The following is a 57,671-nucleotide window of genomic DNA, read 5'->3' as shown; positions in this document are numbered from 1 at the left end:
GGTCGTAAAATTGCTGCATTGCATTCGAGCCGGGCGCTTTGGCGCCCGGCCTTTGATTTTATAAAGGCCCACCATGACCATTCAGCAACTGATCAGCGACCGCGTTGCCGCTGCCCTGGCCGCCGCCGGCGCGCCCGGCGCCCCGGCCGTTGTGCAACCTGCCTCCAAGCCGGAATTCGGCGACTACCAGGCCAACGGCGTGATGGGTGCCGCCAAGGCGCTGAAGACCAACCCGCGTGCGCTGGCCGAGCAGGTCATCGCCCTGCTGGATTTGCAAGGCATCGCCAGCAAGGTGGAAATCGCCGGCCCCGGCTTCATCAACATCCACCTCGACCCGGCCTTTATCGCCGGCCGCGTGGAAAAAGCACTGGCCGACGACAGCCTGGGCATTGCCAAGGCCGAAGCGCGCCGCGTGATGGTGGAGTACTCGTCGGTGAACCTGGCCAAGGAAATGCACATCGGCCACCTGCGCGGCGGCATCATCGGTGATGCGCTGGTGCGCGTGAACAGCTTTATCGGCCATGACGTGATCCGCCAGAACCACGTGGGCGACTGGGGTACCCAGTTCGGCATGCTGGTGGCCTATATGGTGGAAACCCAGAAAGCCGGCGACGCTGCCGTCGAGCTGAAAGACCTGGACACCTTCTATAAACAGTCCAAAAAACGCTTTGACGAAGACGAAGCCTTTGCCGACCTGGCGCGCGACTACGTGGTGAAGCTGCAATCCGGCGACGCCGAGGTGCTGGCGCTGTGGCAGCAGTTCGTCAAGCTGTCGCTGACCCACTGCAACGCCATCTACCAGAAGCTGGGCCTGCTGCTGGACGACGGTGACGTACGAGGCGAGAGCTTCTACAACGCCGACCTGCCGGTGCTGGTGAACGAGCTGCGCGAAAAAGGCCTGCTCACCGAAGACCAGGGCGCGCAAGTGGTGTTTCTGGACGAATTCAAGAACAAGGAAGGCGAGCCGGCAGCGTTTATCGTGCAAAAGCAGGGCGGTGGTTACCTGTACGCCACCACCGACCTGGGTGCTATCCGCTTCCGTATCGGCACGCTGAAGCTGGACCGCGCACTGTACGTGGTGGACTCGCGCCAGAGCCTGCACTTCCAGCAGCTGTTTACCACCGCGCGCAAGGCGGGTTGGCTGCCGCAAGGGGCGGATTTCGAGCACATCGGCCACGGCACCATCATGGGCCCGGATGGCAAGCCGCTGAAAACCCGCTCCGGCGAGAACATCAAGCTGGTCGAGCTGCTGGACGAAGCGATCGAGCGCGCCTACCAGCTGGTAAGCAGCAAGAACGCCGAGCTGCCGGAAGCCGAGCGCCGCAATATTGCCCAGGCAGTCGGCATTGGCGCGCTGAAGTACGCCGACCTGAGCAAGAGCCGTAATACCGATTACATCTTCGACTGGGATGCGATGCTGAGCTTCGAGGGCAATACTGCCCCGTACCTGCAATACGCCTACACCCGCGTGCAGAGCGTGCTGCGCAAGGCCGAAGACTTCAACCCTGCGGCCAACATCGTGGTTACCGAAGCGGCCGAGAAGCAGCTGGCCGTGGCGCTGACGCAGTTCGAGGACGTGGTGTTCACCGTGGCCGAGGGCAGCCAGCCGCACCATTTGTGCAGCTACCTGTACAACGTGGCTACGCTGTTCTCGCGCTTCTACGAGGCCTGCCCGATCCTGAAGAGCGAGGGCGAGGTGCGCCAGAGCCGCCTGCAGTTGGCCGCAGCCACCGCCAAAACCCTGAAAGCCGGCCTGGGCTTGCTGGGCATCGCGGTGCTGGAAACCATGTAAGCCAGCCACACCTTGGCTGCATGAAAAAACCCGCCATCTGGCGGGTTTTTTCATGGCAGGGCCGGGGCTGTGCCGCTGGCGTCGCTGGGTGGCTCGCCGGGTAGTGTGGCCGGCGGTGCCAGTGCCGGGTCGTGGCTGTGCAGGGCTACTTGCTCCACGGGGTCTTCCAGTGGCAGCCAGCGCAGGTGGATGGCCAGGTAGCTGCCATCTTGCAGCATGCCTTCCAGTGCGCGCTGCCAGCGCCGCACGGTGTCCGGTGCCGTGCCGCGCGAAAAGCTCAGGTATAGCGGCAGGCTGCTGAGCGTGCTGACCGGGGCGATGGCCTGCGCCTGGGTGCCGGTAAAGCGTAGTAGCGGGGCGACGGCGGTATTGGCCTCTACCCACAGCCGCACGCGATTGGCCAGCAGCAGGCGCAGGCCCTGCTCGCGGTCACGCGTGCGGTGCGGGCGAAAGCCGGCCTCAAGCGCGGCGGCCTCGGCAATGCTGTCTTGCGCGGTAACGGTGGATTCGCCAGCCAGCCGCGCCGCTGGCAGGCTGGCCAGTGCTGCGGCATGGCGTGACAGGCTATACGCCGTCACGCTGGCGATCATGATGGGCCCCAGCTGGGTAAAGTCACGCCGGTTGTCATCGGTGTCGCCCAGGGTAAACATCATGTGGTCTGGCTGGCTGTGCAGCAGTGCATTGGCCTGATCCCAGGGCTTGAGCTGCATGGGTGCGGTGTCGCCAGTGCGCTGCTGCAGCTGCTGCACGATATCGACAGCCATGCCGGCAGGCTGGTCCAGCGCATTCAGGTAGACAAAGGGCGGCCATTCTTCAGCCAGGATGGTTAGCGGTGCGGCGGTGCCAGGCTGGGCCAGCAATAGGGTAAACGACAGAAGAGTGGCGCGCAGGAGCATGTGTGCTATGGCGTATGGCTGAGTGGGCGACATCATAGCACCGATTGTCCGACAATATCAGCGCTGTATACCCAGGCGCTCAACCTGAAGCGGTACCGGGTCTTGCGGAAACCAGTGCTGGTGGATGGTGGCAAAGCTGCCATCCTGCTTGATTTCGTTCAGCGCTTTTTCCCAGCGCAGTATGGTGTCGCGTGGCACATTGGGCGAAAAAGCCAGGTACAGGCTCAGGCGATCCAGGGTAGCGACACGTTCTACGGTAGCCAGGGGCAGGCCCTGTTCACGCAGTACATTGCCCACTACCACATTGCCTTCCACCCACAGTTTCACGCGGCCGGCGGCCAGCATGCGTGCCGAGTGCGCGGGGTCGTTAGTGGGGAACACATTGAAACCGCGGCTGTGCGCCGTGGTTTCGAAAATGCTGCCACGATAGGCGGCAGTGGGCAGCTTTTGCATGGCGGCAGGGGTGAGCTTGCGTATTTCTGCCGCGTACTGGCGCAGGGCAAATACGTCGGTGCTGGATATCAGGATGGGGCCCAAGAGCGTCATCAGCCGTTCGCGCTCGGCGTTGCGGCCAACGGTAAACAGCATGACGTCTTTCTCGTTGAGCAGGCTGTTATAGGCGCGCGCCCAGGGCTGTATCTGGATGGGGTTGCTGTCTTTCAGCCGCTCTTGCAGCAATTTCACCACCTCTACCGCCATGCCTTCGGGCTGGCCTTTGCCATTGGCAAAGCTGACCGGTGGCCATTCCTCGGTCAGCAGGGAAAGTGCTGTTGCCGGCGGGCTGGTAGCTAGCAGTGTCACTAGCAGTATTGGGCGATATTTCATGGACTGTCCACGTGCCAGAACGTTGAATTTAATATGGCACAATTGCAAGTTGGCCGCACGACGCATTGCATCGGTGCGGCCAACTTGTTTGAGCAGTGGCTGCTGCGGGCTGTGGTGTGGCAGCTTATAGCGGGCGGGTGGCCTGCTGTAGCCAGGCCAGTGCGTCGCCGCTGACCAGCGGGCTGACGCGGGTGAGTACCTCGGTGTGGTAAGCGTTGAGCCAGGCCAGCTCGGCCGGGGTCAGCAGGCTGGGCAGGATGCAGCGGGTGTCGATCGGGCACAGCGTCAGCGTTTCAAAGCGCAGGAAATCACCAAACTCGCTACTGCCGGCGTCCACGTTCAGTAGCAGGTTTTCGATGCGCACGCCCCAGCGGCCCGGGCGGTAGATACCCGGCTCGTTGGAGGTGATCATGCCGGCTTCCATTGCCATGTGCGGTTCAGGGATGGCGCGCGAGATACTTTGCGGGCCTTCGTGCACGTTCAGGAAGTAACCCACGCCGTGGCCCACGCCGTGGCCGAAGTCGATATTGGCCTGCCAGATCGGCGCGCGCGCCAGCGCATCCAGCATCGGCGACAGCGTACCCTGCGGGAAGTGCGCCAGGCTCAGCTGGATCATGCCTTTCAGCACCAGGGTGAAATCGTGCTTCTGCGCGTCGCTGGGGGTGCCTACCGCCAGCACGCGGGTGATGTCGGTGGTGCCGCCGTGGTACTGGCCGCCGCTGTCGATCAGCAACAGGCCGTCGCCGGCGATGTCGCTGTGGCTGTCTTCGGTGGCGCGGTAATGCGGTAGCGCGCCGTTGGCGTTGAAGCCGGCGATGGTGGCAAAGCTGGGGCAGACAAAACCGGGGCGACGGGCGCGGGAGGCGGTAATTTCTTCATCGATGGTCAGCTCGGTGATGCGGCTGCGGCCAACGTTGGCCTCGAACCAGGCAAAGAACTCGGCCAGCGCGGCGCCGTCTTGTGCCATCGCTTCGCGCACGTGCGCCACTTCGTCGGCGGTCTTGCGCGATTTTTGCAGGGTGGACGGGTTGATGGCTTCGACTACCTGTACACCATCGGCCACCGCCTGGCGCAGGCCCAGCGTGATGCGGCGCGGGTCCAGCAGCAGATGGCTGCCGGCGGGCAGGGCGGCCAGTGCCGGCTTGGCAGCGTGGTAGTCGGCCACGGTGATGCCATCGGCGGCCAGTGTGGCGGCCAGTGCGGCGTCGATCTTGCCTGCGCCGACAAACAGCGTGGCGCCGTCGTGTCGCAGCAGCGCGTGCGCGATGAACACCGGGTTGTAATTGACGTCGGCACCGCGCAGGTTGAACAGCCAGGCGATGTCGTCCAGCGTAGAGATAAAGTGTGCGTCGGCGCCGTGCTGCTGCATGGCAGCACGTACGGCGGCCAGCTTGTCGCGGCGCGGGGTGCTGGCAAATGGCGGCAAGTGCTCGTAGACGGCGGCGGCCGGCAGTGCCGGGCGCTCGGCCCAGATGGCGGCCAGCGGGTCTGCATCGGTACGCAAGGTGGCGCCGGCTTTGTCCAGCGCGGTTTGCAGCGCGCGTGCGGCGGCCAGGCCCAGCACATCGCCATCAACAGCCAGTACATCACCGCTGGCCAGGTTGGCCGCAAGCCATTCCAGGTGCAGCGGGCTGGCCACGGTCTGGATCTTCATCAGCTGGATCTCGCTGCCGGCCAGCTCGGCCTCGGCTTGTACCCAGTAGCGGCTATCGGCCCACAGGCCGGCAAAATCGCGGGTAACGATCAGTGTGCCCACCGAGCCGTGAAAGCCCGACAACCAGCGGCGACCTTGCCAGTAGCCGGGCAGGTATTCGGACAGGTGCGGGTCGGAAGACGGAATCAGGCAGGCGGCGATGCCATGCTGCAGCATGTGTTGGCGTAGGGCGGCCAGGCGGGCGGAAACTAGGGTGGCGGTCATGGTGGTTCTCGCTGGAATATTGTATCCATTTTGCGGTGGGCGGCGATGGCTGGCAAGACGGCCAATGGGACAGGACGCAATGTTCTGTAAACAGAATGCCGGAACGGCAGGGGATCATGCCAAAAGAGTGCGGTGGCCATACAGCAAAAAGCCCCGCCGAAGCGGGGCCATGCTAGCCAGGTGGGGCGGGAATTACGGGCGTTCTACCGCCAGCGCCACGCCCATGCCACCACCGATGCACAGGGTAGCCAGGCCTTTTTTGGCATCACGACGCTGCATTTCGTGCAGCAGGGTTACCAGTACGCGGCAACCGGAGGCGCCGATAGGGTGGCCCAGGGCGATGGCACCACCATTCACGTTGACCTTGTCGGCACCCCAGCCCAGCTCGCGGGCCACGCCCAGCGCTTGTGCGGCAAAGGCTTCGTTGGCTTCTACCAGGTCCAGGTCTTCCACTTTCCAGCCAGCTTTATCCAGTGCCTTGCGGGTAGCAGCTACCGGGCCGATGCCCATGATTTCCGGCTCGCAGCCGGTGAGGGCGTAGGACTTGATCACAGCCAGTGGCTTCAGGCCCAGTTTGTCGGCGCGTTCGGCGGTCATCAGCATCACGGCGGCAGCGCCGTCGTTGATGCCGGAGGCGTTACCGGCGGTAACAGAGCCGTCTTTTTTGAAGGCAGGGCGCAGTTTGGCCAGGCTGTCGGCGGTAGCGCCGGCCTTGATGTATTCGTCTTTGGCAAACGCTACCGGGTCGCCTTTGCGCTGCGGTACCAGTACCGGCACGATTTCGGCATCGAATTTGCCGGCAGCCTGGGCGGCTTCGGCGCGGTTTTGCGAGGCCAGTGCCAGTGCGTCCTGCTCGTCACGGCTGATGCCGTATTTGGCAGCCACGTTTTCGGCAGTAATGCCCATGTGGTACTGGTTGTATACGTCGGTCAGGCCGTCGGCCACCATGGTGTCTACCAGCTGGGCGTTGCCCATGCGGAAACCGTCACGCGAGCCTGGCAGGATGTGCGGGGATAGCGACATGCTTTCCTGGCCGCCGGCAATCACGATCTCGGCGTCGCCGCTGGCGATGGCCTGGGCGGCCAGATGCACAGCGCGCAGGCCGGAGCCGCAGACAACGTTCAGGGTAGAGGCCGGGGTGGATACTGGCAGGCCTGCCTTGATCACGGCCTGGCGGGCAGGGTTCTGGCCGGCGCCGGCGGTCAGTACCTGGCCCAGGATCACTTCACTCACGTCTTCCGGCTTCACGCCGGTTTGCGCCAGCAGGCCCTTGATCACGGTAGCGCCCAGCTCGGGGGCGGGGATTTTGGCCAGGGAGCCGCCGAAGCTGCCAACGGCGGTACGCAGTGCTGCAACGATAACGATGTCTTGCATGGTTTTCTCCAGGTTGTTCTGTTCTGTGCCAGATTCGGGTGAAACCGCAATCTAGCACAGAAGTCTTTGCAGATTATTGCAGGGTGGCCAGCTGGGCCGGCATGGCTTTGGCTTGTACGTATTCGCCAGGGGCGTCGCACAGGGCCGGCAGCTCTTTGCTGCCAAAGATTTTCGGGGCGGCGACTTTTTCGCCGGACTGCGGTGCCAGCCAGCCGTCCCAGTCCTTCCACCAGCTGCCCGGGCGGCTCTCGGCGCCGTCCAGCCAGGCGTCGGCGCTGGCGACCAGGTTGTCGTTTACCCAGTAGTTACGCTTGTCTTTGGTGACCGGGTTGATGGAGCCGGCAATGTGGCCGGAAGCACCCAGTACGTAGCGGCGCGAGGCGGCACCGCTGAGGTACTGCACACCGTCGTAGGCCGATTTCCATGGCACGATGTGGTCTTCGCGGGCGGCAAAGATGTACAGCGGGATGTCGATCTGCGATACGTCGATCTTCACGCCGCACAGCTCGATGCTGCCCGGCTTGGTCAGTGCATTGTTGATGTAGAACTCTTTCAGGAAGAAAGTGTGCATCGGCAGCGGCAGGTCGACGGCGTCGTTGTTCCAGTACAGCAGGTCGAACGGTGGCGGGGTCTTGCCCAGCAGGTAGTTGTTGACCACGTAGTTCCACACTAGGTCGTTGGCGCGCAGGCTGGCAAAGGTGCGGCCCAGCTCCTTGCCGCTGACGATACCGCCACCGCCGGTAGCCAGCTTGGCTTCGCGGGTCTGGATCAGCTTGTCGTCGATGAAGACCTTGATTTCACCCGGGTCGGTGTGGTCTACCAGCGAGGTCATGAAGGTGGCGCTGTCGATGTAGTTCAGCTTGCGGTGTTTGAGCACGCACAGCGCGGTATTCAGGATGACGCCGCCAATGCAGAAGCCCAGCGCGTTCATCGATGGCTGCTTGGTGATCTTGCGGATAGCTTCGGCCGCGGCAATCACGCCTTCCTCGATGTAGTTGTCCCATTTGTAGTGCTTCATGTCCGGCGTAGCCGAGCGCCAGCTCACCAGGAATACGCGGTAACCCTGGGCCACGAAGTGGCGCACCATGGAGTTATCCTGCTGCAAGTCCATCAGGTAGTACTTGTTCACGCACGGCGGTACGATCAGCAGCGGCTTCTCGTAGACCTGCTCGGTGGTCGGGGTGTACTGGATCAGTTCGATCAGCTTGTTGCGGAACACCACCTTGCCCGGGGTGCAGGCAATGTTCTTGCCGATCTCGAACTTGCTTTCATCCGACATGGAGATGTGACCTTTCTGCAGGTCTTCCACCATGTTTTTCATGCCTTCTACCAGGCTCTCGCCCTTGGTTTCCAGCGCACGCTTCACCACTTCCGGGTTGGTCAGCATGAAGTTGGTCGGCGCCATGGCGTCGATGTACTGGCGCGTGGCAAAGGCCAGGCGTTCCTTGTCTTCGCCTTCCAGCTGGGATTTATCCACCAGCTCGGTCATCCATTTGCTGGTCAGCAGATAGCTTTGTTTCAGGAAGCTGTAAAAAGGGTGTTCGTTCCATTCCGGTGCGGCAAAGCGGCGGTCACCTGCGGCAGGCTGGGCGGCGGGTGCGCCACCGGCGGGCTGGCCCAGGAAGGAAAGCCAGATGTTCATTTGCTGCTGGTACAGGTTGTTTTGCAGGGCAACAAACTGGTTGGCGTTGTCTACCATCTGCTGCCATGCGCCGGCCATCGGGTTGGCCGCGTCTTGCGGCGACAGGCCGCTGCCCAGCGAATTCACGAACTGCTGCATCCACTTCTGATTGGCTTCGGACAAGTTGGCAAAAAAACTGTCCAGCGATGTGGTGGTTTCCTGACTCATTGATATCTCCTTCAAATGGGGGAAGACAAACAGGCCGTGCTGCCTTGCGTGACAGGATGTTTTTCTTGTTGGGCGCAATCTGTTGAGTAAAGACTTTACCATTGCTTTATGACAAAACACAGCAAGGTCATGCTGCATTGCGATATAAACACAGGTAATGGGTATGCAGGCAACAACAGGTGGCAGCTCGGGATTGGGCTAGTGGCGGGAGTATGGCAGATTTATTGCCATGGCATGTTGTTTTGCATCAATAGTGAGCCGCCCCGGTATCTTTGTTCCGGGGCGGCAAGCTGCTCAGACGGTAAAGTTCTTGACCTTGTTTTCCAGGTGGTCGGCTTTGTCTTCCAGCTGGCCGGCATAACCGTCCAGATTGACGGCGCTGTTGGCATTGTTTTCCGATAGCTGGGCTATTTGCTCGACACGCCGTGCCATATCGTTGCTGGCAGTGCGTTGTTCTGCCAGGGCATCGGCGATTTCGCTGGCGGATTGTGATACTTCGTGGATGGTGTGCTGGATGCGGACGATGGCGTCTTGCATTTCGGTGGTCAGTGCTTCGCCTTTGCTGACACGGCTGACACTCTGCTGCATGGCCAGGTTGGCCGCCTGGGCAGACTGGGTAATTTCGCGCACCATCTGGTCGATCTGTACCGTGGACTGTGCCGAACGCTCGGCCAGCTTGCGCACTTCGTCGGCCACTACGGCAAAGCCGCGGCCCAGGTCGCCGGCGCGGGCAGCCTCGATGGCGGCGTTCAGTGCCAGCAGGTTGGTCTGGTCTGCCACGTCACGAATCACGTCCAGCACGCTGACAATGGTATGGCTTTGCCTGGTCAATGCGGCAACCTGTTGCTCGCTATGGCGAATGGCGGTGCCGATGGCGGTAATTTCCTGCAACGTGGCATCGATCACCCGCGAGCTGTCGCTGGAAGCCTGGCCGGCCTGGCTGGCGCGCTGCTGGGCCACTTCGGCGCTGTCGGCAATATGGGTAATGCTGACGGCAAACTGCTCGACGGTACTGGCAATGGACGAGGTGGCTTCGCTTTGCTGGCGCGAGCTCGTGCTGATGGTGTCGGAGGTCTGGCCGATCTGGCGCGCCATCTGGTTGATGTTGTCACTGCTATGACGTACGTCCTGGATAATGGTGCCCATATTGTCCAGCAGGCTGTTGAGCTGGCCGGCGATCACCGCCAGCTCATCCTTGCCGCGTACCGGTATGCGCAGGCTAAGGTCATGCTTTTGCGTGATGGCCTGGCAGGTGTCGGCCAGCTCGCGTACGCTGCTGTTCAGCCGGCTGGCCAGGCGCCACGCCATGATGCTGCCGATAGCCAGGCTGGCCAGCAGTGCCGCACTGGCAAACAACAGGCTGGTGTGCAGGTTTTGTTCACTGCTAAGGTAGTTTTTTTCTGCTTCGGCCAGCTGCAGGTCTATCAGCTTGCTGATATCCGTGCTGAGTGGGTCAACGGCAGGGTAGAGCTGGCTGGATGCCAGGGTTTGCAAGGCTTCTTTTTGCCCGTTTTGCATCAGCGCCCGCGCTTGGCGGGCCACGCCTAAAGCATTGTTTATTTTACCTTTGGCGCTTTCTACCAGCGCCGCTTCTTCGGCGGTAAGCTGCGTGGCGGTATAGGCGGTCCACTGCTTGTTGAATTCGGCTTCTGCCGTAGTGATGGCGGAGGCGGCCTCGGCTGCAGAGAGTGTGCCGGCATTGGTTTTATGAATGGTATCCACCACATTCACGGCAAACATATCGGCGACAACTTTCAGCTGTTTCAGGGGAATAACCCGATCCTGGTAGGTACTGGCAAAGGCACTATTGCTCTTTTGCAGCATTAATACCATGCTGCCGCATAGCAGTAACATCAACAATAGCAGGCTGCCTGCCAGCCAGAAAACGCGTGCTTTGATGCTCATATTGCCCCCTTGGCGTGCGATTCAACATGTCGTTATTTGGTTTTAGTGTATTTTGCGCTTTGTTGCGGATTTCTGTGGTTAAGGCCACGCTTAATTTGATTGGTATGGATTTATGAATGTTTGCCTGGCAGGAATGGAGCAGCGTGTCGGCACGCTATTTTGCATTGGTCGGAACTACGCAGCCCATGCGGCCGAGCTGGGTAATGCCATGGAAGAAGAGCCGGTTGTCTTTCTGAAACCGGCCGCCGCGCTGCTGCCGAGCGGCCAGCCTTTGCATTTGCCTGCTTTTTCGCAAGATGTGCACTACGAGTGCGAGCTGCTGGTGCTGATCGGGCGCGATGCCGACAACATCCGCGAGGCGGAGGCGCTGCAATACGTGGCGGGTTACGGTGTCGGCCTGGACCTGACCGCGCGTGACGTGCAGAGCGAGGTAAAAGCCAAGGGCCTGCCGTGGACCAAGGCCAAGGGCTTTCGCGGTGCCGCCTGCGTATCCGCTTTTGTGCCGGCCGGTGAGCTGGACCCGTTGGCCGCACGCTTCACGCTGCAGGTCAATGGCCAGCTGCGCCAGCAAGGCGACACCACGCTGATGCGATTTTCTGTGCCCTATATCGTGAGCTACCTGTCGCAGGTATACGGCCTGCGTGCGGGCGACGTCATCTTTACCGGTACGCCGGAAGGGGTAGGGCAGCTGCATGCTGGCGATGCGCTGCAGCTGGACCTGGGCGTGGTGCAAGCACAGTGGCAGGTGGCGGTATGAGCAAGACAAAGTTGGCCGCAGACGACGACAAGGTACGGCTGGATAAATGGCTGTGGGCGGCGCGCTTCTTCAAAACCCGGCAGCTGGCGCACGAGGCGCTGGAGCTGGGCCGCGTGCTGGTGAATGGCGAGCGGGTGAAAGCGTCGCGCGTGGCGCGCGAGGGCGAGCTGCTGCAGATCCGTATCGATAAACTGGTGTACAACGTCACCGTGCTGGGGCTGGCTACCCAGCGCCGCCCGGCGGCAGAGGCACGGCTGCTGTATAGCGAAAGCGAGGAATCCATCGCCGCGCGCGAGCACCAGATCGGCCTGCAAAAAGCCGAACACGCCAGTTTTCCGTACGGTGACGGGCGGCCTACCAAGAAGGCCCGCCGCGATATCGTGCGCTTCAAAGACAGCTGGTAGCTGTATGGCGGGGCGGAATGTCGGCACAAAACAGTCTGTTTTATTGACTGGCGGGGCATGCGTGCTTCATATGCGGGGGCTTTTGCGCTATATTGACGCCCCGGTGCCCTGCACCCGCTTCCCCTTTTAGTTCTGCATCATGTCTGCATCTGCCCCTCTGGCTGCCCTGGCGGCGTTTTATTTTTCCTATTTTGCCTTCCAGGGCCTATTTGGCCCGTTCTGGTCGCTATACCTCGAATCACTATCCTTCAATACCGTCCAGATATCCATCCTGATGGCGCTGTCCACGCTGGCGCGTATCGTGGCACCGATGTTCTGGGGCTGGCTGGCCGACCGTAGCGGGCAGCGCCGCGTCATCATGCTGTGGACCTCGGTGGTGTCTATGGCCAGCTTTGTGATGGTGGCCTGGCAGCACAGCTTCTGGGGCATGTTTATCTGGCTGGCGGTAAACCATTTCTTCTGGGCGGCTGCACTGCCGCTGGGCGAGGCTTCTACCGCGCACCTCACGCGCAGCCAGCCGGGGCGCTACAGCCGTGTGCGGGTATGGGGCTCTATCGGTTTTGTCTGCTTTGCCGCCAGCGGCGGTTACCTGCTGAACCTGGTGACCATGGCCAACTTGCCGTGGCTGATCGTCGGCCTGCTGGGGCTGATCGTGCTGGCGTGCTGGCGCGTGCCCGAGGTGGCCATCGAGCGTGCCAAGGCACGGCCGGAGCCGATCTGGGCCACGGTACGCCAGCCGCACGTGGTGGCGCTGTTTGCCTGCTGCTTTTTGCTGTCGTTTGCCATGGGCCCGTACTACAACTTCTACTCCATTGGCCTGAAAGAGGCGGGTTATAGCGCCAGCACCACCGGCCTGCTGTGGGCTGCCGGGGTGATGGCCGAGATTGTGGTGTTTTGGCAGATGCCACGGCTGATGGCGCGCTTTACGCTGGAGCGCCTGATGCTGGCCTCGCTGCTGGTGTCGGCGCTGCGCTTTGCGCTGATGGCCACCTTGCTGCCGGTGGCGGCGGTGGCCTTTGCGGCGCAGCTGGGCCACGCTTTTACCTTCGGCGTACACCACGCGGCTGCCGTGGGGTTGATTCACCGCAACTTTGCCGAGCAGCACCAGGCGCGTGGCCAGGGGCTGTACACCGTGGCGTCGTTCGGTGTGGGCGGTAGCGTCGGCGGCTTGCTGGGCGGGGTACTGTGGCAATACGGTGGCGTAGGGCTGACCTTCGGTGTGTCCACCTTTGCGCTGCTGCTGGGCGTGGGCGTGTGTGTGAAGTGGTTGCGGCCAACCCCGGCTACCGTGTCTGCAGCATGAGGTCGCGGCTTAATCTGATTCTGTTGGGCGTGGCCGATGTGGCGCGCAGCGCCGATTTTTACTCGGCGCTGGGCTGGCAGCGATCGCCACGTGGCTCGGCCGCGTTTGTTTTGTTTGACCTGGGCGGCGTGGCGGTAGCGCTGCAATCACGCGAGGCGATGGCTTGCGATGCTGCATACCCCGATGCGACAGGTAGCGGCTTCGCCGGTATGGCACTAGCCTATATTGCCCGCAACGCCGACGATGTTTACCGGGTGCTTGATAAAGCGGTTGCCCTGGGCGCTACGCTCGCCGTGCCGGCTCGGGCAACTGCCTGGGGGCATAGCGGCTATTTTCGTGACCTGGATGGCCATCTGGTCGAGGTGTTGTACGAAGATGGCTGGCAGTTTGATGCGCATGACAACCTTGTATTGGACTGAGCAATGCACGCAACACCACAGCAGGCGCTGGCAGCATATGAAAAGGCGCTGGCCAGCTACGACTGGGAACAGATTGCCCCGCTCATTCACCCGGATGCCTGCTTTTTGTTTTCCACCGGTAGCCACCATGGCAAAGAGGCTATCGGTGTGGCGATGCGCAGCGTGTTCTCGTTGATCAGCGATGAGCGATATCGCATTAGCGCGTTGCATTGGGGGCATATCGGTGCGGATATTGCCTGTGCCAGCTACCGTTTCGATTGGCAGGGCGTGATTGATGGTGAGCTGGCCAGCGGTGCCGGGCGCGGTAGCTGTACCCTGTTGCGCGACGAGGTTCACGGCTGGCGTTTACTGAGTGAGCATCTGGGACCGTTGCCCGAGTAGCGCATTTTTACAGCAACATCACCAGTTTCAGCGCCGGCGCGTGCGCCAGCCTTAGCGTGAGCTGCCGGTAGCTTAGCCGCCCCTGGTGCGCGTGGTTGAATACCCGCTCGCCGCCTTCTCTTCCCAATACATCCTGTTGCCGCCATAGCTCGTCAAATGTCGCGCTGGCTTCGCGCAGGCCGGCGATCAGCGTGGTGGCGGCTTCGAGCTGTAGCGCGCTGGTGTCGGCGCGGAATTCGGCCACCATGCGCCGCGCCCGCGTGGGCCAGTCGTCTACCAGCTGTGCGGCCAAGGGGTGGCAGAACATGAACTGCAGCAGGTTCTTGCTGCCCGGCTGGTCCAGCCAGCCGGTAAACAGTGCCCCGGCTTCGGCATTCCAGGCGGGTACCTGCCACAGCGCATCCAGCACATAGGCTGGCCGGCTGATGTGGGCGGTAGCGGCAGCCAGCATCTGTTCGGCTTCGGGGTTGGCCGCAGCGCTGCTGTGCTGCGGGTTTTTCTGCCCGGCCAGGTTGAACAGGTAGTCGGTTTCGGCGCGCGACAGCTGCAGGGTGCTGGCCAGCGCCGCCAGCGTGGCAGCCGATACCGACTGCGTGCGGCCTTGCTCGATCCACGTTAGCCAGGTGGGGCTGATGCCGCATAGCGCGGCCACCTCTTCGCGGCGCAGGCCTTTGGCGCGGCGGCGGCTGCCGTTGGGCAGGCCGGCTTGTTCCGGCTGCAGCCGCTCGCGATGGCTGCGGATAAAGTCGCCAAGCGGGCTGGGTTGGCTGGGCTTGCTCATGCGTGGGCCTGCAGTTTGGCTGTTAGTGTTAGTACTAGTATAAAAGCTTATCTTGTACTAGGAAAACGCCTGCGTCATGATGGTGGCCAACGCAGGATTTGCGCCGGCGCAAAGCCGGGTGGCGCCGCAGGGCGCACGCTGGCCGGCAGGCAAATCCCTTGTTCCATCCTTATCTGAAGGCGCGACCATGACCGCACAAACCCTGTACGACAAGCTGTGGCACAGCCACGTGGTGCACGAAGAAGCCGACGGCACCGTTTTGCTTTATATCGACCGCCACCTGGTGCACGAAGTGACCAGCCCGCAGGCGTTTGAAGGCCTGAAACTGGCCGGTCGCCCGCTGTGGCGCGTGGATTCGGTGGTGTCGACTGCCGACCACAACACGCCTACCAACGATTGGGACAAGGGCATCCAGGACCCGATTTCCCGCCAGCAGGTAGAAACGCTGGATGCCAACATCAAGGCCTTTGGCGCGCTGGCCTACTTCCCGTTCAAGGATAAAGGCCAGGGTATCGTGCACGTGATGGGGCCGGAGCAGGGCGCCACGCTGCCGGGTATGACCGTGGTCTGTGGTGACAGCCATACCTCCACCCACGGCGCTTTCGGCGCGCTGGCGCACGGTATCGGCACCTCGGAAGTGGAACACGTGATGGCGACCCAGACGCTGGTGGCCAAGAAATCCAAGAACATGCTGGTGCGCGTGGACGGCAAGCTGCCGGCCGGCATTACCGGCAAGGACGTGGCGCTGGCGATTATCGGCAAGATCGGCACCGCGGGTGGTACCGGTTACGCCATCGAGTTTGGCGGCGACGCCATTCGCGAGCTGTCGATGGAAGGCCGCATGAGCCTGTGTAATATGGCCATCGAAGGCGGTGCCCGCTCCGGCCTGGTGGCGGTAGACCAGAAGACTATCGACTATGTGAAAGGCCGCCCGTTTGCCCCGAAAGGCGAGCAATGGGACGCCGCCGTAGCCTACTGGAACACGCTGCATTCCGACGAAGGCGCGCACTTCGACCAGGTCGTAGTACTGGACGCGGCCGACATCCAGCCACAAGTCACCTGGGGCACTTCGCCGGAAATGGTCACCGACATTAACGGCCGCGTGCCGGACCCGGCGCAGGAAGCCGACCCGGTAAAAAAAGGCTCCATCGAGCGCGCGCTGGCCTATATGGGCCTGCAAGCCGGCACCCCGATGAGCGAGATTCCGGTAGATATCGTGTTCATCGGCTCCTGTACCAATAGCCGCATCGAGGACCTGCGCGACGCCGCGGCGGTAGCCCGTGGCCGCCAGAAAGCGGCCAACGTGAAGCAGGTGTTGGTGGTGCCGGGTTCCGGCCTGGTAAAAGCGCAGGCGGAACAAGAAGGCCTGGACAAGGTCTTTATCGAAGCAGGCTTTGAATGGCGCGAGCCGGGCTGCTCGATGTGTCTGGCGATGAACGCCGACCGTCTGCAGCCGGGCGAGCGTTGTGCGTCTACCTCCAACCGCAACTTCGAAGGCCGTCAGGGCCAGGGTGGCCGTACCCACCTGGTGAGCCCGGCCATGGCTGCCGCGGCTGCGGTGGCTGGCCACTTTGTTGACATCCGCTCGCTGTAATAGAGGCAAATATCATGACTACCCGACTTTTTGTGCTGATCTGCATGGCCCTGGCCATCTCTGGCTGCAACACGGTTTCCGGCATAGGCAAGGACATCAAGAAGGCGGGTAGCGCCATTGAAAGGGCTGCACAATGAAAGCATTCACCACACTCAACGGCCTGGTCTGCCCGCTGGACCGCGCCAACGTTGACACCGACGCCATCATCCCCAAACAATTCCTGAAGTCGATCAAGCGTTCCGGCTTTGGCCCCAACCTGTTCGACGAGTGGCGCTATCTGGACCACGGCGAGCCCGGCATGGACAACAGCCAGCGCCCGCTGAACCCGGATTTCGTGCTGAACTTCCCGCGCTACGCCGGTGCCCAGGTGCTGCTGGCACGCGAAAACTTTGGCTGTGGTTCCAGCCGCGAACATGCGCCGTGGGCGCTGGAAGACCAGGGCTTCCGCGTGGTGATCGCGCCGAGCTTTGCCGATATTTTCTTCAACAACTGCTACAAGAACGGCCTGCTGCCCATCGTGCAACCGGCCGAGGTGGTAGACCAGCTGTTCCGCGAATGCGAAGCCGCCGAGGGCTACGCGCTGAATGTGGACCTGCCGTCGCAGACCATCACCACGCCGGGGGGGCAGACCTTTGCCTTCGACATCACCGAACACCGCAAGCATTGCCTGCTGGGCGGCCTGGATGAAATCGGCCTGACTTTGCAGCACGCCGACCAGATCAAGGCTTACGAGGCGCAACGCCGCCAATCGCAGCCCTGGCTGTTTGCCTGATACACCCCAAGGTTGGCCGCATGCGGCCAACCTTCTGCCCCATAGCACAGGATAAAGATCATGAAAATTGCAGTTCTGCCGGGTGACGGCATCGGTCCGGAAATCATTGCTCAAGCCAAACGCGTGCTGGATGTGCTGCGTAGCGACGGCCTGCCTATCGAAATGGAAGAGGCGCCGCTGGGTGGCGCTGGCTACGACGCTTTCGGCCAACCCTATCCATCGTTTACGCAAAACCTGTGTCGCCAGGCCGACGCAGTACTGCTGGGTGCCGTTGGCGGCCCGGCGTACGACAATCTGGACCGCCCGCTGCGCCCGGAGCGCGGCCTGCTGGCCATCCGCAAGGACCTGAACCTGTTTGCCAACCTGCGCCCGGCCATTCTGTACCCGGAGCTGGCCAATGCTTCCACGCTGAAGCCGGAGGTGGTGTCGGGCCTGGACATCATGATCGTGCGCGAGCTGACCGGTGACATCTACTTCGGCCAGCCGCGCGGCATCGCCGTGAACGAGCTGGGCGAGCGCGAGGCGTACAACACCATGCGCTACAGCGAGAGCGAGATCCGCCGCATTGCCCACGTGGCCTTCGGTATCGCCATGAAGCGCAACAAGAAGCTGTGCTCGGTAGACAAGGCCAATGTGCTGGAAACCACCGAGTTCTGGAAAGAGATCATGATCGACGTGGCGCGCGAGTACCCGCAGGTAGAGCTGAGCCACATGTACGTGGACAACGCCGCCATGCAGCTGGTGCGCAACCCCAAACAGTTCGATGTGATGGTGACCGGCAATATCTTTGGTGACATCCTGTCCGACGAAGCCTCCATGCTCACCGGCTCCATCGGCATGCTGCCGTCGGCATCGCTGGACCAGAACAACAAGGGTTTGTACGAGCCTAGCCATGGCTCTGCCCCGGATATCGCCGGCAAAAACCTGGCCAACCCGCTGGCCACCATCCTGTCGGCTGCCATGATGCTGCGTTACACCTTCGGTCAGGAAGCCGCTGCGCAGCGCGTGGAAAATGCCGTCAAAGCCGTGCTGGCCAAGGGCTACCGTACTGCCGATATCTTTGAGGCAGGCTGCGAGAAAGTCAGCTGCAGCGGCATGGGTGATGCTGTGGTTGCCGCCATGTAAATGGCCGTTTTAATGCCATTAAAATAAAAAACATCTACCCCATTGTGCGCGCTGCTGTTGCCCTGCACAATGGGGTAGATCACTAGATAAGCCCCGGTTTTAACCGAGGGCAGCGGTTTCAAACACCCGACGACATTCAGGAGAAATTATCGTGCGAGTAGGTTTTGTAGGCTGGCGCGGCATGGTGGGTTCCGTGCTGATGCAGCGCATGCTGGAAGAAAACGATTTTGCCGTCATCAACGAGCCGGTGTTCTTCACTACCTCCAATGTGGGTGGTGCTGCACCAAACGTTGGCCGCGAGGTGCCGCCGCTGAAAGACGCGCGCAATATCGACGAGCTCAAGGCAATGGACGCCATCGTTACTTGCCAGGGTGGCGACTACACCGCCGAGGTGTACGGCAAGCTGCGCGCAGCCGGCTGGACTGGCTACTGGATCGACGCGGCATCCAGCCTGCGTATGGAAGATAACGCCGTGATCGTGCTGGACCCGGTTAACCGCAACGTGATCGACGCGGCGCTGGCCAAGGGCGTAAAAGATTACATCGGCGGCAACTGTACCAACTCCATCATGTTGATGGGCATGGGCGGTCTGTTCCGTGAAGGCCTGGTGGAGTGGGTGTCATCCATGACTTACCAGGCCGCTTCCGGCGGCGGTGCCAACCACATGCGCGAGCTGCTCAAAGGCATGGGCGTGGTGCACGCGGCGGTGGCCGACGAGCTGGCTACGCCATCGTCCGCCATTCTGGATATCGACCGCAAGGTGGCAGCGTCCATCCGCGAAGACGTGCCGACCGAATTCTTCGGTGCGCCGCTGGCCGGTGGCCTGATCCCGTGGATCGACAAGCAGCTGGATAATGGCCAGTCCAAGGAAGAGTGGAAGGGCCAGGCTGAAGTGAACAAGATTCTGGGCACCGATGCCACCATTCCGGTGGACGGCCTGTGCGTGCGCATCGGCGCCATGCGCTGCCACAGCCTGGCGCTGACCGTGAAGCTGAAAAAAGACCTGCCGCTGGAAGAAATCGAAGCCATCATCAAGTCGGGCAACGACTGGGTGAAATGGGTGCCGAACGACCGCGAAATCAGCGTAAAAGAGCTGACCCCGGCAGCTATCACCGGTAGCTTGCAGATTGGTGTTGGCCGCGTGCGCAAGCTGAATATGGGTGGTGAATACCTGTCCGCCTTCGTGATTGGCGACCAGCTGCTGTGGGGTGCGGCCGAGCCGCTGCGCCGCATGCTGCGCATCCTGATCGAACGCTAAGCCAGCAGGCTACGTGCTTGCAGTGCTGTATAAACGGCCTGCCACCTTAGGTGGCAGGCTTTTTACTGGCTAATTCACTTTATTTGTGGGTGGGGTGCGCTAAAATGACGGCAATTCATTTTTTGTGTGGCCCCTCAAGTTTTATGGGCTGCGCATTTTTATAAGGAAATATTGCCGCCGGCGCCGCTGGCTTGCCAGTATTTCCTGGCAGATGTTCTGCCCTTATTCGTATTGAAACTCAAGGTATTTACATGTCTGAAACGATTCGTCTTGCTGTTGTTGGTGCCACCAACCTGATTGGTGAAGCTGTGCTCGATTTGCTGGCCGAGCGCCACTTGCCGATTGGCCGTGTATTTGCGCTGGATGTTGCCGATAAAGAAGGTGAAACCGTTTCGTTTGGTAATCTGGAGCTGGACGTTGGTCTGGTAGACGAGTTCGACTTTGCCAATGCCTCGCTGGCTATTTTTGTGGGCGGTGCCGAAATGACCCGCCAGTACGTGCCGGAAGCACGCCAGGCAGGCTGCGCTATTATCGACTTCAGTAGCGTTTATCGTCAGTCTGACGATGTGCCGCTGTATGTGCCAGGTGTAAACGACGCTGTGCTGGACGATCTGGGTGAAGGCCTGCTGGTGTCGGTGCCCAATTGCACCGTAACACCGTTGGTGCAGGCTTTGGCTGCCTTGCGCGCGTCGGGCCTGCAGCGGGTTACCGTGTCTACCTACCAGTCGGTGTCCGGCTCTGGCCGTGCCGCGCTGGAAGAGCTGGCCAACCAGACTACGGCACTGTTCGGTGCCCGCGATGTGGAGCTGGAGGTTTACCCTAAGCGTATTTCGTTTAACGTGCTGCCGTTGATCGGTAGTGTGGACGAGCAGGGTGTTAGCGAGGAAGAGCGTTCTGTCGAGCAGGAGTTGCGCAAGGTGCTGGTGCTGCCTGCTCTGGAAGTCGAAGCTACCTGCGTGCGTGTGCCGGTCTTTTTTGGCCATGGCTGGGCGGTGACAGTGAAAACCGACGAGACCATCACGGCAGATAAAGCGCGCGAACTATTCAAGGCGGCCGGCCTGCAGGTGATGGACGACCCTGCTGGCGAGATGCCTTACATTACCCCGCTGGAGGCGTCGGGTAATGAGGCGGTCTGGGTAAGCCGTGTGCGCCAGAGCGGCCGCGCCTTGTCGTTCTGGCTGGCGGCAGATAATGCCCGCACTGGTGCAGCTTTGCCATGTGTCGAGGCTACGGCGGCACTTATGAAGCGCGGGTATTTTGCCTGAGCTGGCAACTGCTAGTAGTATTGCACATTAACAGGCTATGTAGTTTGACTGGATTTCCGGCTGTCTGCTGCTGTGCTGCGGCCGTCATGGTACGGATGGCCGCCATGTTGCGGGCCGGAAACAAGAATATTTCACCGAAAGGTAGCGCATTACGATGCTAGCCAATAAAAAGATGAGCTCGTTGCTGGTGGCTTTGCTGTTCTCGACAGCAGCCTGGGGCGGGCTGGGGGGGATCGCCGTGCGCTCCAATCTGGGCGAGGTGCTGCGTGCCGATATCGACCTGACCGGCAGTGTCGAAGACGAGATCGTGCGTGTTGGTCTGGCCTCTCCCGATACCTTTCGTGATCTGCAAGTGGACTATAGCCCGGCACTGACCAGCCTGCGCTTTGCCCTGGCTTACCGTTCCAATGGCAAACCGTATATCCGCGTGTTGTCGGTGCAGCCCATCAGTGACCCGTATCTGCGTTTTGTGGTAGAGGCCAAAACCGCGAGTGGCCGTTCCATCCGCGAATACACCGTGCTGCTGGACCCGCTGGAATACCCAAACAAGGCCGATGCCATTGAGCGCTCGGCCAAGGCCATGGCTGCCGCCGAACCGGCGCGGTTGAAACCGGCCAGCCCGGCGGCAGTGCGCATTCCGCTGCCTGCACCGGCTTCGGCCACGCCTGTTTCTGCAGCGCAGCCCGACTTTATCGTGGTCAAACGCGGCCAGACCCTGGCCCAGGTTGGCCGCATTGCCCGTGCCGAGGGGGCTACGTTACGCCAGACGATGGCGGCCTTGGTGTTGGCGAATCCTTCCGCCTTTGTTAATGGCGACCCGGCCACGCTGAAAACCGGTGCCCGCTTGAAAGTGCCAGCAGTCGCCACGGCACGGGCGCTAAAATCCGCACGCGTATCCGAAGTGCTCGATGGCTTTGCTGCCCCGGCGGCCAAGCCGGAACTAAAAGCGGCCGAGCCCGTGCTGCCACGCACGGCTGCGCCAGCCAGTACTGCACAGCCTGTATTGAAACTGGAGCAGCCGGAGCAGGCTTCTGCACCCGCAGCTGCCCAGGATGCGCAACTCAAAGCGGCACAGCAGAAGATCCAGGAGCTGGAAGAAAAGCTGAAGTCGCTCCAGGTGGCCGCCTCTGCTGCATCGGCCATGGCTGCTATTCCGGCCGAATCCGCCTCGGTACCGGTGCCCGCCGTCGCCTCGGCGCCTGAACACAAACCAGCAGCCGTGCAGCCAGCCAGTGCGCCGGAGGAAGAGGGCCCCGGCCTGATGTCTCAGGTGATGGACTACCTGCCGCTGATTGCCGGTGGAAGTGCTGCAGTGTTGCTGGGTGTGGCTGCGCTGCTGTTCATGCGCCGTCGTAAAAATGGTGCCAAGGCAGCTGCTGAAGCTGGCGGTGCGTCCATTCTGGGTGCGAATACCGTTGGGCGCGTGGCGGGGGTGGATGAGGCCGGCAGCAATACTTTCCTGGCCGATTTTACCCGTACCGGCATGAACGGCATGGATGCCGGCGAGGTAGACCCGATAGCCGAGGCAGAAGTTTACCTGGCCTACGGGCGTGACCAGCAGGCCGAAGATATCCTGAAAGATGCATTGGCAAAGGATCCTACCCGTCACGAAGTGCGCATGAAATTGATGGAGATTTACGCTTCGCGTCAGGATAAGGCCGCTTTCGAGGCGCAGGCACGCGAGTTGCACGCTGCGGTAGATGGCAAAGGTGCACTCTGGTCACGCGCAGCAGCCATGGGTTTGTCTATCGACCCTTCCAACGACCTGTATGCGGGTGATACCAGCCCTGCACCTGCTATGGCGGCTGCACCTGCTGCGGCGGCAGCCATGAATATTGATCTGGATTCGGAACTGATGGGTGAGCCGGAGCCATTGCCGCAAGAGGCCTTCATCGAGCCTGAGGCGATTGCGCTGGAGGACGATGACCCGCTGCGGAATGCATTGTTTGGCGAGCCGGCGACAGCGGGGGCGGCCCCTGAGCCTGATCTGGATCTGGAAAGCCTGCTTTCACAGCCTGCACCGGAGCCTGAGCAACAAGAAGAGGTGCCTGAAGACAAGCATATGCTGGACTTCGATTTCAATCTTGACACGCCCGAACCTGCTGCTGTGCCGGAAGCCGCAGCCCAGCCTGAATCGGTTGACGATGCATTTGATTTCGACATGTCCACACTGGATAGTCTTGGCGCTACGCCGGCGAGTGAGCCGTCCGCGCCGTCGCTGGATGGTATGAGCCTGTCGGATGACCCGCTGTCCACCAAGCTGGATCTGGCCCGTGTTTATCTGGATATGGGCGACAAGGAAGGCGCGCGCGAAGTGCTGGAAGAGTTGGCCGCAGAAGCGCAGGGTGGCTTGAAGTCGGAGGCGGAGGCGCTGTTGGCATCGCTGTAAATATTGATGTAGATCTGTTTTAAAAGTTAATGTGCTTTGTTGCCGCTGCTGCTTGCGGGTACTATGTCTGAACATCCAAAAAAACTGAAAAAAGGATACGGGGTGACATTGCGGCCATTAGTTGCGGGACTGGCGATTGCATTCGCTGCGGCTTCGCCGTGGGCGCTGGCGGGTCTGGGGGGGATTCGCCTGCTTGCCGGCCCGGGGGAACCGTTTTATGCAGAAGTGTCTCTGGACCCTGAGCAGGGGCTGGAGAACCCTTTTGTCGCGCTGGCATCGCGTGAGCGTTATTCTACTTTGGCGCCTTATTCCGACAAGGCAAGCCAACTGCAAATCAGAACCATTGAAGTTGCCCCGCAGCAATATCTGGTGCGCCTTACCGGCCCGGCGCTGGCGGCGGGCGAGGCTTTCAATTTCGCCCTCGAATTGTCCTGGCCCTCCGGCAAAGTAGTGCGCGAGTACCGCGTGAGTGGTGGCGCACCTGTGCCTGGGCAGCCCGGCAAGAAAGAAGACAGTAGCGCAGCGCTGGCCGAGCGTCATCCGCTGATTGATGAGCCTGGTGGCCTGGCATTTGGCGAGGGCAGACTGCTATCCGCCCGCGGCCTGCCCATGCGTGCGGAGATCGAGCTGCTGGGTGACTGGCCGGCTACTATCAGCGCCGCCAGCTTTACACTGTCGTCGGACGAGAATGCCCTGGATAAACCCAAACTGGTATTGCACCAGCGAAAAGGGCGCCAGTGGCTAGCGGTTAGCTCCAGCCTTCCCCTGCAGCAGACACGTGTGGCTTTTAACCTGGAAGCGCGTCATGACGGTGCAGTCATACAGCGTGGTTTTGTGTTTACCGTACCGCAGCGCGGAGTTTATCTGGGCAAGCTGCCGGCAAAGCCCGCTGTACAGGCGATGGCCATGCGGGGTCAGTACCGTGTGCAGCCTGGCGATACCCTGTCCGGGCTGGCGCGCCGTTTTGCCCATGACCAGCCGGTGTCGCAAGCAGAAAACGCACTCTACGCAGCCAACCCCGCAGCATTCGCCCATGGTGACCGTAACCGGCTGTTCGCCGGCGCTGTGTTGAATGTGCCCGAGGTCGCTGCACCTGCGTCTGCAGTGGCTGCAAATGCGGCAGAGGGTTCCGATGCGGTTGCCAAACCGCTGCCTGCAAAGTTGGCCGCGTCTGCGGTAGCCGCAACGCCGCCGGAATCTTCCGCGGTGCTGGCCGAGCAGCCGGCGTCGGCAGCGGTAGCCTCTGCCGAAGAGCAGCAGAAGCTTGCACAGCTCAAAGCCGCACAGCAGCGGCTGGATTGGCTGGAGGCTGAAATCAACCGTTTGTCGGCCAACCCGCCCAAAGCCACGATTGCCCATCGCCCTGATGTGCCAGCTGCCAAAGATGAAGCGTTTCTGGATGAAAACCTCACGCAGTGGGTGTTGTATGGCGTAGGCGGCTTGTCTGTCGCCAGCTTGCTGGCGTGGTTGCTGGTCAAACGTCGACGCGCCGCTGCGAAGCCGCAGCCACAAGTCTCCCGGCAGCGCAGTGCCATGGGCCCGGTAACAATCAGTGCCTCATTGGGCCCGGACGAGCAGCCGCTGGTGCAGCCTATTGCGGATGATATCAATCTGCAGGCTATCGATGTGCTGGCCGAGGCGGATGTCCTGATGGCTTATGGCCGATTTGACGCGGCAGAGCAGCTGCTGCGCGAGAGTCTGGCTAATGAGCCCGACCGTGAAGATTTGCGCATGAAGCTGTTGGACCTGATTGCGCGTAAAGGCAACCGCCGGGAGTTCGAGTCGGTGGCGCTGGATTTGCTGGCGGTTTTTGGCCCCGCCAGCGGTCTGTGGAAGCGTGTGTTGCAGCTGGGCGCAGCGCTGGACCCGGAGAATCCTTTGTATCGGCCTGCGCCGGATGCGCAAGAGCACTTTGTGCTGGATGCGCCGCGCCCGTCGGTGGATCTGGGTACCTTCGCACCCGAATCCGAGGAGGTGGTGCCCTTGTCGCGTCAAGTCGATAACGCGGAAGCGGCGCAAGATCTGGCGCGCCTTTACCGCGAGATGGGTGACACGGAAACCGCTGAAGCCCTGTTGCGCGAGGCCGGTATCAAAGCGTGATGGTCGCCACCTTCCACCCTGCAGCCAGCCTGATAGTCTGGCTGTTTTTCATTGTGGCACTGTCTGGTGCGCAGGGCCCGGCGTTGCTGTTGGCCGCAGCGTGCTGGCTGGCGGTGCCGGGTGCCTGGCGTGCCGTGCTACAGGCGGTAGTACGTATGCGTTTCTTGCTGCCAGCCTTGGTTCTGTTGTCTGGCTGGTTTGTTCCTGGCGAGCCTTGCTGGGCGGGGCAGGCGTGGTCGCCGTCGCAGGCAGGTTTGCAGCTGGGGGGCGAGCAGGCGCTGCGCTTGCTTGTCATGGCGGCGAGTGTGCGCTTGCTGTGGCAAGCCTATGGGCAGGCTGGTTTTCTGGCCGGCTTGCGTGTCTTGCTGGCGCCGCTGGCGATGACCGGCGTGCCAGTAAGCCGCTTCTGCTTGCGCTTGGTGCTGACCTTACAGCAGGCCGAACGGCTTTTGCAGGTACGGCCGCGGCTGTCGCTGTCCTGGCTGGCTGGCGAGCTGCAGGCAGATCAGGGGTCACAAACCCTGCCGGATAAGGTAGAGTTGGGTTTTTACTCTTGGCAGTATCGGGATGCAGTGCTGGTCTGTGTGGCCTGCCTGGTTCTGATCATCATCATGAAAGTAGTGCAATGAGAATCGCGCTGGGTCTGGAGTACGACGGGCGCGCTTTTGCTGGCTGGCAAACCCAGCCTAGCGGTAATACCGTACAAGACAAGCTGAACCAGGCGTTGTCGGCCATCGCCGGTGAAAGCATCAGCACCCTGGCCGCCGGGCGTACTGATGCCGGCGTGCATGCGCTGATGCAGGTGGTGCATTTTGATGCGCCGGTGAGCCGCCCGCTGAATGCATGGGTGCGCGGCGTAAACGCACATTTACCCCCGTCTGTGGCCGTGGTGTGGGCGCGAGAAGTCAGTGACGAGTTTCATGCCAGGTTTTCTGCGTTTTCCCGTTCTTACCGTTACTTTTTGCTGACTCACCCGGTGCGCCCGGCGCTTACGGCGGGGCGGGTGGGCTGGTATCACCAGCCGCTGGATATCGACGCGATGCGTGCCGCTGCCGCTGTGCTGTTGGGCAAGCATGATTTTTCCAGCTTCCGGGCTGCGGAGTGCCAGGCCAAGTCGCCGCTGAAATATCTGCAGCAGCTGGATATCAGCGAGAGCCACGGCCTGATCCGTTTTGATCTGACCGCCGACGCTTTCCTGCACCACATGGTGCGCAATATGGTGGGCGCGCTGGTTTATGCCGGCAAAGGTAGCCTGGACGTAGCGGGTATGCAGGCCTTGTTGGCCGCATGCGACCGTACCAAAGCACCGCCTACCTTCATGCCGGACGGGCTGTATTTGACCGGGGTGGGTTACCCGGCAGTTTTTGATTTGCCCACCCAGGCGCAGCCTGAGCGGTTAACGCTGTGGAGATAGCATGACAGTGCGCACCAAGGTTTGTGGTTTTACCCGCCCGCAGGATGCCGCTGCTGCCGCTGCGCTGGGTGTGGACGCCATAGGGTTGGTGTTTTACGCGCCCAGCCCGCGCAATGTCACTGTTGCCCAGGCGCAGGCCATTATTGCCTCCCTGCCACCGTTCGTGACGGTAGTGGCCTTGTTCGTCAACCCGAGCGAGCACGAGGTGCAACAAGTACTGGCCGATTGCGCCATCGATGTGCTGCAGTTTCACGGCGAAGAGTCGCCCGCGTTCTGCCGCAGCTTTCAGCGTCCTTACCTGAAAGCCGTGCGCGTACGCCCCGGCATGGATTTGGCCGCCTATGCGGCCAACTACAGCGATGCACGTGGTCTGCTTACCGACGCCTTTGTTGAAGGCGCGCATGGCGGTACCGGTGCGGTATTCGACTGGACGCTGATTCCGGATAAATTGCCATTGCCGCTGATCCTGTCCGGTGGGCTGGATGCGGCCAACGTGGCCGACGCTGTGGCACGGGTGCGTCCGGCAGCAGTAGATGTGTCCAGCGGTGTGGAAGCCGGCAAGGGCATCAAAGACCCGGTGCGGGTAGCGGCGTTTGTCGCCGCCGTGCGCCAGGGCGAGATTTCGATAGTGCAGGGCGCGGACCTTGCGCTTTAAAACAAAACCATCAGGAGCATTCCATGAGCAGTTATGACTTCCCCGATGCACGCGGCCGTTTTGGCGCGTATGGCGGTGTCTACGTAGCGGAAACATTGATGGCAGCATTGGACGAGCTGAATGCCGAGTACGCCCGCGCCAAGGCTGACCCGGCATTCTGGCAAGAGTATCACCACGAGCTGAAGCATTTTGTGGGCCGCCCCAGCCCCATTTACCACGCCAAGCGCTGGTCGGAGCAGCTGGGCGGTGCGCAGATTTACTTCAAGCGCGAAGACCTGAACCACACCGGTGCGCACAAGGTAAACAACACCATCGGCCAGGCGCTGCTCGCCCGCCGCATGGGCAAGAAGCGTGTGATCGCCGAAACCGGCGCCGGTCAGCATGGTGTCGCCTCGGCTACCGTGGCCGCGCGTTATGGCATGGAATGCGTGGTGTACATGGGCTCTGAAGACGTGAAGCGCCAGGCGCCCAACGTGTTCCGCATGAAGCTGCTGGGTGCCACCGTGGTGCCGGTAGAGAGCGGCTCCAAAACCCTGAAAGACGCGCTGAACGAGGCGATGCGCGATTGGGTGACCAATATCGATAGCACCTTCTACATCCTGGGTACCGCAGCTGGCCCGCACCCGTACCCGATGCTGGTACGCGACTTCCAGCGCATTATCGGTATCGAAGCGAAAGAGCAGATGCAGGAGATGCTTGGCCGCCAGCCGGACATGGTTGTTGCGTGCGTGGGCGGCGGTTCCAACGCCATCGGTATCTTCCATCCTTATGTGGAGGTGGAGGGTGTGCGCCTGGTCGGTGTAGAGGCCGGCGGTGATGGTGTAGAAACCGGCCGTCACGCAGCGCCGCTGTCGGCGGGGAAGCCGGGTGTGCTGCATGGCTTCCGCAGCTACCTGATGCAGGATGAAGATGGCCAGATCATCGAGACCCATTCGGTGTCGGCCGGCCTGGACTACCCTGGTGTAGGCCCGGAGCACAGCCTGCTGAAAGATATCGGCCGTGCCGAATATGTGGCTATTAACGACGATGAAGCGCTGCGTGCCTTTGAAGACTGCTGCCATCTGGAAGGCATCATTCCGGCACTGGAGTCCAGTCACGCGCTGGCACACGCTGCCAAGGTGGCGCCGACCATGGGTAAAGACCAGATTATCCTGGTGAACCTGTCCGGCCGTGGCGACAAGGATATCAATACCGTTGCCGGCCTGATGGGCATTACCCTGTGATTGTGGCGCCGGTGCTGGAGGCGGCCTATCTGCAGGTGAGAGAGGGGGAGGTAGTCGCGTTCGAGCAGGCTTTCACCGAGGCCTCGTCGCTGATTGCCACCACCGCCGGTTATGCCGGCCATACCCTGCAGCGTTGCCTGGAAGTGCCGGGGCGCTACCTGTTGCTGGTGCAGTGGCAGACGCTGGAGGCCCATACGGTGGGTTTCCGGCAGTCGACGCAGTACCAGCAATGGCGCGCATTGCTGCACCATTTCTATGATCCGTTCCCGGTGGTGGAGCATTTCACCACCGTGTTGAACCATCCATGCAAGGACCACACCGCATGAGCCGCGTAGCAGAAACCTTTGCCCGCCTGCAGGCCGCAGGCGAGAAAGCCCTGATTCCTTTCATTACCGCGGGCGACCCGAGTCCGGCGCTGACGGTAGACCTGATGCACGGCCTGGTTGATGGCGGTGCCGACATTATCGAGCTGGGCATCCCGTTTTCCGACCCGATGGCCGACGGCCCGGTGATCCAGCGCGCCAGCGAGCGTGCCTTGGCGCATAAAGTGGGCCTGCGCCATGTGCTGGCCATGGTAAAAACTTTCCGCGAACAGAACCAGCATACCCCGGTGGTGCTGATGGGCTACCTGAACCCGGTGCACGTACTGGGCTATGAAACATTTGCCCAAGCGGCGGCTGAAGCGGGTGTGGATGGCGTGCTTACCGTGGATTGCCCGCCGGAAGAGGCCGAGGACCTGACCGCCGCGCTGACCGCGGCGGGGCTGGATCCGGTGTTTCTGGTGGCGCCCACCACACCGATGGAGCGGGTGCGCGAAATTGCCCGTCTGGCACGCGGTTACGTCTACTATGTGTCATTAAAAGGCGTGACCGGCGCAGGAAATCTGGACATTGACGACGTAGCGCGTAAAATTGCCGCCCTTAGAGAACACATTACTGTGCCAATCGGCGTCGGCTTCGGTATCCGCGACGCGGAAACCGCCCGCGCCATCTCCGTGGCAGCTGATGCCGTGGTGGTGGGTAGCCGTCTGGTGCAGGAAATCGAGGCGGCTACACCCGAAACTGCCAAAGAGCAGTTGACCCGTCTGGTGGCTACTTTGAAAGCCGCTATCCGTTAGAACAACGCTGGCCTACCCGTGCCAGCCAGCCTGCGGCCAACCTTAGGTGGGCCGCAGCTTTTAGATTCAAGGAGTCAGCATGAGCTGGTTGAACAAACTCCTGCCGCCGAAGATCAAGCGTGATACGCGCGTGAGCAAGTCGTCGGCGGTGCCGGAGGGGCTGTGGAGCAAATGCCCGGCCTGTGAGGCGGTGCTTTACCATACCGACCTCCAAAGCAACCTGCAGGTCTGCCCCAAGTGTGGCCATCATCACCCTATTCACGCCCGCGAGCGTCTGGATATGCTGCTGGATACAGAAGGCCGCCGCGAAATTGGTGCCGAAGTCAAACCGGTAGATATCCTGAAATTCAAGGACAGCAAGCGCTATCCTGACCGTCTGGATGCCGCTCAAGAAGCCACTGGCGAAGATGATGCGCTGGTTGTGATGCAGGGCAGCATACACAATCTGCCCGTGGTGGTGGCTGCGTTCGAGTTCCGCTTTATTGGTGGCTCGATGGGCTCTGTCGTAGGTGAGCGTTTTGTCCGTGGCGTGCAAGCCGCAGTAGAGGCGCGTGCACCGTTTGTATGCGTGGCGGCCTCGGGTGGGGCGCGCATGCAGGAGGGCCTGAATTCGCTGATGCAGATGGCCAAGACCTCGGCGGCATTGCAACTGTTGTCCGACCACCAGTTGCCGTTCATCTCCATCCTGACTGACCCGACCATGGGTGGTGTGTCGGCTTCGTTTGCCTTCCTGGGCGACGTGGTGATTGGCGAGCCGGGTGCCTTGATCGGCTTTGCCGGCCCGCGCGTGATCGAGCAGACCGTGCGCGAGACCTTGCCGGAAGGCTTCCAGCGAGCCGAGTTCCTGGTGGAAAAAGGCGCAATCGACATGATCGTGGATCGTCGCGAGCTTAAATTGAAGGTGGCCACCTTGCTGGCGCTGCTGCAGAAAGAGCCGACAGTCGCCGCTTGATCGTGGATAGGCCGGCCACCGGTTTGTGTCTGCATGGCGGGTTTTGCTACCTGCTCTGTTAGATATGGGCCGCTGCGCAGCTCTGCCGCCTGTTTAAAAACCCCCCTGTTTGCATGGCAAGCAGGGGGTTTTTTGATCTTTGGCGGCGTAGTGGCAAATAACGAGTACATTTTATACATGCAGGGCGAAGCATTGTCGGGTATGCGGGGATGTTGGCACTGCTTTTAAACTAAAATATATCAAAACAAAAAGTAAGATTTGAGTTGTATTAATTTGCTTGCTACTTCAAGTGTGCCAGCCGGCTGCTTTGTTGGATAATGACGGGATACAAGCATGGGGCGGCCAGATGAAATATGACAAGATTGCTGCGTGCACAGGGGTAGTCGTACTAACAAGCTTGCTATCCGTGCCCGCGCGCGCTGCCGACGTTACGGTGACAGTGAGTGACGGCCAGGGTCTGGCGGTGGCGGATGCAGCAGTTTATTTGCTGCCATTGCAGGGCCGGGCACCGAGGGGCGGACAAAAGGGGTCGATCGAACAGATAGACAAGACGTTTGTGCCCTATGTTTCCATTGTGCAAGCCGGCACGGCAGTCTCTTTTCCCAATAAGGACAACGTACGCCATCATGTCTATTCATTTTCGGCACCCAAAGTATTTGACCTGAAACTGTATTCGGGCACACCCAGCCAGCCGGTAGTGTTCGACAAGCCCGGCCTGGTGGCGCTGGGCTGCAATATCCACGACTGGATGCTGGCCTATGTACTTGTGGTGGAAACGCCCTGGTTTGCGGTGAGCAAAGAGCGTGGCAGTGTTGTCGTGGAAAATGTCCCGGCGGGTGATTACAACATGACGATATGGCACCCCCGCATGAAAGAAGAAATGATGCAGCAAGTCAAAGTAGGGGCTTCCGCGCAGACGGTGCGGGCCAGAATTATATTGAGCAAGCCAGACTTGCGTCGGCAAGGGGGTTAATGTGCGCTTGGCAAAAACCTTGCGTTTCAGGGTAACCCTGTTGTTTACCACCTTGCTGGCGGTCGTGCTGGGTGTGTCTTTCTTTATGGTCAGTGCGGCCAACCTCGGTATTTTCGAAGAGCAGGCCGAACAGGAGCTGGAGACCGGGCAGCGCGTGTTCAACCGCTTGCTGGAGCAAAATAGCAAGCTGCTTATCCAGGCAACGCAGGTGCTGGTGGGTGACTTTGCTTTCCGTGAGGCACTGGCCACGGCAGATGGCCCCACGATGCTGTCTGCGCTGCAGAATCATGCCAAACGTCTGGGAGCCGAGCTGGTATTGCTTAGCGACCTGCAAGGCAGCGTGCCGGCAGATAATCTGGGTGTAGCGCGTGACGGGGTGTACCCGTTTCCCGACTTGATGCAAGCAGCCCGCAAAGACGGTGTGGCTAGCGGTATCAAGGTGGTGAAGGGTGAGGCTTACGAGCTGGTGGTGGTGCCGGTAAAGGCGCCGGTAGTCATCGGCTGGATTACGCTGGGGGTGAAGCTTACCGGGAAGGTTGCCAAGGACCTGAAGGAAATGTCCGATCTGGAGGTGACCTTTTTGACCAAAGACGGCAAGGGCAACTGGCACAGTTTTGCTTCTACATTGCCGGCCGAACAGCTGAAAGATCTGCTTTCTCACCCTACGCATGAAAAGCGCCTTGAACTGGCTGGTGCGCCGTACCAGTCCCGCTTGCTGCCCATTGCCGGTGGCGGCGGTGGCCACGTCTACGCCGTACTGCAGCGACCGCTGCTAGAAATCCTGGCGCCGTTTTATGCGCTGCAGAAGGCTTTGCTGGCCTTGGCCATCGCCAGCCTTTTGCTGTGCATTCTCGCCAGCTTCAAGGTGGCCGGCGTGGTGACCACGCCTTTGCACCGCTTGGTAGCGGTAGCCAAAAAGATTCGTGACGGTAGCTATGCCGAAAAAGTGGAGCGGCCGGAAACCAGCGAGCTGGCCGAGCTGGCAGACAGCCTGGATCACATGCAGGTCGCCATTGCCGAGCGCGAGCAGGAAATCCTGGCGCTGGCCTATCGTGACTCCCTGACGGGTCTGGTGAACCGGGCTGGTTTTCTGAGCGAGCTGGGGCGCAGGCTGGAAAACAGCACACAGAGCCAGACTGTGATGTTGCTGGATCTGGACCGTTTCCAGCAGCTGAACGATACCTTGGGCCATGTAGCCGGTGACCGCGTCATCATGCGTATCGGCTTCTGGCTGCATGCCGAGGTGGCCCGCTTTGGCGGGGTGCTGGCGCGCCTTGGCGGGGATGAGTTTGCCTTTGTTGTGTCCGGTACCGATTACCAGGAAGTACTGCAGCTGGTATTGCAAGGTTTCGAGCGGCAGCTGGCGGTAGACGAGCGCAAGCTGGATGTGCGCGCCAGTATCGGCATTGCCAGCTATCCGGAGCACGCCGCCACGGCGCAGGATCTGCTGCGCTGTGCGGATGAGGCAATGTATGTCTCCAAGCGCAAGAAGTGCACCGTATCGGTATACGACGCGGCCAAACGCCAGTTCCGTGAAGAGCATCTTTCCCTGCTGGGCGACCTGAAAGAAGCGCTGAATCAGGAGCAGCTGACCCTGCATTACCAGCCCAAAGTGGCACTGGATGGTAGCCGGCATTGCGAGGCAGAGGCACTGGTGCGCTGGGAGCACCCGGTGCGTGGTTTTGTGCCGCCATTTGAGTTCATTCCGTTTGCCGAGCAAACCGGCTATATCCGCGAGATTACCCATTGGGTGATTGCGCGTGCCTGCATTGACGGCGCCGAGCTGTTGGCCGCAGGCACGCCGGTGCGTATCTCGGTCAACCTGTCTACGCGGGATTTGCTGGACGCGGCACTGCCGGCGTTTGTGGATAGCTGCCTGACGATGGCGGGCCTGCCCAAGCAGTACCTGTGCCTGGAGATCACGGAAAGCGGGGTGATGGAAGACCCGGATCGTGCGCTGGAAACGCTGCATGCCTTGCGCAATATGGGTATGGCGCTGGCTATCGACGATTATGGTACCGGTTATTCTTCGCTGGCCTACGTCAAGCAGCTGCCGGTGTCGGAGCTGAAAATCGACCGAGCCTTTGTCAAGGAAGTGGTGGAGAGCGAGGCAGATGCCATGATTGTGCGCTCCACTACCGAGCTGGCCCATTCCCTGGGTTTCAAAGTGGTCGCCGAAGGGGTGGAGACGCAGGAAATCAGCGACAAGCTGCACGAGCTGGGTTGTGATTTCGGCCAGGGCTATTTCTACTCCCGCCCTGTGCCGCTGGCGGCTTTTGCAGCCTGGTTGCGCAAGTATCAGGGCTTGTAAGTACGTGCAGGGTGTAGGGCAGGCCGGGTTAATGGCGGCGTAGCATTGCCTGAAAAATATGCGGCATAGCCAAGTGGCTGATGCCGCATATTTTTTTTGTGGTTTTCACAGCTTGTCCACAGCTTTTTCCCGTTTTGCTGTGGATATCTGCCTAGTCCAGCGTCGTCGGCGCGATGATGATGCCGGCACGCAGGCCGATGCTGACGCGCGGGTTGGGGAACAGAATGCGCTCTTCTCCGCCTTTGGCGATATGGCGAATATCGCCGTCTTCGGCAATCAGCATGCCATCAGGCAAGGCGGTGAAGTTTTCCACCTCGTCCGCCAGGTGCAAGACAAAGTCGCCGCTATGCTTGATCAGGTCGTAGCTGGCGCGGAATAGCTGTACCTGGCTGGCATCGTAGGGGGCAGCGGTGCATGGTTGGCCGCTGACCAGCTGTCGTAGTGCCTTGTCGATGCCGCTAAAGCGGCCCAGGTCGTTCTGGCCAAACGGGCGCGCTTTGCCCAGCTCCAGCGTGAATGCGTCCGCCTGGCAGTGCTGGCTGGTGAAATAGCTGAAGGTGGCGGCTGGCTTGCTGTGCAGCAGTACGGTATGGATGTCGGCCTGGGCCAGCCACATCAGCTGTTCTCGGTTGTGCTGGCGATCGTGCAGGTAAGGGTAGATGGCAAAGCGCTCGAATACCGAACCACGGATCGCGGTGTGCAGGTCGTAATGGCGGCGCGGCCCAGTGGCGCGACTGAAGAACTGTTGTGCGGCCTGCTCCAGCTCGCCCGCGCGGGCTGCCTCGGCCGCTTGCGGCTGGCTGGCATGCTGGCCGTTGAACAGGCGGTTCATGTCGTAATCGATAAAACGCTTGCCGGCTTGCATGGCCGGGATGTTACCCAGGGCGACCAGTAGCCGGGCGTGCAGGGGCAGGCTGCCCGCCAGCAGGTCGTTCACGATACCGCTTAACACTTCGATGGGCGCGGTCTCGTTGCCATGCACACCGGCAGACAGCAGGATGTGCTCAAGGTTGGCCGCAGGGTGGGCCGGGCGGAGTTCTAGCAGCCCCGGGGCAAGCCAGTGGGCGTGAATGCCGTGCTGCTGCCACTGTGGCTGCTCGGGTGTCAGCGCTTGTAGCGTGAGGGACAGGAAATCCTTGGCGGGGTGAAACGGTTTCATGGTGCTTCCTTCAGGGTTTGCCCCATTCTAAACAAAGACCCGTGGCGCCAAAGGCTGGCGGCACGGGTCTGAACATTGATGGCGCAATCGTGCAAATCAGAGCATCCAGCCCGGTGCCCTTTTTTGCAGGTAGGCATAGATCCCTTCGCGGCCTTCCTCGCTGGTGCGTACGCTGGTAATGCGCGCGATGCTGATGTCCAGCGCGGCCTGGCTGGTGCCCAGCTGGCTGATGTCGTTTACCAGCTGCTTGGCCGCTACCATGGCTTGCGGGCCATTGTGCAGCAGGTGGCGCAGTGTCATCTCCAGGCTGGCATCCAGCTCGTCTGCCTCGACGACCTGGTGCACCAAACCCAGGCGCTTGGCTTTGCCGGCATTGAATCGCTCTGCCGTAATGAAATAGCGCCGCGTGGCTCGGGCACCGATGGCGCGGATGATGTACGGGGCGATGGACGAAGGGATGCTGCCCAGCTTGACCTCGGAAAAGCCGAACAGGCTGTCGGTACAGGAAATGGCCACATCGCAGCAGGCAACCAGCCCCACGCCAATGCCAAATGCCGAGCCGTGCACCTTGGCAATAGTGGGCTTGGGTAGCGTATCCAGGGTGACCATCAGCTGGGCCAGCAGGCGGGCCTGCTGTTGCAGGGTGGCATCGTCGGCTGTATTCAGCCTTTCCAGCCATTGCATATCGTGCCCGGTAGAGAAGTTCATGCCGCTGCCTGTCAGCACAATGGCACGAATGGACGGGTCGCGGCCCAGCTCGTGTAGCTCGCGGGTAAGGCGTAGCGCCAGGGTGTCATCGATGGCGTTGTGCAGCTCTGGCCGGTTGAGTGACAGCGTGGCGATATTACGATCGTCTACAGACAGCAGGATGCAGTCCTGGGCCATGAGAAACCTCCTTTACGGGGTGGCAAACTGGAAAATGTGTTGGCAAAACTGCTGCGGCGCTTCCAGGTGCAGCGCGTGGCCGGCACCGGGCAAGATACTCAGGCTGGCGCCGGGTATGCCCTGCTGCAACAGACGGGCCTGGTAGAGCGGGGTCAGCCGGTCTTCGTCCCCCACGATGATGTGGGTCGGCACTGTCAGGTCCCCCAGCCAGCTGCGTGCATCGTGTGCCATCACGCCGGCGATGATGCGTTCGATGGCTACCCATTCTACCGTGGCGGCAATGCGTTTCAGGTCTGGCAGCATGGCTTGGCCAGCCTGCAGGAAGCGGCTGGAAAACAGCCATGGCAAGCTGACGTCAAAGCGCAGGTCACTGCCACCGGCCGTTTCGGCCTGGGACCAGCTTAAGGCAATCTGGGTATTGATGGCATCCGACCACGCCAGGGTGGCTGCCAGCAGCATGCGGCCAACCTTTTGCGGGTGTCGGCGTGCAAAGTGCTGTGCCACCATGCCGCCGTAGGACAAGCCGGCCAGATAGACCTGCTCCACGCCCAGATGGTCCAGCAGGGCGGCGGCATCGTCGGCCTGGCGGGTCAGGGCGTAGGCTGGCTGTTCGGTGGATTCACTCTGCCCTTGCCCCTGAAAGTCCAGCCGGATCAAGCGGAAGCGCTGCTCCAGCATGGGTGCCATCAGCGTCCAGGCGGCGGTGCTCATGGTCAGGCCATTGAACAGCATCAGCGGCTGGCTGCCTTGGCCGCTGACTTCGTAGTACAGCTGGCGCTGCTCGGTTTGCAAGAATGGCATGGTGCGCTCCCTATGCTGTTGTTTTCTCCATTCTAGGCAATTTCATGCAGTGTGCTCTGCCATTACTGCCTTGGCGGCTGGGCGGGGCTGCATTATCTGTCACAAATTAGTACTAAAGTTGCCGGGTTATTGATAGCAGGTGTCCCATGAATACATGTCTTGATGATGTGACGCTCGCCATGCCCCAGCCTGCCCCCAGCCGCTTGCTGCTGGAGAAAATCATCCGCGAAGGCCTGGTGCAGGTGGTGTTTCAGCCCATTGTGTATCTGGCGTCCGGCGAGCTGCTGGGCTACGAGGCACTGGTACGCGGCCCTTCCGATTCCATTTTGCACTCGCCGGTGGCCTTGTTTGCCCATGCGGCGGAGGCCGGCCTGTCTGCCGTGCTGGATCAGGTATGCATGTCCGCTGTGCTGCGCGAGTTCGCCCGGCAGCAACTGCCGGGACATCTATTCATGAATGTCATGCCCGATACGCTGCTGTGTGACGATCTGACCGTAGACGGGTTGCTGGGCATGCTGGCTGTCAGCGGTGTGCAGGCGGAGCGGGTGGTGCTGGAGCTGACCGAAACCCGGCCCAATGCCACGTACCCTGTGCTGCGCAAGGTGGTCGATGCCTTGCGTGCCAGCGGGCTGCGGCTAGCACTGGATGATCTGGGTGAAGGCTACTCCAACCTGCGCTTATGGAGTGAGCTGAGCCCGGAGCTGGTCAAGCTGGATAAGTACTTTGTTCAAAATATTCACCAGGACCCGATCAAGTTGCAGTTTGTCCGCTCGCTGGTCGATATGGCACGGGCCGCCGGTTCCACGCTGGTGGCCGAAGGGGTGGAGCAGGCCGAGGAATTGGCCGTGCTGCGCGATCTGGGGGTGTTGATGGGGCAGGGCTATCTGATGTCGCGCCCGGTGACCAAGCCTGGCAAAGCCACGCGTTACAACTTGCCAGGTTATGCGCCGGTCAAAGTTGGCCGCACGCTGCCGCAGGCGCGTAGCCTGCTCGTGGCGGTGCAGGCGCTACCGGATACGGCCAACTGCGAGCAGGCTTATCGCCTGTTCGCCGACCAGCCGGACTTGTTTGCCATACCCGTCTTGCGCGGTGGCCGGCCGGTAGGGCTGCTGTCGCGCCACCACGTGCTGGAATCGTTTGCCAAGCCATTCAGCCGCGAGTTGCTGGCCAAGAAGTCGTGCATGACACTGGCCGATGGTGCACCGCTGGTGGTGCCGGCAGAGCTGGATATCCAGACGCTGTCCCACCGTGTGGTGGCGGCTGACCGGCGCTATCTGCTGGATGGCTTCATCATCGTGGAAGATGGCCACTATCTGGGCATGGGGACTGGCCACGACCTGATGCGCGTCATCAGCGAACAACAGCTGTTGGCCGCACGCTATGCCAACCCGTTGACCGGCCTGCCCGGTAACGTGCCTATCAGCGACGAGGTCGCGCGGCTGCTGGAAGAAGGCCGCAGCTTTGCCGTGGCCTACGTGGATCTGGACCATTTCAAGCCATTCAACGATCAGTACGGTTATGGTGCAGGCGATGACATGATTCGCTTGCTGGGCACCATTCTGGAAACAGCCGTAGACAGCGCGCGCGACTTTGTCGGCCATGTTGGTGGCGATGATTTTGTGCTGTTGTTGCAAAGCTGCAACTGGGAAATGCGTTTGCAGCGGGTCTTGCAGCAATTTGACCAGAGTGTGCTGGCGCTTTTTTCCGAAGGAGATCGCCTGGCTGGCGGGTTTTGTGTGGCAGACCGCCAGGGGCAGGTGCAATTTTTCCCGCTAACCAGCGTGTCGATTGGCGTGCTGCAAGTCAGGCCGGGCTTTTTTGCCTCGCACTATGCGGTGGCTTCGGCGGCAACACATGCCAAAAAAATGGCTAAAAAACAGGATGGTAGTGCAATTTATATCGAAAACGACGTGATGGCTGCGGTAATGCATTAAGAAAAGCAGGCTGTTGGATGGATTAAACGCAGGTGCTTGCCGGCTACTTGTGCTGCGGTGCCTATCCGCCAAAACTGGGCATCTTGCTGTGGGGCAAGCATTTTCATGCTGCGCCGCGGCATTTTTTTTGCTGATCATGCCGATCTGGCCTGGCTTTTGCATGTCTGTTGTCAATTTTATTAAACATCGGCTAATCTGGTCTTGCTGCAGTGCTGGCCGGCATCATTCTGGTGCGTATGCCGAGCCGGCTTGTCCTGGCGGTTGATGCTTCAATTTGCTGCCAGGGCGGTGTTACCGGCCGCGTGCTGGCATGGTGGCACTGCTAAAGAAGTACTGTTGCCAGCCATCCGGCAAGGCATTTGCCCCCTTGGGCATATTGCTTGCCGGGCTGGCGGCAGGGTAGGGTAGGGTTTGGCCGTTTTGAAATGGCAGAAGTGAACATTACAGAGGGTGAGCAACACCCTCGCGAGGAAAAATCATGGTGGAAACTGTCAAACAGGCTGCGGCATCTGCACAGGGTGCGCCGTATCTGCGTATTGCCAATGTGGTGAAAAAATTCGGTGACACCACGGCAGTGGATGGTGTGGATCTGGATATCCGCAAAAACGAGATTTTTGCCCTGCTGGGCAGCTCCGGGTGTGGCAAGTCCACCCTGTTGCGCATGCTGGCGGGTATGGAGCGGCCAACCTCCGGCAAGATCATTCTGGATGGCGAAGACATAACGGCACTCGCGCCCTATGATCGCCCCATCAACATGATGTTCCAGAGCTATGCGCTGTTCCCGCACATGAGCGTGGCGGACAATATTGCTTTTGGCCTGAAGCAGGACAAAATGCCCAAAGGCGAAATCGACGCCCGTGTGGCCGAGATGCTGGACCTGGTGCAGATGCGCAAATACGCCAACCGCAAACCCTACCAGCTGTCCGGCGGCCAGCAGCAGCGTGTGGCGCTGGCGCGCAGCCTGGCCAAGCGGCCAAAGCTGCTGTTGCTGGACGAGCCGCTGGGCGCGCTGGATAAAAAGCTGCGCCAGCAAACCCAGCTGGAGCTGGTAAATACGCTGGAGCAGGTGGGTGTGACCTGCATCATGGTGACGCACGATCAGGAAGAGGCCATGACCATGGCCACCCGCATCGGCATCATGAGCGAAGGCCAGCTGCTGCAGATCGGCAGCCCTGCCGAGATCTACGACTACCCGAACTGTCGCTTTACCGCCGAGTTCATTGGCGACACCAATATGTTTGCCGGCCCGGTGGTGGTGGATGAGCCGGATAGCGTGGAGATCGACTCGCCCGAGCTGGGTAGCCGCATCCATATCGACCACGGCATCACCGGCCCCAAAGGCATGCAGGTGTGGGCCAGTATCCGCCCAGAGGATGTGCACCTGGATGTGGTGCCTCAGGCGGCCGGCCCGAACGTGGCGCGCGGCCAGGTGCACGATATTGCCTACCTGGGCAGCTTCTCGGTGTATCACGTGAAGCTGGCGAGCGGCAAAGTGGTGAAGTCCATGGTGGCGGCCAACCATTGGCACGAAAACAGCATTACCCCGCCTACCTGGGGTGATACCGTTTATGTGAGCTGGCGCCCCGACATGCCCGTTGTGCTGACCCGCTAAGGAGACGCGTGATGAATCTCGCAAGATTGATGCGCAGGCTAAAGCCAGGCAAGGGGGCGGTGATCGCCGTGCCGTTCTTCTGGCTGCTGCTGTTCTTCCTGGTGCCGTTCTTCATCGTACTGAAGATCAGCTTTGCCGAGCAGGATCTGGCTATCCCGCCGTTTACCAGCCTGCTGCAGGTGGAAGATGGCGTGCTGCAAAGCCTTACCCTGTACTTTGGCAACTTCCACTTCATCTTTACCGACGGGCTGTATGCGGCAACGTATCTGTCGTCGCTGAAGGTGGCTTTTTTCACTACCGTGATGTGCCTGTTGCTGGGCTACCCCATCGCCTACGCCATTGCACGGGCTGACCCGGCACGCCGTAACGTGCTGCTGATGCTGGTGATGCTGCCGTTCTGGACGTCGTTCCTGCTGCGGGTGTATGCCTGGATGGGGCTGCTCAACGAAACCGGCCTGATCAACAACTTCCTGTTGTCCATCGGGCTGATCAGCGAGCCGCTGCACCTGTTCCACAACGACTTCTCGCTGTACCTGGTCATGGTTTATGCCTACCTGCCGTTCATGATCCTGCCGCTGTTTTCGCACCTGGTGAAAATGGACATGCGTCTGTTGGAAGCTGCAGCCGACCTGGGCGCCGGGCCGATCAAGGCGTTCCTGACCATTACGCTGCCGCTGTCCAAAAACGGCATCATCGCCGGCTCCATGATGGTGTTCATTCCGGCCGTGGGCGAGTTCGTTATCCCCGAGCTGGTGGGCGGGACCGATACGCTGATGATAGGCAAGGTGCTGTGGAACGAGTTCTTCGATAACAACAACTGGCCGATGGCATCGGCAGTGGCCATCATCATGGTACTGATGCTGATTGTGCCGATCGCGCTGCTGCATCGTTACGAGACGCGCGAGCTGGAGGGCAAGGGCAATGCATAACAAACTGTCGCCATTCCTGAAGGGCGTGCTGGTGGTGGGTTTCCTGTTTTTGTACATCCCTATCGTTAGCCTGATTGTGTACTCGTTTAACGAGTCCAAACTGGTGACTGTGTGGGGCGGGTTCTCTACCAAATGGTACGCATCGCTGTTTGCCAACGAGCAGATCATGGCTGCGGTGAAACTGTCCATCGAGATTGCCTTGGCTAGCGCGCTGGCTGCGGTGGTGCTGGGGACAATTGCCGGTTTTGTGCTGGCACGGTTCAAGCGCTTTCCGGGTAGCACGCTGTTTGCCGGCATGATGACGGCGCCGATGGTGATGCCGGAGGTGATTACCGGCTTGTCCATGCTGCTGCTGTTTATCTCCATGCAACAGCTGGTCGGAGTGCCTAGCGAGCGCGGCTTCATCACGATCTGGGTAGGTCACACCACGCTATGCATGGCCTACGTGGCGGTGGTAGTGCGTTCGCGCCTGCTGGAAATCGACCAGAGCCTGGAAGATGCCGCCATGGATCTGGGGGCGCGCCCGCTGAAGATCTTCTTCGTGATTACGCTGCCGCTGGTGTCGCAGGCTATTGCTTCCGGCTTCCTGCTATCGGTCACGCTGTCGCTGGACGATCTGGTTACTACCGCCTTCCTGTCCGGCCCGGGTTCTACCACGCTGCCACAGGTGATCTTCTCCAAAGTGCGTCTGGGGCTGAACCCCGAGATCAACGCGCTGGCCAGCATTACCGTGCTGGTGGTGGGGGTGGTGGTGCTGCTGGCGAACTACCTGATGCTCAATGCACAGCGTAACCGCGACAAAGCCATTGCTGCCGCCATGCGTGAAAGCGGCGCCCACAGCTAAGGTGTTGTGCCTGGTAACGGCGGTGCCTTGCGGTGCCGCCGTTTTTCATGCCCGCCGCCTTGCCATGCAGGGTTGGCCGCATTAACCGTTTCGTGTCGAGGTTCTTATGCTCTCGTTTGCTCATCAGCCGCACGTGCTTTCCTATTATGCAGCCACCGCTACGCCGTGGGTGCCGGCACCGGCTTTGCAGGGTGATGTGGAATGCGATGTCTGCGTGGTGGGTGGCGGGCTGGCCGGCGTCTCCGCTGCCTTGAATCTGGCCGAGCAGGGCTTGCGCGTGGTGTTGCTGGAAGGCTCGCACATCGGCTTTGGCGCTTCAGGCCGCAACGGCGGGCAGGTCATTGCCGGTTACGCCTGCGATATGGATACCATCAAGGGGCAGCTGGGCTTGGCCGCGGCGCAGCGCTTCTGGCGCATGTCGGTGGAGGCGGTCGAGATCATCGAGCAGCGTGTGCGCCAGCATCAGATCGATTGCCAGTGGACGCGCGGTTTTTGCAATGTGGCAGTGAAGCCTGCGCATCTGGCCAGTTTGCAAGACTGGCAGCGCGAGCTGGCCGACCGCTACAGCTACCCGCATTGCGAGCTGTGGGGCAAGGAAAAGTTGGCCGCAGTGCTGGGCTCCAGCCGCTATCAGGGTGGCTTGTTTGACCCCTTGTCTGGCCACATCCACCCGCTGAACTACTTGCTGGGGCTGGCGCGGGCGGCACGCGCCGCCGGGGTGCAGATTTACGAGCAGACGCCAGTGCAGGCGTTTCGTGCCGGCGAGGCCCCGCTGGTGCAATGCGAGCAGGGCACGGTGCGCTGCCGGCAGCTGGTGCTGGCCTGCAATGCCTATCTGGGCAAGCTTGCCCCTGCGCTGCAAAGCCGCATCATGCCGGTGGGTACCTATGTCATCGCTACCGAGCCACTGGGCGAGGCACGGGCGCGTAGCCTGATCGCCAACAATATGGCGGTGTGCGATACCAATTTCGTGCTGGATTACTACCGCCTGTCTGCCGACCATCGTCTGCTGTTTGGCGGCAAGGTCAGCTACTCCGGGCGCGAGCCGCGCCAGCTGGCGCAGGCCATGCGCGCCGACATGCGGCGCGTGTTCCCGCAGCTGGCTGAGGTGGCGGTGGACTATGCCTGGGGCGGCTTCTGCGATATCACCCTGAACCGGGCGCCGGACTTTGGCCGCCTGGCGCCCAATATCTTCTATGCCCAGGGTTTTTCCGGCCATGGTGTGGCCAATACCGGCCTGGCCGGCAAGGTCATTGCCGAGGCCATTGCCGGTGACGATAGCCGGCTGGCGCTGTTCGAGCAGCTACAGCATCGGCGCTTTCCGGGTGGCAGCTTGCTGCGTACGCCGGCACTGGTACTCGGCATGGCGTGGTATCGGCTGCAAGACTATCTATAAGTATGTGGCTGGCCTTTGGTGCAAGCCGGGCTGGCGGGTGTTGAATATCATGCACGTGCCGGTGGCCTGTTTTTCTAGGCTATGCGGGTGTGTCGGTTAAAAAACATTCATGTGAAACCGTTATGCTCGGCACGAGTGCGGCAGTCTGGCAGGCTGGGTGTTAATTAAAATCAACGCCCAAAAATTGTGCTTGTCAAGCTGTGTGATGTTGCTAAAATCCGCGCTCGTTTTTGCGGCACCCGCCGCACGACTGCGCGCTCCGACATCCCAGGCCCACATGAAGCTTTCCAGCCCGAAAGCCGCGCACTAAGGAGCAGTTTCCATTTATTGCATAACTAGGGAAATCCTTTCATGGCTTGGACTGTGGCGGATAGCCGTAGCCTGTATGGCATACGGCACTGGGGCGCTGGCTATTTCAATGTCGGCGAAAATGGCTGCGTAAAAGTACGCCCGAATGTACATCAACAACGCGAAATCGATCTGTTCGAGCTGGCGCATACGCTGGGCGACCGTGGCCTGGACATGCCGCTGCTGGTGCGTTTCCCCGATATTCTGCAAGACCGCGTTACCCGCCTGTGTCACGCCTTCAATAATGCAATCGCCAGCCAGGATTATGGCAACCGCTACACCGCCATTTATCCAATCAAGGTAAACCAGCAAGAAGCGGTGGTGAAGAGCATCATCGCGACCCAGGACGTGTCCATCGGCCTGGAAGCCGGCTCCAAGCCGGAGCTGATGGCCGTGCTGGCACTGGCGCCCAAGGGCTGCACCATTGTGTGCAATGGCTACAAAGACCGCGATTTCATCCGTCTGGCGCTGATGGGTCAGCGTCTGGGCCACGAAGTGTTCGTGGTGATCGAAAAAGAATCCGAAGTGGATCTGCTGATCCAGGAAAGCGCCAAGCTGGGCGTCAAAGCTAACCTGGGTCTGCGCGTGCGCCTGTCGTCGCTGGCGTCCAGCAAGTGGGCTGATACCGGTGGCGAGAAGGGCAAGTTCGGCCTGTCCGCCGCGCAGCTGATCTCGGCAGTGGACAAGCTGGTGGCAGCCGGCCACGGCGACAATGTGCGCCTGATGCACTTCCACATGGGTTCGCAGATCGCCAACATCGCCGACTACCGCGCCGGCTTCCGCGAAGCCATCCGCTACTTTGGCGAGCTGCGCGCGCTGGGCCTGCCGGTAGATCACGTGGACGTGGGCGGTGGCCTGGGCGTGGACTACGACGGCACCCACTCGCGTAACGCCAGCTCCATCAACTACGACATGGACGAGTACGCCAGTGTGATCGTGTCCATGCTGTCCGAGTTCTGCGACGAAAACGGCATTCCGCACCCGCGCATCCTGTCCGAGTCCGGCCGCGCCATGACCGCGCACCACGCGGTGTTGCTGGTAAACGTGACCGACGTGGAGCGCCTGCCCGATACCATGCCGCACATCGAGGATCTGTCGGCCATGTCGCGCCCGGTGCGCAAGCTGGTGGAGCTGATGAACCTGACCGACTCGGAGATGGTAACCGAAACCTACTACCGCGCCAGCCATATGGTATCCGAAGCGTCCGATATGTACGCCGAAGGCCGCCTCACGCTGAAAGAGAAAGCCATTGCCGAGCAGGTACACGCCGCACTGTGCCGCCGCCTGCAAGCGCAGCTAACCGCCAGCCAGCGCAGCCAGCGTCAGGTATACGACGAGCTGACCGACAAACTGGCCGACAAGTATTTCTGCAACTTCTCGGTGTTCCAGAGCCTGCCGGATACCTGGGCCATCGACCAGGTACTGCCGATCATGCCGATTCACCGCCTGGACGAGCAGCCTACCCGCCGCGCCGTGCTGCAGGATCTGACCTGCGACTCCGACGGCAAGGTAAAGCAGTACGTCGACCAGCAAAGCATCGAAAACAGCATGCCGGTGCACGAGGTGAAGGTAGGTGACGAGTACCTGATCGCCGTGTTCATGGTGGGGGCTTACCAGGAGATCCTGGGCGATATGCATAACCTGTTCGGCGATACCGATTCGGTGAACGTCTACGTGCGTGAAGGTGGTAAAGTGACTTTCGAGGGCGTGGAAGAGCACGACACTATCGAGGACATGCTGCGCTACGTGCACCTGTCGCCAGAAGAGATTCTCAACCGCTACGAGTCCAAGGCGCGTATGGCGGGGCTGAGCCAGGAAGAGCGCTCCAGCTACTTTGCCGAGTTCTGCCGCGGCCTGAAGCAGTCGTCTTACCTGAGCGTGTAAGCCAGGGTTGGCCGCATGCGGCCAACCTTGAGGCGCAAAACAAAAGCCACGGAGCGTACGCCGTGGCTTTTGTCTTTCGGGGCCGTGCTGCTAGTCGGCTGCCTTGAACAGCTTCACGCTGTCGTCCAGCTCGGCCATCAGGCTGTCCAGGCGCTCGGTGGCCTGGGCAATGGTTTCTGCTTCGCCAGACAGGCTGCGGGCGGCTTCGCCTACTGCCGTGATATTGCCGGTAAAGCGGCTGAAACCTTGGTTTTGCGACTCCTCGGCCTGTGCCACCTCACGCAGCAGCTGTATCAGGCGGTGCGTGTCCTGAATGATGCCCGTCAGGCGTTGCTGGGCATCTACGGTATTTTCACGGCCGCTGCGCATCTGGGCGTTGCCATCGCGGATGGCATCGATGGCCTGGTTGGTACCGTCTACGATCAGGCGGATTTTGGACTCGATATCCAGCGTGGCCTGCTGTGTGCGCTCGGCCAGCTTGCGGACCTCGTCAGCTACCACGGCGAAACCGCGGCCCATTTCGCCGGCGCGCGCGGCCTCGATGGCGGCATTCAGCGCCAGCAGGTTGGTCTGGTCGGCAATGTCACGGATAAGCTGTACGATGCCGCTGACTTCGGCACTGCGCTGGCCCAGGTCTTCCATGCGCTCTGCGGCACGCGCGATCACGTCACCGGCCTGGTTTAGCTGGCTTACGGCTTTGTCCATGGCCTGGCCGCCACCGTTGGCCGCTTCGCCGGCGTGGATGGCCATGCTGGTGGCGCTTTGTGACTGGCTGGCGTTTTGTGCGGTCACCGCAGCCATGTTCTGGGCAGCACCTACCATGTCGTCGGCGCGCTTGCGCTGCTCGCTCATGGTGTGGGCAATCATCTGGGTGCTGGTAGTGATGCCGCGGCTTTCGGTGCCGGCGGCGTGTAGCGAGCGGGTTACCTGCGCCATCATCTGCTTCATGGCCGCCGTGGCGCGCTCGGCTTCTTCGCGGGCGGCTTCCAGTTTTTCGAAAGTGCGGGTTTTGGCGCGGTCATAAGCCAGCGCCAGCGCCAGCACCACCAGTGACAGGCCGATCAGCGATTTGGCTTGCAGCTTGGGCAGCTCTTCGTGCGGGATGGGCGTGGGCGGGATGTCGCCCGCGGCAGACAGGCCGAAGATCAGGCCGATCATCAGGAAAGTCAGCAGCGTCCACACCACACCTGCGGTACGGCCACCAACAAAAATGGCGGCAAACGGGATGCAGGCAAACCACATCACACTGGTGGACATGATGCCGCCATTGACATACACCATCCACGCCACCATGGCGAACATGGTGAAGATGATGTACTGGGCAACGGTGTGTAAAGCGCCCGTGAGTTTGAGCAGGAGCGGGCCCAGCAGCATCAGCACGCCGCCCAGCACAATGCCGTGCGCCATGGCGTCGTGGTGCAGCTTGTAATACGAGATGGCAAATAGGGGTGCAATGGTACCGGCTAGCAAGCCAACGCTCACGACGGTGCGTGCGCGAATCAGGCTGTCTGGTACTTGCCTGAGCTGATCGGAAATAAACCACTCTGTGAAAGTGTGAAGCGACATATTCCATCCTCGTGTGTCGTGCTGAGCTGCGTCAGCTTTAAAAAGTATAGTTATTTTTTTAAGGGTTTCCTCTTGATGCTAAAACAGTTGTTTTAATTGAACAAGCGCCAGCTTGGTTTGCGGAATTTATCGAGAGCTTTGCTGTGCAATGAAATGGAAAAGCCCGCAGCGGCGATGCCGGTGCGGGCGGAATGATGATGGCGTAGCCTTAGTGTTGGTGAAGCTGTTCGGCTTGTATTGCGGTGAGGGCAATGGTGTAAACGATGTCGTCGACCAAAGCGCCACGCGACAGGTCGTTTACCGGTTTGCGCAGGCCCTGCAGCATTGGCCCCACAGACACCACGTTGGCCGAACGTTGCACGGCCTTGTAGGTGGTGTTGCCGGTGTTCAGGTCGGGGAACACGAACACGTTGGCACGGCCGGCCACCGGGCTGTCCGGTGCTTTCTGGCGGCCCACCGATTCCACACTGGCGGCGTCGTACTGCATCGGGCCGTCTATCAGCAAGCCGGGGCGTTTTTCGCGGGCGAGGCGCGTGGCTTCGCGTACTTTCTCTACGTCATCACCGCTGCCGGAGCTGCCGGTAGAGTAGGAAATCATGGCCACGCGCGGCGGGATGCCAAACGCTGCCGCCGAGTCGGCCGACTGGATGGCAATGTCGGCCAGCTCTTCGGCGCTCGGGTCCGGGTTCACTGCGCAGTCGCCGTATACCAGTACCTGGTCCGGCATCAGCATGAAGAACACGCTGGACACCAGTTTGGCCTCCGGTGCGGTCTTGATCAGCTGCAGGGCGGGGCGGATGGTGTTGGCCGTGGTGTGTACGGCACCGGAAACCAGGCCGTCTACCTCGTTCAGCGCCAGCATCATGGTGCCCAGCACCACATTGTCCTCTAGCTGGCGCTCGGCCATCGGGGCGCTCAGGCCCTTGCTCTTGCGCAGCTCGACCATCGGCGCCACGTAGCGGCTGCGTACCTCGGCCGGTTCGACGATTTCCACTCCCTCGGGCAGGCTGATGCCTTGTGCTTCGGCCACTTGCAGGATTTCGGCGCGCTCGCCGATCAGCACGCAGTGGGCAATGCCTTTTTCGTGGCAGATGGCGGCAGCTTTCACCGTGCGCGGCTCGTTGCCTTCCGGCAGCACAATGCGCTTGGCGGCGTGGCGGGCTTTTTCCATCAGCTGGAAGCGGAAGGCAGGCGGGGACAAGCGTTTCTCGCGCGTCTGGCCAATGCGCTGTTGCAGCTGGGCTGTGTTCAGGCGCTCGGCGACAAACGCCACCACGCGTTCCATGCGCTCCAGGTCGTCGGCCGGCACCTGGCGGCTCATGGCGGCGATCAGTGTGGTGGTATCCAGGGTGTTGGTGTCAATGGATAGCACCGGCAGGCCACTGGTGAACGCCTTGTGGCAAAGCTGCTGGATGCGCTCGTCCGGCTCGGCGTCGCAAGTCAGCAGCAAGCCGGCCAGTGGCACGCCGTTCAGCGTGGCCATGGCGGTAGCCAGGATGATGTCTTCGCGGTCGCCCGGAGTGATGATCAGCGCGCCGGGTTTGAGCAGGTGCACGATGTGCGGCACGCTGCGTGCCATCACCGACATGCTGCGCACGCGGCGGCGGGTAAGCTGGCCGGCGTGCAGCAGCTTGGCTTTCAGGTAGTTGGCCACGTCCAGCGTGCGCGGTGCCATCAGCTCCGGCTCCAGCGGGATGCCGCCCAGGCACGGAATGCGGCGCTTCTGGATCAGCTGGCTGGATTCGGCAATTTCGGCTGACAGCTGCTTGATGCTTTGCTCGCTGTCCACCCGGTTCAGGATGTAGCCGGCAATGGCGTGACTGCGGCTGCCAAAGGCCTGGATGGCGATTTCCAGCTTTTCCGCCAGCTCGTGGCTGGGCTGGGTGTTGGCCGCACCCACCAGGATGATGTCGCATTGCAGCGTGCTGGCCAGCTTGCTGTTGATGTAGGTGGTGAATACGTGCTGCTGGTCTTGTACCAGGCCCTCCACAATCACCACGTCGACATCTTGCGCGGCTTGCTGGTACAGGCTGACGACTTCTTCCATCAGCTGGTCCAGCTGGCCCTGGCTGAGCAGGTGCTCGGCGCGCTCCATCGGCAGTGGCTCCGGGGCGTTCAGGTGGCACAGCTCGCGGGCGAAGTGCGTGGAGCGCTCCGGTTCGTTCGGGTCCAGCCCTTGGGCGATGGGTTTGACGAAGCCTACTTTCAGGCCGTCCTGCTCCAGGGCGCGCACCAAGCCTAGCGACACCGAGGTGAGGCCGGCGTCAAAACCGGTCGGCGCAATCAGAAAAGTGTGCATGCGGTTTCCTTATTTGCCCTGTGTCAGTGCAGCGGTGTCCAGTGCAATCATCAGCTCTTCATTGGTGTTGATCACCAGGGCGGTAGTGCTGTCGGCGTGGCTGATGCGGCCGGCCTTGCCGCGGAAGGCGGCATCGTTGGCCGCTGCGTCCAGGCTAAAGCCCAGGAAGGCCAGCTTGTTCAGCACATTGGCGCGCACAAAGGGCGAGTTCTCGCCGATGCCGCCGGTAAACAGCAGCACGTCAATGCGGCCCAGTGCCACCACCATGGCGGCGATCTGCTTGGCCAGGCGGTAGCAGAATACTTCCATAGCAATAATCGCACCCGGGTGGCCGTTGGCCGCAGCTTCTTCCAGCTCGCGGCAGTCGCTGGACAGCTCGGACAGGCCCAGCAGGCCGGACTGCTTGTTCAGCAGGGCGGTGATGCCGTCTACGTCGGTATTCAGGGCGCTGGCCAGGTAGCCAAACAGGCCGGGGTCGATATCACCGGAGCGGGTGCCCATCACCAGGCCTTCCAGCGGGGTGAGGCCCATGCTGGTGTCTACCGACTGGCCATTCAGGATGGCGGCAACCGAGGCGCCGTTACCCAGGTGGGCGCTGACAATGGCGCTGTTTTCCAGTGGGATGCCGGCCATGCGGGCGGCTTCAGCGGCGACAAAGCGGTGGCTGGTGCCGTGGAAGCCATAGCGGCGTACGCCGTGCTCGCGGTATAGCGCCATCGGTACGGCGTACAGGTAGGCGTGCTGCGGCATGGTCTGGTGGAAGGCAGTGTCGAACACGGCCACCTGGGGCAGGCCAGGGAAGCAGGCCTGTGCGGTGCGCATGCCCAGCAGGTTGGCCGGGTTGTGCAGCGGCGCCAGGCGTGCGCAGTCTTCGATGGCGGCCAGCACGCTGTCGTCAATCAGGGTGGAGGCGTGGAAGTTTTCGCCGCCGTGTACTACACGGTGGCCAATAGCCGTAATGCTGCCCGTCAGTGCGCGCTCGTCCAGGTAGGACAGGATGGCTTTCATGGCGCCGGCGTGGTCGCCCTGTGCCAGCGTCAGTTCCACCTTCTGGCCGGCCTGTTTGAAGGTGATGCAGGCGCCGGCCATGCCCAGTTTCTCTGCCAGGCCAGTCAGCGTGGTGTCCTGGGTCTGGGCGTTGATCAGGGCGAATTTCAGCGACGAGCTGCCGCAATTGATGACGAGTGTGTGGGTGATCATGTTCTATCCGTTAGCAGTAAGACATCATGGATGAGTCTGTGCTGGTGTTGCGTGTTCTTTTTATAGAGTGTTTGCACGGTTTGCTAAGCGCAGCCACAGCCGTGCAGGGGGCGCATTATCCTTGTTTGTGATGCATTGCACCATAGGGAAGTTCCTTATCGGGTGTTGCCGGGTAGTATTTCAGGCTTGTCTGACAACATCATGAAAGCAAAAGGGTTTTTGCGCGAAATTTTCAAAGACGCCATTTTGCGCAATTTAAGCGTTGCAATCCCTTGACTTGGCACAAATTCCCGGGCAAAAAATACTTGCCCCAAGGGGGGATTTGGCCCACAATCCCGCCCCTGAACATTTGGGGTATGGTTGGAAAAGCCCCTGTTCTACCAATGTTTTTTATAGCTCTCCGTAAACTCGTTAAGAGCGAGATTCGGCTGGTCTTATATCTTCTTCCACGGAGGTGTGGGAATAATGTCTGATCTGGCTTCGTCCCAGTTGCTCAAAGCTTCTGCTGCGCAGTTGCCTGTCTTTACTTACTTTGACCCGGCTTATTACGAGCTGGAGCAAAAAACCCTGTTTGCCGATGCCCCGCAATACTATGGCCACGCGCTGATGGTGCCCAATGCTGGCGACTATCACACGCTGGACTGGCAGGGCCACGGCAAAATGCTGAAAAATGTCGATGGTGACATCAAGCTCATTTCCAATGTGTGTCGCCACCGCCAGGCCCTGATCTACAAAGGCCGTGGCAATGGCAACCACATGGTGTGCAACCTGCACGGCTGGACTTACGACGCCGAAGGCAAGCTGCTGGGGGCGCCGCATTTCCCGGAAACGCCTTGCCTGAACCTGAACCAGACCGAGCTGACCCGCTGGAATGGCCTGCTGTTTGACGCCAAGCGCAATGTGCAGCGCGACCTGGAAAAGCTGGGTGTGGCCAAGCACATGACGTTTGAAGGCTTTGCCTACCACAAGTCGTTTACCACCGAGTACGACTTCAACTGGAAAACCTTTATCGAGGTGTACTCGGAGGATTACCACGTTGACCCGTTCCACCCGGGCCTGGGCAATTTTGTAGATTGCGCCGACCTGAAGTGGGAGTGGGGTGACCAGTACCACGTGCAGACTGTCGGTGTGAAAAACCGCCTGGCGCGCTCCGGTAGCAAGGTGTACGGCAAGTGGCACGAAGAGGTGCTGAAGCGTTACGCTGACCAGCAGCCGGAATTCGGCGCCATCTGGCTGACCTACTACCCCAACATCATGGTGGAGTGGTACCCGCACGTGCTGGTGGTGAGCGTGGTGATACCGCGCGGCCCGGAGAAGTGCACGGTGATTACCGAGTTTTACTACCCGGAAGACATCATCTGGTTCGAACCCGATTTCATCGAGGCCGAGCAGGCGGCTTACTTCGAGACAGCGGTAGAGGACGACGAGATTTGCCAGCGCATGCACGAGGGCCGCAAGGCACTATGGCTGCGTGGCGAAAGCGAAGTCGGCCCGTATCAGTCGCCTACCGAAGACGGCATGCAGCACTTCCACGAGTTTTACCGTCGTTTGATGGGCGAACATCTGGCTGGCTAATACACCGTCTTATGCGGCACAATACCAAGGCGCGGATATCCGCGCCTTTTTGCTTGCCCATTCCTGCCTATGCCTGCCTGCCGTTGCTGGCCCTTGTTGGCCATTCTGCTCTCCTTTCCCCTTGTATCGCACGCTGCACCTTATCGCCACGCCGGCCTGGGGGTGACTCTGTCTGTGCCCGATGGCTGGAAGGTACGCCCCGCCCCCGGGGGAGGCTTGCGTGTGCTGCCACCGCAGATGGAAGACCGCGAGCGCAGCGGTGTAGCGGTGACCGTGTGGCGCGAGCGTTTGCGTGCTGGTGCTGCACTAGACAAGTTGGCCGCACGGCACAAGAAGGCACAAGGAGCGCGTGAGGCAGCGATTCGCGCCCAGCTGGACCGCAAAGCCGGGCGCCTGGTGCTGGAGTACCGCGAGGGCGAGTACGTGCAAAGCGGCTTGTGGATTGTGCGCCAGCATCTGAAAGTGGTGCAGCAGGATGGCAAGCAAGGCGTGTACGCCGAGTGCGTGGCCAATGCGTCCGAGTATCACCGCTACCGCCGTGCTTTTGCCGATATCTGCCTGGGGCTGAGCGTGCGCCCTGTCTCTGCCAAGGGGTAGTGCCATGTCTGGCTGGTTTGCACGCTTGGGCTCGGCCTGGATGGTGGTGGCGGCGGCCAGTTTTGCCGGCATGAGTATGCTGGCCGCCATGGCCAGTCAGCATATAGGGGCGATCGAGATCCTGTTCTACCGTACCGCCATTGGCCTGGCGGTATTGCTGGTACCGGTGGCGCTGGGGCACGAGGGCGTGGCTACCGTGCATTGGCCTGCGCACTTTCGCCGCAGTATTGCCGGCTATTTATCCATGGCCATGCTGTTTTATGCGCTGACCCGGCTGCCGCTGGCCACTGCGGTGACTTTGAACTACACCTCCTCGCTGTCTTTTGCCGTGTGCTGCGTGCTGCTGCGCGGCGAGCGCTTGTCGCAGCGGGTGAAGCTGGCGCTGCTGCTGGGCTTTGTCGGCATCGTGCTGATCTTGCGGCCAACCTTTCATGCCGGGCAGTGGCTGCCCGGCTTGGTCGGCCTGCTTTCCGGTGCGGGGGCCGGCTTGGCGCTGTTCCATGTGCGCGAGCTGGGTGAGCTGGGCGAGCGCCCCGGTGTGACGGTGTTCTGGCTGTATTTTTTGTCTACCGTGTGCGGTCTGGCTTGGGTCATGCTGCAAGGTGGTTTTACTCCGCTGGGTCTGTCTGACCTGTCGGCCTTGCTGGGGGTAGGGCTGTTGGGTTTGCTGGGGCAGCTGGCGATGACGCGCGCCTATAAAGAAGGCCGCAAATTTGTGGTGTCCAGCCTGGCCTACCTCACTGTGGTGTTTTCCGCGCTATTGGGCGTGGTATTTGGTGGCCAGCTGCTATCGGCCAGTGCGGTACTGGGCATGTTGATGATTATTGGCTGCGGCATGTTGGCCGCGAAGGGTTCGTAGTGGGCGGTGCGTGGTGGATGGTGTTGGCGGCAGCCAGTTTTGGTGCCATGGGGGTGTTCGTGAAGCTGGCTGCGGCCACGCTGGGTACGGTGGAGCTGGTGTTCTGGCGAACGGCATTTGCCGTGCTGGTGCTGGGTGGTGCGGCCTTGCTGCGCCGGCAGCGTTTTGCTACGCCTTTGCTGGGCCAGCATCTCAAGCGCGGCATGCTCGGCTACGTGTCTTTGCTTTGCTATTTCTATGCCATCAGCCATTTGCCGCTAGCCACGGCGGTCACGCTGAATTACACCTCGCCCATGTTCCTGGCCTTGCTGTCTGTGCTGCTGTTGGGTGAGCGCTTGCCACGGGTTGGCGTGCTGGCCATGGCGCTGGGCTTTGCCGGCGTGGTATGGCTATTGCGGCCAACCTGGCACGAGCTGGGCTGGTTGTCCGGCGTGCTGGGTTTGCTGTCCGGTTTGCTGGCGGGTTGGTCCTACCTGCATGTGCGCGAGCTGGGGCAGGCCGGTGAGGCCGAGTGGCGCACGGTATTTTACTTTGCCCTGATTTCCACCCTGGGCGGCTTGTTGCTGATGCAGTTTCAAACCTGGCACCCGCTGACTGCGGCCAACGTACCATGGGTATTGGGCCTGGGGGTGAGTGCCATGGTGGCGCAGCTGGCCATGACGCGCGCCTACAAGGTGGGCCGCAAGCTGCTGGTGGCCAATTTGTCTTATCTGACAGTAGCCTTTTCCGCGCTGTTCGGCGCCTTGCTATGGCAGCACTGGCTGGGTTGGCAAGAGCTGGCCGCCATGAGTTTGATTATTCTCAGCGGCATTCTGGCCAGCCGGCGCTAGAATGAAAATTGACTAAATCAACAGGCACCGGGCCGCGCCGGCACAGGGCAGGGCGCAAGGGGGCAAGGTGTCGTAGTACAAGGAGCAACAGCATGATTTCCATTCGCGAGCAGGATTATGGCCTGGATGTAGCGCTTTTCAACGAGTTCACCCTGGCGGATTTCAAGCTGCTGGAGCAGGCGCTGCTCAAGCGTGCGGCCGAGCAAGGCCAGCCGGATGTATTGCTGGATCTGTCCGGTATGAAAGACTTCACGCTGGACATGGCGCTGGAAGAGGTGCGCTTCATGCGCGCCCACGAAAACGATTTTGGCCGCTTTGCCATCGTGGCCGACGATGTGTGGGTGAATCTGGCTACGCATTTGTCCGGCTTGCTCACCCATGCCCGAGCGCAATACTTTGAAACGATTGAAGAAGCGCAAGCCTGGCTGCTCGGCCCGCAGCCGCTGTAAACCGCCTTGCATTGTCATGACGGCAGCCTGTATGGCTGCCGTTTTTTATGGTGATGCGGCTGCGCGCCCCTGTCGGCCTTGATTTTCCGGTGTATGCCGTTACAGTAGCGGCTTCCGTTTTCCCGCAAGAACAAGAACAGCATGTTGAAAAGTATCGCCAGCCGCCTTGCGGCAGAGCTCGCCGTGCGCGAGGCCCAGGTCACCGCCACCGTCAATCTTATCGACGAAGGTGCTACCGTTCCGTTTATCGCCCGCTACCGTAAAGAAGTGACCGGTGGCCTGGACGATACCCAGCTGCGCCTGCTGGCCGAGCGCCTGGTGTATCTGCGCGAGCTGGACGATAGACGCGATACCATCCTCAAGAGCATCGCCGAGCAGGGCAAGCTTACCCCGCAGCTGGAGGCCGCACTGTACGGCAGCGATAACAAGACCCAGCTGGAAGACTTGTACCTGCCGTACAAGCCCAAGCGCCGCACCAAGGCGCAAATCGCCCGTGAAGCCGGCCTGGAGCCATTGGCCGACAGCCTGCTGGCCGACCCTTCGCAGCAGCCAGAGCAAGTTGCCGCTGCGTATATCGACAGTGCCAAAGGTGTAGAAGATGCCAAGGCGGCACTGGATGGGGCGCGTGCAATTCTGATCGAGCGCTTTGCCGAAGACGCCGAGTTGCTAGGCCAGCTGCGCGAAAAACTGTGGAACGAAGGCGAGCTGGCCGGCAGCGTGGTGGCGGGCAAGGAGCAAGAGGGCGCCAAATTCGCCGATTACTTCAATCATCGCGAAGCCATCAAGACCACGCCCTCCCATCGCGCGCTGGCGCTGCTGCGTGGCCGTAACGAGGGTGTACTCAGCGTGGCACTGAAATACCAGCCGGACGAAACGCCCATCACCCAGCGTTCGGCTTATGAAGAGCTGATTGCCGCGCGCTTTGGTATCAAGGACGCCGGCCGCCCCGCTGATAAATGGCTGCTGGACGGCGTGCGCCTGTGCTGGCGCGCCAAAATCTTCCTGTCACTGGAGCTGGAGCTGGTGTCGCGCCTGAAGGATGCGGCCGATGCAGATTCCATCAAGGTATTTGCGGCCAACCTCAAAGACCTGCTGTTGGCTGCACCGGCCGGCCCGCGCGCTACGCTGGGTCTGGACCCCGGCTTGCGTACCGGCGTCAAGGTGGCCGTGGTGGACAATACCGGCAAGCTGCTGGAAACCACTACCATCTATCCGCACGAGCCGCGCCGCGACTGGGAGCGTTCCATCGCTATCCTGGGTGCGCTGGCGCACCGCCACCAGGTAGACCTGATTGCCATCGGTAACGGCACCGCCAGCCGCGAAACCGACAAGCTGGCGCAGGATGTCATCAAGGCCTTCCCGCAGCTGGGCATGACCAAGATTGTGGTAAGCGAAGCCGGTGCGTCGGTGTACTCCGCCTCCGAGCTGGCGGCCAAAGAGTTCCCCGACCTGGATGTCAGCCTGCGTGGCGCAGTGTCCATCGCCCGCCGCCTGCAAGACCCGCTGGCCGAGCTGGTCAAGATCGACCCGAAATCCATCGGTGTGGGCCAATACCAGCACGACGTGAACCAAAGCCAGCTGGCGCGCAGCCTGGACGCCGTGGTGGAGGATTGCGTGAACGCGGTAGGGGTGGACGTCAATATGGCGTCGGTGCCTTTGCTGACCCGCATCTCCGGCCTCAACAGCACGCTGGCGGCCAACATCGTGGCGCATCGTGACGCCAACGGCGCCTTCAAATCGCGCCGTGAGCTGCTCAAGGTCAGCCGTCTGGGTGAGAAAACCTTCGAGCAAGCAGCGGGTTTCTTGCGCATCGGCAACGGTGACAACCCGCTGGATGCATCATCGGTACACCCGGAGGCCTATCCGGTAGTGGAGAAGATCGTGGCCAAGACCGGCCGCCCGGTAAAACAGATCATGGGTGACTCTGCTTTTATCAAAGCGCTACGCCCGGCAGATTACACTGACGAGCGTTTCGGCTTGCCAACGGTGATGGATATTCTGAAGGAGTTGGACAAGCCCGGCCGCGACCCGCGCCCCGAGTTCAAGACCGCCACCTTCCAGGATGGTGTCGAGGACATCAAAGATCTGCAGCCCGGCATGATTCTGGAAGGCGTGGTCACCAACGTGGCCAACTTCGGTGCGTTTGTCGATATCGGTGTGCATCAGGACGGCCTGGTGCATATCTCGGCACTGTCCAGTAAATTCATCGATGACCCGCGCAAAGTGGTGAAGGCGGGCGATGTGGTAAAGGTCAAAGTGCTGGAAGTGGATGTGCCGCGCAAGCGTATTGCCCTCACCATGCGCCTGGATGACGAAGTCGGTACAGCCGCCCGCAATAGCGGTGCGCCGCGCAGCGAGCCGCGCCGCCAGGGTGGCAGACCGCAGCAGGCGCCTGCCGACCTAGGCGGCGGTGCCATGGCGGCGGCGTTTGCCAAGCTGAAGAAGTCCTGATGGCGCTAGAAATGTGATAAATCAAAAATTGGCCGCCTGCGGCCAACTTTTTTGCTTTTCGTAGCCGTTGCAAATCAACACCTTAAGCAAATACTTGCAGTTTATTGCGAGGTAAGTGTTGACGCCCTTTGTCTGTCTGGGTATAGTTCGCCTCCTCAGCTGACGACGCAAACGAAACAAGCCAGTCAGCACCGCTCTTTAACAGACCAAATAACCGATAGGTGTAAGTGTCTGGCTAAGCCAAATACTTGCACTGCAAAGATTTAGAGAAACGATGTTTCTTTGAACTTGCGTGCCAAAA

General features: G+C 60.9%; 48 protein-coding genes. 35 read left to right on the top strand and 13 right to left on the bottom strand.

Features of this window, described 5'->3' with window-relative positions; genetic code table 11:
* Positions 1–73: 73 nt before the first annotated feature.
* Positions 74–1,792, top strand: coding sequence for an arginine--tRNA ligase (gene argS / locus PQU95_RS11455; RefSeq protein WP_272752136.1), 1,719 nt, complete (start codon positions 74–76; stop codon positions 1,790–1,792).
* 50 nt (positions 1,793–1,842) lie between these two features.
* Here argS and PQU95_RS11450 read toward each other — a convergent pair whose 3' ends face one another.
* From PQU95_RS11450 to PQU95_RS11425, 6 genes are all read right to left on the bottom strand, one after another.
* Positions 1,843–2,688 (bottom strand): substrate-binding periplasmic protein, encoded by an 846-nt coding sequence (locus PQU95_RS11450; RefSeq protein WP_272752135.1) that lies wholly within the window; start codon positions 2,686–2,688, stop codon positions 1,843–1,845.
* 57 nt (positions 2,689–2,745) lie between these two features.
* Positions 2,746–3,513 (bottom strand): substrate-binding periplasmic protein, encoded by a 768-nt coding sequence (locus PQU95_RS11445; RefSeq protein ID WP_272752134.1) that lies wholly within the window; start codon positions 3,511–3,513, stop codon positions 2,746–2,748.
* Positions 3,514–3,637: 124 nt separating this feature from the next.
* The gene (locus tag PQU95_RS11440) at positions 3,638–5,431 is read right to left on the bottom strand and encodes an aminopeptidase P family protein (protein WP_272752133.1); all 1,794 of its coding nucleotides are present in this window, start codon (positions 5,429–5,431) and stop codon (positions 3,638–3,640) included.
* Between the two features lie 192 nt (positions 5,432–5,623).
* A complete protein-coding gene (locus PQU95_RS11435) occupies positions 5,624–6,805 on the bottom strand; it encodes an acetyl-CoA C-acetyltransferase (protein WP_272752132.1) in 1,182 nt (393 codons plus the stop codon).
* A gap of 73 nt (positions 6,806–6,878) precedes the next feature.
* Entirely contained in the window at positions 6,879–8,654 is a 1,776-nt protein-coding gene (locus tag PQU95_RS11430) for a PHA/PHB synthase family protein (RefSeq protein ID WP_272752131.1), read from the bottom strand.
* Positions 8,655–8,948: 294 nt separating this feature from the next.
* On the bottom strand, positions 8,949–10,559 hold the full coding sequence (locus tag PQU95_RS11425; protein ID WP_272752130.1) for a methyl-accepting chemotaxis protein: 1,611 nt from the start codon (positions 10,557–10,559) through the stop codon (positions 8,949–8,951).
* Positions 10,560–10,671: 112 nt separating this feature from the next.
* Between PQU95_RS11425 and PQU95_RS11420 the strand changes: the two genes are divergently transcribed.
* The 5 genes from PQU95_RS11420 (at position 10,672) to PQU95_RS11400 (ending at position 13,823) form a co-directional block, all read left to right on the top strand.
* Positions 10,672–11,316, top strand: coding sequence for a fumarylacetoacetate hydrolase family protein (locus tag PQU95_RS11420; protein WP_272752129.1), 645 nt, complete (start codon positions 10,672–10,674; stop codon positions 11,314–11,316).
* Entirely contained in the window at positions 11,313–11,720 is a 408-nt protein-coding gene (locus tag PQU95_RS11415; RefSeq protein ID WP_227303179.1) for an RNA-binding S4 domain-containing protein, read from the top strand. Before PQU95_RS11420 ends, PQU95_RS11415 begins: the two co-directional genes overlap by 4 nt.
* 139 nt (positions 11,721–11,859) lie before the next feature.
* Positions 11,860–13,023 (top strand): MFS transporter, encoded by a 1,164-nt coding sequence (locus PQU95_RS11410; RefSeq protein WP_272752128.1) that lies wholly within the window; start codon positions 11,860–11,862, stop codon positions 13,021–13,023.
* Complete coding sequence (locus PQU95_RS11405; protein ID WP_272752127.1) at positions 13,020–13,442, top strand: VOC family protein; 423 nt, start codon at positions 13,020–13,022, stop codon at positions 13,440–13,442. The genes PQU95_RS11410 and PQU95_RS11405 overlap by 4 nt, the downstream gene beginning before the upstream one ends.
* A gap of 3 nt (positions 13,443–13,445) precedes the next feature.
* The gene (locus PQU95_RS11400; protein ID WP_272752126.1) at positions 13,446–13,823 is read left to right on the top strand and encodes a YybH family protein; all 378 of its coding nucleotides are present in this window, start codon (positions 13,446–13,448) and stop codon (positions 13,821–13,823) included.
* Positions 13,824–13,830: 7 nt separating this feature from the next.
* Here the strand turns inward: PQU95_RS11400 and PQU95_RS11395 are convergent, their stop codons facing one another.
* Positions 13,831–14,604 carry a helix-turn-helix transcriptional regulator gene (locus tag PQU95_RS11395; RefSeq protein WP_272752125.1) on the bottom strand — a complete coding sequence of 258 codons (774 nt, stop codon included), beginning with the start codon at positions 14,602–14,604 and terminating at the stop codon, positions 13,831–13,833.
* Positions 14,605–14,791: 187 nt separating this feature from the next.
* Between PQU95_RS11395 and leuC the strand changes: the two genes are divergently transcribed.
* The 17 genes from leuC (at position 14,792) to PQU95_RS11310 (ending at position 33,752) form a co-directional block, all read left to right on the top strand.
* Positions 14,792–16,198 (top strand): 3-isopropylmalate dehydratase large subunit, encoded by a 1,407-nt coding sequence (gene leuC / locus PQU95_RS11390; protein ID WP_272752124.1) that lies wholly within the window; start codon positions 14,792–14,794, stop codon positions 16,196–16,198.
* 14 nt (positions 16,199–16,212) lie between these two features.
* Positions 16,213–16,335, top strand: coding sequence for an entericidin A/B family lipoprotein (locus PQU95_RS11385; RefSeq protein ID WP_272752123.1), 123 nt, complete (start codon positions 16,213–16,215; stop codon positions 16,333–16,335).
* Positions 16,332–16,970: a 3-isopropylmalate dehydratase small subunit gene (gene leuD, locus PQU95_RS11380; protein WP_272752122.1), complete on the top strand. Its 639-nt coding sequence runs from the start codon at positions 16,332–16,334 to the stop codon at positions 16,968–16,970. The genes PQU95_RS11385 and leuD overlap by 4 nt, the downstream gene beginning before the upstream one ends.
* Before the next feature lie 60 nt (positions 16,971–17,030).
* A complete protein-coding gene (leuB, locus tag PQU95_RS11375; RefSeq protein ID WP_227303185.1) occupies positions 17,031–18,095 on the top strand; it encodes a 3-isopropylmalate dehydrogenase in 1,065 nt (354 codons plus the stop codon).
* A 151-nt stretch (positions 18,096–18,246) separates the two neighbouring features.
* Entirely contained in the window at positions 18,247–19,353 is a 1,107-nt protein-coding gene (asd, locus tag PQU95_RS11370) for an aspartate-semialdehyde dehydrogenase (RefSeq protein ID WP_272752121.1), read from the top strand.
* Positions 19,354–19,604: 251 nt separating this feature from the next.
* Positions 19,605–20,618, top strand: a complete 1,014-nt coding sequence (locus PQU95_RS11365; RefSeq protein WP_272752120.1) for an aspartate-semialdehyde dehydrogenase — start codon at positions 19,605–19,607, stop codon at positions 20,616–20,618.
* Positions 20,619–20,772: 154 nt separating this feature from the next.
* Positions 20,773–23,007 carry a motility hub landmark protein FimV gene (locus tag PQU95_RS11360; RefSeq protein WP_272752119.1) on the top strand — a complete coding sequence of 745 codons (2,235 nt, stop codon included), beginning with the start codon at positions 20,773–20,775 and terminating at the stop codon, positions 23,005–23,007.
* 63 nt (positions 23,008–23,070) lie between these two features.
* The gene (locus PQU95_RS11355) at positions 23,071–25,107 is read left to right on the top strand and encodes a FimV/HubP-related protein (protein WP_441374984.1); all 2,037 of its coding nucleotides are present in this window, start codon (positions 23,071–23,073) and stop codon (positions 25,105–25,107) included.
* Complete coding sequence (locus tag PQU95_RS11350; protein WP_272752117.1) at positions 25,104–25,736, top strand: hypothetical protein; 633 nt, start codon at positions 25,104–25,106, stop codon at positions 25,734–25,736. The genes PQU95_RS11355 and PQU95_RS11350 overlap by 4 nt, the downstream gene beginning before the upstream one ends.
* Positions 25,733–26,521: a tRNA pseudouridine(38-40) synthase TruA gene (truA, locus tag PQU95_RS11345; RefSeq protein WP_272752116.1), complete on the top strand. Its 789-nt coding sequence runs from the start codon at positions 25,733–25,735 to the stop codon at positions 26,519–26,521. Before PQU95_RS11350 ends, truA begins: the two co-directional genes overlap by 4 nt.
* Before the next feature lies 1 nt (position 26,522).
* Positions 26,523–27,176, top strand: coding sequence for a phosphoribosylanthranilate isomerase (locus PQU95_RS11340; RefSeq protein ID WP_272752115.1), 654 nt, complete (start codon positions 26,523–26,525; stop codon positions 27,174–27,176).
* A 23-nt stretch (positions 27,177–27,199) separates the two neighbouring features.
* Positions 27,200–28,399 (top strand): tryptophan synthase subunit beta, encoded by a 1,200-nt coding sequence (gene trpB / locus PQU95_RS11335; RefSeq protein WP_272752114.1) that lies wholly within the window; start codon positions 27,200–27,202, stop codon positions 28,397–28,399.
* Positions 28,396–28,725, top strand: a complete 330-nt coding sequence (locus tag PQU95_RS11330) for an antibiotic biosynthesis monooxygenase family protein (RefSeq protein ID WP_272752112.1) — start codon at positions 28,396–28,398, stop codon at positions 28,723–28,725. Before trpB ends, PQU95_RS11330 begins: the two co-directional genes overlap by 4 nt.
* The gene (trpA, locus tag PQU95_RS11325) at positions 28,722–29,516 is read left to right on the top strand and encodes a tryptophan synthase subunit alpha (RefSeq protein ID WP_272752111.1); all 795 of its coding nucleotides are present in this window, start codon (positions 28,722–28,724) and stop codon (positions 29,514–29,516) included. The genes PQU95_RS11330 and trpA overlap by 4 nt, the downstream gene beginning before the upstream one ends.
* Positions 29,517–29,595: 79 nt before the next feature.
* Entirely contained in the window at positions 29,596–30,468 is an 873-nt protein-coding gene (accD, locus tag PQU95_RS11320) for an acetyl-CoA carboxylase, carboxyltransferase subunit beta (protein WP_272752110.1), read from the top strand.
* A 346-nt stretch (positions 30,469–30,814) separates the two neighbouring features.
* Complete coding sequence (locus PQU95_RS11315; protein WP_272752109.1) at positions 30,815–31,441, top strand: methylamine utilization protein; 627 nt, start codon at positions 30,815–30,817, stop codon at positions 31,439–31,441.
* Positions 31,442–31,460: 19 nt separating this feature from the next.
* Positions 31,461–33,752 carry a bifunctional diguanylate cyclase/phosphodiesterase gene (locus PQU95_RS11310; protein WP_272752108.1) on the top strand — a complete coding sequence of 764 codons (2,292 nt, stop codon included), beginning with the start codon at positions 31,461–31,463 and terminating at the stop codon, positions 33,750–33,752.
* Positions 33,753–33,903: 151 nt separating this feature from the next.
* On the opposite strand, the gene astE is transcribed toward PQU95_RS11310, so the two are convergent.
* The 3 genes from astE to PQU95_RS11295 all read right to left on the bottom strand — a co-directional run bounded on the left by astE (position 33,904) and on the right by PQU95_RS11295 (position 36,597).
* Positions 33,904–34,911 carry a succinylglutamate desuccinylase gene (astE, locus tag PQU95_RS11305; RefSeq protein ID WP_272752107.1) on the bottom strand — a complete coding sequence of 336 codons (1,008 nt, stop codon included), beginning with the start codon at positions 34,909–34,911 and terminating at the stop codon, positions 33,904–33,906.
* Between the two features lie 96 nt (positions 34,912–35,007).
* Positions 35,008–35,796 (bottom strand): enoyl-CoA hydratase-related protein, encoded by a 789-nt coding sequence (locus PQU95_RS11300; protein ID WP_272752106.1) that lies wholly within the window; start codon positions 35,794–35,796, stop codon positions 35,008–35,010.
* Positions 35,797–35,808: 12 nt separating this feature from the next.
* Complete coding sequence (locus PQU95_RS11295; protein ID WP_272752105.1) at positions 35,809–36,597, bottom strand: alpha/beta fold hydrolase; 789 nt, start codon at positions 36,595–36,597, stop codon at positions 35,809–35,811.
* A 146-nt stretch (positions 36,598–36,743) separates the two neighbouring features.
* On the opposite strand from PQU95_RS11295, the gene PQU95_RS11290 reads away from it, so the two are divergent.
* The 6 genes from PQU95_RS11290 to speA all read left to right on the top strand — a co-directional run bounded on the left by PQU95_RS11290 (position 36,744) and on the right by speA (position 45,544).
* Positions 36,744–38,531 carry a GGDEF domain-containing protein gene (locus tag PQU95_RS11290; protein WP_272752104.1) on the top strand — a complete coding sequence of 596 codons (1,788 nt, stop codon included), beginning with the start codon at positions 36,744–36,746 and terminating at the stop codon, positions 38,529–38,531.
* A 478-nt stretch (positions 38,532–39,009) separates the two neighbouring features.
* Entirely contained in the window at positions 39,010–40,143 is a 1,134-nt protein-coding gene (locus PQU95_RS11285; protein WP_272752103.1) for an ABC transporter ATP-binding protein, read from the top strand.
* 11 nt (positions 40,144–40,154) lie between these two features.
* Entirely contained in the window at positions 40,155–41,072 is a 918-nt protein-coding gene (locus tag PQU95_RS11280; RefSeq protein WP_272752102.1) for an ABC transporter permease subunit, read from the top strand.
* Positions 41,065–41,916: an ABC transporter permease subunit gene (locus PQU95_RS11275; protein ID WP_272752101.1), complete on the top strand. Its 852-nt coding sequence runs from the start codon at positions 41,065–41,067 to the stop codon at positions 41,914–41,916. Before PQU95_RS11280 ends, PQU95_RS11275 begins: the two co-directional genes overlap by 8 nt.
* Before the next feature lie 106 nt (positions 41,917–42,022).
* On the top strand, positions 42,023–43,312 hold the full coding sequence (locus PQU95_RS11270) for an NAD(P)/FAD-dependent oxidoreductase (protein WP_373321397.1): 1,290 nt from the start codon (positions 42,023–42,025) through the stop codon (positions 43,310–43,312).
* A 351-nt stretch (positions 43,313–43,663) separates the two neighbouring features.
* Positions 43,664–45,544: an arginine decarboxylase gene (gene speA / locus PQU95_RS11265; RefSeq protein ID WP_272752099.1), complete on the top strand. Its 1,881-nt coding sequence runs from the start codon at positions 43,664–43,666 to the stop codon at positions 45,542–45,544.
* Between the two features lie 90 nt (positions 45,545–45,634).
* Here speA and PQU95_RS11260 read toward each other — a convergent pair whose 3' ends face one another.
* The 3 genes from PQU95_RS11260 to PQU95_RS11250 form a co-directional block, all read right to left on the bottom strand.
* Entirely contained in the window at positions 45,635–47,110 is a 1,476-nt protein-coding gene (locus PQU95_RS11260) for a methyl-accepting chemotaxis protein (RefSeq protein ID WP_272752098.1), read from the bottom strand.
* A 208-nt stretch (positions 47,111–47,318) separates the two neighbouring features.
* Positions 47,319–49,409: a phosphate acetyltransferase gene (pta, locus tag PQU95_RS11255; RefSeq protein WP_272752097.1), complete on the bottom strand. Its 2,091-nt coding sequence runs from the start codon at positions 49,407–49,409 to the stop codon at positions 47,319–47,321.
* A 9-nt stretch (positions 49,410–49,418) separates the two neighbouring features.
* Positions 49,419–50,609 carry an acetate kinase gene (locus PQU95_RS11250; RefSeq protein WP_272752096.1) on the bottom strand — a complete coding sequence of 397 codons (1,191 nt, stop codon included), beginning with the start codon at positions 50,607–50,609 and terminating at the stop codon, positions 49,419–49,421.
* 465 nt (positions 50,610–51,074) lie between these two features.
* Here PQU95_RS11250 and PQU95_RS11245 point away from each other — a divergent pair, with 465 nt between their 5' ends.
* From PQU95_RS11245 to PQU95_RS11220, 6 genes are all read left to right on the top strand, one after another.
* Positions 51,075–52,184: an aromatic ring-hydroxylating oxygenase subunit alpha gene (locus PQU95_RS11245; protein WP_272752095.1), complete on the top strand. Its 1,110-nt coding sequence runs from the start codon at positions 51,075–51,077 to the stop codon at positions 52,182–52,184.
* A 96-nt stretch (positions 52,185–52,280) separates the two neighbouring features.
* Positions 52,281–52,781, top strand: a complete 501-nt coding sequence (locus tag PQU95_RS11240) for a hypothetical protein (RefSeq protein WP_272752094.1) — start codon at positions 52,281–52,283, stop codon at positions 52,779–52,781.
* Between the two features lie 4 nt (positions 52,782–52,785).
* Positions 52,786–53,640, top strand: a complete 855-nt coding sequence (locus PQU95_RS11235) for a DMT family transporter (RefSeq protein WP_272752093.1) — start codon at positions 52,786–52,788, stop codon at positions 53,638–53,640.
* 17 nt (positions 53,641–53,657) lie between these two features.
* Positions 53,658–54,470, top strand: a complete 813-nt coding sequence (locus PQU95_RS11230; RefSeq protein ID WP_272752092.1) for a DMT family transporter — start codon at positions 53,658–53,660, stop codon at positions 54,468–54,470.
* A 92-nt stretch (positions 54,471–54,562) separates the two neighbouring features.
* Complete coding sequence (locus tag PQU95_RS11225) at positions 54,563–54,919, top strand: SpoIIAA family protein (RefSeq protein ID WP_272752091.1); 357 nt, start codon at positions 54,563–54,565, stop codon at positions 54,917–54,919.
* 141 nt (positions 54,920–55,060) lie between these two features.
* Positions 55,061–57,370 carry a Tex family protein gene (locus PQU95_RS11220; protein ID WP_272752089.1) on the top strand — a complete coding sequence of 770 codons (2,310 nt, stop codon included), beginning with the start codon at positions 55,061–55,063 and terminating at the stop codon, positions 57,368–57,370.
* Positions 57,371–57,671: the final 301 nt, after the last annotated feature.

The sequence above is a fragment of the Vogesella aquatica genome (genome assembly GCF_028548455.1).
GTDB classification, from domain to species: Bacteria; Pseudomonadota; Gammaproteobacteria; order Burkholderiales; family Chromobacteriaceae; genus Vogesella; species Vogesella aquatica.
Note: the sequence above shows the minus strand (reverse complement) of the source record. Positions and strands in the feature narration are given on the sequence as shown.

Bases quoted from the DNA above. Each gene is read 5' to 3' on its own strand.
- PQU95_RS11220 (WP_272752089.1), top strand. From the start codon at position 55,061: ATGTTGAAAAGTATCGCCAGCCGCCTTGCGGCAGAGCTCGCCGTGCGC.
- PQU95_RS11395 (WP_272752125.1), bottom strand. From the start codon at position 14,604: ATGAGCAAGCCCAGCCAACCCAGCCCGCTTGGCGACTTTATCCGCAGC.
- PQU95_RS11295 (WP_272752105.1), bottom strand. From the start codon at position 36,597: ATGCCATTCTTGCAAACCGAGCAGCGCCAGCTGTACTACGAAGTCAGC.
- PQU95_RS11235 (WP_272752093.1), top strand. From the start codon at position 52,786: ATGTCTGGCTGGTTTGCACGCTTGGGCTCGGCCTGGATGGTGGTGGCG.
- PQU95_RS11415 (WP_227303179.1), top strand. From the start codon at position 11,313: ATGAGCAAGACAAAGTTGGCCGCAGACGACGACAAGGTACGGCTGGAT.
- speA (WP_272752099.1), top strand. From the start codon at position 43,664: ATGGCTTGGACTGTGGCGGATAGCCGTAGCCTGTATGGCATACGGCAC.
- PQU95_RS11260 (WP_272752098.1), bottom strand. From the start codon at position 47,110: ATGTCGCTTCACACTTTCACAGAGTGGTTTATTTCCGATCAGCTCAGG.
- leuB (WP_227303185.1), top strand. From the start codon at position 17,031: ATGAAAATTGCAGTTCTGCCGGGTGACGGCATCGGTCCGGAAATCATT.
- PQU95_RS11315 (WP_272752109.1), top strand. From the start codon at position 30,815: ATGAAATATGACAAGATTGCTGCGTGCACAGGGGTAGTCGTACTAACA.
- PQU95_RS11280 (WP_272752102.1), top strand. From the start codon at position 40,155: ATGAATCTCGCAAGATTGATGCGCAGGCTAAAGCCAGGCAAGGGGGCG.
- astE (WP_272752107.1), bottom strand. From the start codon at position 34,911: ATGAAACCGTTTCACCCCGCCAAGGATTTCCTGTCCCTCACGCTACAA.
- accD (WP_272752110.1), top strand. From the start codon at position 29,596: ATGAGCTGGTTGAACAAACTCCTGCCGCCGAAGATCAAGCGTGATACG.
- PQU95_RS11355 (WP_441374984.1), top strand. From the start codon at position 23,071: ATGTCTGAACATCCAAAAAAACTGAAAAAAGGATACGGGGTGACATTG.
- PQU95_RS11285 (WP_272752103.1), top strand. From the start codon at position 39,010: ATGGTGGAAACTGTCAAACAGGCTGCGGCATCTGCACAGGGTGCGCCG.
- PQU95_RS11300 (WP_272752106.1), bottom strand. From the start codon at position 35,796: ATGGCCCAGGACTGCATCCTGCTGTCTGTAGACGATCGTAATATCGCC.
- trpB (WP_272752114.1), top strand. From the start codon at position 27,200: ATGAGCAGTTATGACTTCCCCGATGCACGCGGCCGTTTTGGCGCGTAT.
- PQU95_RS11425 (WP_272752130.1), bottom strand. From the start codon at position 10,559: ATGAGCATCAAAGCACGCGTTTTCTGGCTGGCAGGCAGCCTGCTATTG.
- PQU95_RS11450 (WP_272752135.1), bottom strand. From the start codon at position 2,688: ATGCTCCTGCGCGCCACTCTTCTGTCGTTTACCCTATTGCTGGCCCAG.
- PQU95_RS11275 (WP_272752101.1), top strand. From the start codon at position 41,065: ATGCATAACAAACTGTCGCCATTCCTGAAGGGCGTGCTGGTGGTGGGT.
- PQU95_RS11365 (WP_272752120.1), top strand. From the start codon at position 19,605: ATGTCTGAAACGATTCGTCTTGCTGTTGTTGGTGCCACCAACCTGATT.
- PQU95_RS11225 (WP_272752091.1), top strand. From the start codon at position 54,563: ATGATTTCCATTCGCGAGCAGGATTATGGCCTGGATGTAGCGCTTTTC.
- PQU95_RS11250 (WP_272752096.1), bottom strand. From the start codon at position 50,609: ATGATCACCCACACACTCGTCATCAATTGCGGCAGCTCGTCGCTGAAA.
- PQU95_RS11445 (WP_272752134.1), bottom strand. From the start codon at position 3,513: ATGAAATATCGCCCAATACTGCTAGTGACACTGCTAGCTACCAGCCCG.
- PQU95_RS11360 (WP_272752119.1), top strand. From the start codon at position 20,773: ATGCTAGCCAATAAAAAGATGAGCTCGTTGCTGGTGGCTTTGCTGTTC.
- PQU95_RS11400 (WP_272752126.1), top strand. From the start codon at position 13,446: ATGCACGCAACACCACAGCAGGCGCTGGCAGCATATGAAAAGGCGCTG.
- PQU95_RS11245 (WP_272752095.1), top strand. From the start codon at position 51,075: ATGTCTGATCTGGCTTCGTCCCAGTTGCTCAAAGCTTCTGCTGCGCAG.
- PQU95_RS11435 (WP_272752132.1), bottom strand. From the start codon at position 6,805: ATGCAAGACATCGTTATCGTTGCAGCACTGCGTACCGCCGTTGGCAGC.
- PQU95_RS11420 (WP_272752129.1), top strand. From the start codon at position 10,672: ATGAATGTTTGCCTGGCAGGAATGGAGCAGCGTGTCGGCACGCTATTT.
- PQU95_RS11430 (WP_272752131.1), bottom strand. From the start codon at position 8,654: ATGAGTCAGGAAACCACCACATCGCTGGACAGTTTTTTTGCCAACTTG.
- PQU95_RS11290 (WP_272752104.1), top strand. From the start codon at position 36,744: ATGAATACATGTCTTGATGATGTGACGCTCGCCATGCCCCAGCCTGCC.
- PQU95_RS11440 (WP_272752133.1), bottom strand. From the start codon at position 5,431: ATGACCGCCACCCTAGTTTCCGCCCGCCTGGCCGCCCTACGCCAACAC.
- argS (WP_272752136.1), top strand. From the start codon at position 74: ATGACCATTCAGCAACTGATCAGCGACCGCGTTGCCGCTGCCCTGGCC.
- leuD (WP_272752122.1), top strand. From the start codon at position 16,332: ATGAAAGCATTCACCACACTCAACGGCCTGGTCTGCCCGCTGGACCGC.
- pta (WP_272752097.1), bottom strand. From the start codon at position 49,409: ATGCACACTTTTCTGATTGCGCCGACCGGTTTTGACGCCGGCCTCACC.
- trpA (WP_272752111.1), top strand. From the start codon at position 28,722: ATGAGCCGCGTAGCAGAAACCTTTGCCCGCCTGCAGGCCGCAGGCGAG.
- PQU95_RS11405 (WP_272752127.1), top strand. From the start codon at position 13,020: ATGAGGTCGCGGCTTAATCTGATTCTGTTGGGCGTGGCCGATGTGGCG.
- PQU95_RS11410 (WP_272752128.1), top strand. From the start codon at position 11,860: ATGTCTGCATCTGCCCCTCTGGCTGCCCTGGCGGCGTTTTATTTTTCC.
- leuC (WP_272752124.1), top strand. From the start codon at position 14,792: ATGACCGCACAAACCCTGTACGACAAGCTGTGGCACAGCCACGTGGTG.
- PQU95_RS11340 (WP_272752115.1), top strand. From the start codon at position 26,523: ATGACAGTGCGCACCAAGGTTTGTGGTTTTACCCGCCCGCAGGATGCC.
- PQU95_RS11385 (WP_272752123.1), top strand. From the start codon at position 16,213: ATGACTACCCGACTTTTTGTGCTGATCTGCATGGCCCTGGCCATCTCT.
- truA (WP_272752116.1), top strand. From the start codon at position 25,733: ATGAGAATCGCGCTGGGTCTGGAGTACGACGGGCGCGCTTTTGCTGGC.
- PQU95_RS11270 (WP_373321397.1), top strand. From the start codon at position 42,023: ATGCTCTCGTTTGCTCATCAGCCGCACGTGCTTTCCTATTATGCAGCC.
- PQU95_RS11230 (WP_272752092.1), top strand. From the start codon at position 53,658: ATGGTGTTGGCGGCAGCCAGTTTTGGTGCCATGGGGGTGTTCGTGAAG.